Annotated in this window: 58 protein-coding genes and 4 tRNA genes (1 of these 62 running past the window's edge); 38 read left to right on the top strand and 24 right to left on the bottom strand. The window is 67.8% G+C overall.

Features of this window, described 5'->3' with window-relative positions:
• From rseP to KBY77_RS13585, 4 genes are all read left to right on the top strand, one after another.
• On the top strand, positions 1-680 hold the 3' portion of the coding sequence (rseP, locus tag KBY77_RS13600) for an RIP metalloprotease RseP (RefSeq protein WP_255105461.1). Its footprint begins 409 nt before the window's first position; only the last 680 of its 1,089 coding nucleotides appear in the window; its start codon lies beyond the left edge, outside the window; it ends in the stop codon at positions 678-680.
• 1 nt (position 681) lies between these two features.
• On the top strand, positions 682-1,329 hold the full coding sequence (nth, locus tag KBY77_RS13595; RefSeq protein ID WP_255105459.1) for an endonuclease III: 648 nt from the start codon (positions 682-684) through the stop codon (positions 1,327-1,329).
• 34 nt (positions 1,330-1,363) lie between these two features.
• Entirely contained in the window at positions 1,364-1,666 is a 303-nt protein-coding gene (rpsN, locus tag KBY77_RS13590) for a 30S ribosomal protein S14 (protein WP_255093988.1), read from the top strand.
• Between the two features lie 123 nt (positions 1,667-1,789).
• The gene (locus tag KBY77_RS13585) at positions 1,790-3,913 is read left to right on the top strand and encodes a polyribonucleotide nucleotidyltransferase (RefSeq protein ID WP_255105457.1); all 2,124 of its coding nucleotides are present in this window, start codon (positions 1,790-1,792) and stop codon (positions 3,911-3,913) included.
• A 125-nt stretch (positions 3,914-4,038) separates the two neighbouring features.
• On the opposite strand, the gene KBY77_RS13580 is transcribed toward KBY77_RS13585, so the two are convergent.
• From KBY77_RS13580 to KBY77_RS13570, 3 genes are all read right to left on the bottom strand, one after another.
• Positions 4,039-4,770, bottom strand: coding sequence for a calcium-binding protein (locus KBY77_RS13580; RefSeq protein ID WP_255105455.1), 732 nt, complete (start codon positions 4,768-4,770; stop codon positions 4,039-4,041).
• A 70-nt stretch (positions 4,771-4,840) separates the two neighbouring features.
• Positions 4,841-5,329 carry a hypothetical protein gene (locus tag KBY77_RS13575; RefSeq protein WP_255105453.1) on the bottom strand — a complete coding sequence of 163 codons (489 nt, stop codon included), beginning with the start codon at positions 5,327-5,329 and terminating at the stop codon, positions 4,841-4,843.
• A 101-nt stretch (positions 5,330-5,430) separates the two neighbouring features.
• On the bottom strand, positions 5,431-6,369 hold the full coding sequence (locus KBY77_RS13570) for a 3'(2'),5'-bisphosphate nucleotidase CysQ (RefSeq protein WP_255105451.1): 939 nt from the start codon (positions 6,367-6,369) through the stop codon (positions 5,431-5,433).
• On the opposite strand from KBY77_RS13570, the gene rsmI reads away from it, so the two are divergent.
• Positions 6,368-7,252 carry a 16S rRNA (cytidine(1402)-2'-O)-methyltransferase gene (rsmI, locus tag KBY77_RS13565; protein WP_255105449.1) on the top strand — a complete coding sequence of 295 codons (885 nt, stop codon included), beginning with the start codon at positions 6,368-6,370 and terminating at the stop codon, positions 7,250-7,252. The two genes, KBY77_RS13570 and rsmI, sit on opposite strands and share 2 nt — an antisense overlap.
• Before the next feature lie 84 nt (positions 7,253-7,336).
• On the top strand, positions 7,337-7,579 hold the full coding sequence (locus tag KBY77_RS13560; protein WP_255105592.1) for a hypothetical protein: 243 nt from the start codon (positions 7,337-7,339) through the stop codon (positions 7,577-7,579).
• On the opposite strand, the gene KBY77_RS13555 is transcribed toward KBY77_RS13560, so the two are convergent.
• Positions 7,558-8,448 carry a hypothetical protein gene (locus tag KBY77_RS13555; RefSeq protein ID WP_255105447.1) on the bottom strand — a complete coding sequence of 297 codons (891 nt, stop codon included), beginning with the start codon at positions 8,446-8,448 and terminating at the stop codon, positions 7,558-7,560. The two genes, KBY77_RS13560 and KBY77_RS13555, sit on opposite strands and share 22 nt — an antisense overlap.
• Positions 8,449-8,488: 40 nt before the next feature.
• Between KBY77_RS13555 and KBY77_RS13550 the strand changes: the two genes are divergently transcribed.
• Positions 8,489-8,562: transfer RNA gene (locus tag KBY77_RS13550), tRNA-Arg, on the top strand.
• A gap of 143 nt (positions 8,563-8,705) precedes the next feature.
• Positions 8,706-9,194 carry a cupin domain-containing protein gene (locus KBY77_RS13545; RefSeq protein ID WP_255105445.1) on the top strand — a complete coding sequence of 163 codons (489 nt, stop codon included), beginning with the start codon at positions 8,706-8,708 and terminating at the stop codon, positions 9,192-9,194.
• On the opposite strand, the gene KBY77_RS13540 is transcribed toward KBY77_RS13545, so the two are convergent.
• Both KBY77_RS13540 and KBY77_RS13535 read right to left on the bottom strand, forming a co-directional pair.
• Complete coding sequence (locus tag KBY77_RS13540) at positions 9,109-9,987, bottom strand: acyl-CoA desaturase (protein ID WP_255105444.1); 879 nt, start codon at positions 9,985-9,987, stop codon at positions 9,109-9,111. The genes KBY77_RS13545 and KBY77_RS13540 overlap by 86 nt on opposite strands.
• 28 nt (positions 9,988-10,015) lie before the next feature.
• The gene (locus KBY77_RS13535; protein ID WP_255105442.1) at positions 10,016-10,789 is read right to left on the bottom strand and encodes a Coq4 family protein; all 774 of its coding nucleotides are present in this window, start codon (positions 10,787-10,789) and stop codon (positions 10,016-10,018) included.
• A 259-nt stretch (positions 10,790-11,048) separates the two neighbouring features.
• Here KBY77_RS13535 and KBY77_RS13530 point away from each other — a divergent pair, with 259 nt between their 5' ends.
• The 14 genes from KBY77_RS13530 (at position 11,049) to hypE (ending at position 27,080) form a co-directional block, all read left to right on the top strand.
• Positions 11,049-11,597, top strand: a complete 549-nt coding sequence (locus KBY77_RS13530; RefSeq protein ID WP_255105440.1) for an NAD(P)H-dependent oxidoreductase subunit E — start codon at positions 11,049-11,051, stop codon at positions 11,595-11,597.
• Complete coding sequence (locus KBY77_RS13525; RefSeq protein ID WP_255105438.1) at positions 11,594-13,216, top strand: NuoF family protein; 1,623 nt, start codon at positions 11,594-11,596, stop codon at positions 13,214-13,216. Before KBY77_RS13530 ends, KBY77_RS13525 begins: the two co-directional genes overlap by 4 nt.
• A complete protein-coding gene (hoxU, locus tag KBY77_RS13520) occupies positions 13,213-13,932 on the top strand; it encodes a bidirectional hydrogenase complex protein HoxU (protein ID WP_255105435.1) in 720 nt (239 codons plus the stop codon). The genes KBY77_RS13525 and hoxU overlap by 4 nt, the downstream gene beginning before the upstream one ends.
• Positions 13,929-14,546, top strand: coding sequence for an oxidoreductase (locus KBY77_RS13515; RefSeq protein ID WP_255105433.1), 618 nt, complete (start codon positions 13,929-13,931; stop codon positions 14,544-14,546). The genes hoxU and KBY77_RS13515 overlap by 4 nt, the downstream gene beginning before the upstream one ends.
• 29 nt (positions 14,547-14,575) lie before the next feature.
• Positions 14,576-16,015 (top strand): Ni/Fe hydrogenase subunit alpha, encoded by a 1,440-nt coding sequence (locus KBY77_RS13510; RefSeq protein ID WP_255105581.1) that lies wholly within the window; start codon positions 14,576-14,578, stop codon positions 16,013-16,015.
• Between the two features lie 11 nt (positions 16,016-16,026).
• Complete coding sequence (locus KBY77_RS13505; protein ID WP_255105431.1) at positions 16,027-16,500, top strand: hydrogenase maturation protease; 474 nt, start codon at positions 16,027-16,029, stop codon at positions 16,498-16,500.
• Positions 16,501-16,510: 10 nt separating this feature from the next.
• The gene (gene hypA, locus KBY77_RS13500) at positions 16,511-16,858 is read left to right on the top strand and encodes a hydrogenase maturation nickel metallochaperone HypA (protein WP_255105429.1); all 348 of its coding nucleotides are present in this window, start codon (positions 16,511-16,513) and stop codon (positions 16,856-16,858) included.
• Positions 16,859-16,975: 117 nt separating this feature from the next.
• Positions 16,976-17,722 (top strand): hydrogenase nickel incorporation protein HypB, encoded by a 747-nt coding sequence (gene hypB, locus KBY77_RS13495; RefSeq protein WP_399212909.1) that lies wholly within the window; start codon positions 16,976-16,978, stop codon positions 17,720-17,722.
• A complete protein-coding gene (gene hypF / locus KBY77_RS13490) occupies positions 17,719-20,199 on the top strand; it encodes a carbamoyltransferase HypF (protein ID WP_255105425.1) in 2,481 nt (826 codons plus the stop codon). The genes hypB and hypF overlap by 4 nt, the downstream gene beginning before the upstream one ends.
• Positions 20,135-20,371 (top strand): HypC/HybG/HupF family hydrogenase formation chaperone, encoded by a 237-nt coding sequence (locus tag KBY77_RS13485; protein WP_255105422.1) that lies wholly within the window; start codon positions 20,135-20,137, stop codon positions 20,369-20,371. Before hypF ends, KBY77_RS13485 begins: the two co-directional genes overlap by 65 nt.
• Positions 20,368-23,970, top strand: a complete 3,603-nt coding sequence (gene nifJ, locus KBY77_RS13480) for a pyruvate:ferredoxin (flavodoxin) oxidoreductase (protein ID WP_255105419.1) — start codon at positions 20,368-20,370, stop codon at positions 23,968-23,970. The genes KBY77_RS13485 and nifJ overlap by 4 nt, the downstream gene beginning before the upstream one ends.
• The gene (locus tag KBY77_RS13475; protein ID WP_255105418.1) at positions 23,967-24,977 is read left to right on the top strand and encodes a dihydroorotate dehydrogenase-like protein; all 1,011 of its coding nucleotides are present in this window, start codon (positions 23,967-23,969) and stop codon (positions 24,975-24,977) included. Before nifJ ends, KBY77_RS13475 begins: the two co-directional genes overlap by 4 nt.
• Positions 24,974-26,083, top strand: a complete 1,110-nt coding sequence (gene hypD, locus KBY77_RS13470) for a hydrogenase formation protein HypD (protein ID WP_255105415.1) — start codon at positions 24,974-24,976, stop codon at positions 26,081-26,083. Before KBY77_RS13475 ends, hypD begins: the two co-directional genes overlap by 4 nt.
• A complete protein-coding gene (gene hypE, locus KBY77_RS13465; protein WP_255105413.1) occupies positions 26,076-27,080 on the top strand; it encodes a hydrogenase expression/formation protein HypE in 1,005 nt (334 codons plus the stop codon). Before hypD ends, hypE begins: the two co-directional genes overlap by 8 nt.
• A 156-nt stretch (positions 27,081-27,236) precedes the next feature.
• Here the strand turns inward: hypE and KBY77_RS13460 are convergent, their stop codons facing one another.
• The 4 genes from KBY77_RS13460 to KBY77_RS13445 all read right to left on the bottom strand — a co-directional run bounded on the left by KBY77_RS13460 (position 27,237) and on the right by KBY77_RS13445 (position 29,734).
• Positions 27,237-27,380 carry a hypothetical protein gene (locus tag KBY77_RS13460; protein WP_255105412.1) on the bottom strand — a complete coding sequence of 48 codons (144 nt, stop codon included), beginning with the start codon at positions 27,378-27,380 and terminating at the stop codon, positions 27,237-27,239.
• 274 nt (positions 27,381-27,654) lie between these two features.
• Entirely contained in the window at positions 27,655-28,614 is a 960-nt protein-coding gene (gene gluQRS / locus KBY77_RS13455) for a tRNA glutamyl-Q(34) synthetase GluQRS (RefSeq protein WP_255105579.1), read from the bottom strand.
• Positions 28,615-28,617: 3 nt separating this feature from the next.
• Positions 28,618-28,893, bottom strand: a complete 276-nt coding sequence (locus tag KBY77_RS13450; RefSeq protein ID WP_094555763.1) for an HU family DNA-binding protein — start codon at positions 28,891-28,893, stop codon at positions 28,618-28,620.
• A gap of 202 nt (positions 28,894-29,095) precedes the next feature.
• A complete protein-coding gene (locus tag KBY77_RS13445; protein ID WP_399212887.1) occupies positions 29,096-29,734 on the bottom strand; it encodes an MBL fold metallo-hydrolase in 639 nt (212 codons plus the stop codon).
• A 120-nt stretch (positions 29,735-29,854) separates the two neighbouring features.
• Here KBY77_RS13445 and KBY77_RS13440 point away from each other — a divergent pair, with 120 nt between their 5' ends.
• The gene (locus KBY77_RS13440; RefSeq protein WP_255105409.1) at positions 29,855-31,930 is read left to right on the top strand and encodes a glycogen-debranching protein; all 2,076 of its coding nucleotides are present in this window, start codon (positions 29,855-29,857) and stop codon (positions 31,928-31,930) included.
• 7 nt (positions 31,931-31,937) lie between these two features.
• On the opposite strand, the gene KBY77_RS13435 is transcribed toward KBY77_RS13440, so the two are convergent.
• Positions 31,938-32,008, bottom strand: a tRNA-Gly gene (locus KBY77_RS13435).
• Positions 32,009-32,107: 99 nt separating this feature from the next.
• Here KBY77_RS13435 and KBY77_RS13430 point away from each other — a divergent pair.
• The 5 genes from KBY77_RS13430 to plsY all read left to right on the top strand — a co-directional run bounded on the left by KBY77_RS13430 (position 32,108) and on the right by plsY (position 36,391).
• Entirely contained in the window at positions 32,108-33,520 is a 1,413-nt protein-coding gene (locus tag KBY77_RS13430) for an MFS transporter (protein ID WP_255105408.1), read from the top strand.
• Positions 33,517-34,266, top strand: coding sequence for an ABC transporter permease (locus KBY77_RS13425; protein WP_255105405.1), 750 nt, complete (start codon positions 33,517-33,519; stop codon positions 34,264-34,266). Before KBY77_RS13430 ends, KBY77_RS13425 begins: the two co-directional genes overlap by 4 nt.
• 78 nt (positions 34,267-34,344) lie before the next feature.
• Positions 34,345-34,767: a DUF3119 family protein gene (locus tag KBY77_RS13420; protein WP_255105403.1), complete on the top strand. Its 423-nt coding sequence runs from the start codon at positions 34,345-34,347 to the stop codon at positions 34,765-34,767.
• Positions 34,764-35,753 carry a DUF3086 domain-containing protein gene (locus tag KBY77_RS13415; RefSeq protein WP_255105401.1) on the top strand — a complete coding sequence of 330 codons (990 nt, stop codon included), beginning with the start codon at positions 34,764-34,766 and terminating at the stop codon, positions 35,751-35,753. The genes KBY77_RS13420 and KBY77_RS13415 overlap by 4 nt, the downstream gene beginning before the upstream one ends.
• Positions 35,750-36,391: a glycerol-3-phosphate 1-O-acyltransferase PlsY gene (plsY, locus tag KBY77_RS13410; RefSeq protein ID WP_255105399.1), complete on the top strand. Its 642-nt coding sequence runs from the start codon at positions 35,750-35,752 to the stop codon at positions 36,389-36,391. The genes KBY77_RS13415 and plsY overlap by 4 nt, the downstream gene beginning before the upstream one ends.
• Before the next feature lie 20 nt (positions 36,392-36,411).
• On the opposite strand, the gene proC is transcribed toward plsY, so the two are convergent.
• The 7 genes from proC to KBY77_RS13375 form a co-directional block, all read right to left on the bottom strand.
• Positions 36,412-37,224 carry a pyrroline-5-carboxylate reductase gene (proC, locus tag KBY77_RS13405; protein ID WP_255105574.1) on the bottom strand — a complete coding sequence of 271 codons (813 nt, stop codon included), beginning with the start codon at positions 37,222-37,224 and terminating at the stop codon, positions 36,412-36,414.
• Positions 37,221-37,820, bottom strand: a complete 600-nt coding sequence (locus KBY77_RS13400; protein WP_255105397.1) for a cell division protein SepF — start codon at positions 37,818-37,820, stop codon at positions 37,221-37,223. The genes proC and KBY77_RS13400 overlap by 4 nt, the downstream gene beginning before the upstream one ends.
• A gap of 94 nt (positions 37,821-37,914) precedes the next feature.
• On the bottom strand, positions 37,915-38,562 hold the full coding sequence (locus tag KBY77_RS13395) for a YggS family pyridoxal phosphate-dependent enzyme (protein WP_255105395.1): 648 nt from the start codon (positions 38,560-38,562) through the stop codon (positions 37,915-37,917).
• Between the two features lie 6 nt (positions 38,563-38,568).
• Positions 38,569-38,847, bottom strand: a complete 279-nt coding sequence (locus KBY77_RS13390) for a PipX family protein (protein WP_255105393.1) — start codon at positions 38,845-38,847, stop codon at positions 38,569-38,571.
• A gap of 22 nt (positions 38,848-38,869) precedes the next feature.
• Positions 38,870-39,802: a CbiQ family ECF transporter T component gene (locus KBY77_RS13385; RefSeq protein WP_255105390.1), complete on the bottom strand. Its 933-nt coding sequence runs from the start codon at positions 39,800-39,802 to the stop codon at positions 38,870-38,872.
• Between the two features lie 13 nt (positions 39,803-39,815).
• Positions 39,816-41,183: a ribosome biogenesis GTPase Der gene (gene der / locus KBY77_RS13380; RefSeq protein ID WP_255105387.1), complete on the bottom strand. Its 1,368-nt coding sequence runs from the start codon at positions 41,181-41,183 to the stop codon at positions 39,816-39,818.
• 145 nt (positions 41,184-41,328) lie between these two features.
• On the bottom strand, positions 41,329-41,844 hold the full coding sequence (locus KBY77_RS13375; protein WP_399212880.1) for a DUF1823 family protein: 516 nt from the start codon (positions 41,842-41,844) through the stop codon (positions 41,329-41,331).
• Between the two features lie 4 nt (positions 41,845-41,848).
• Between KBY77_RS13375 and dusB the strand changes: the two genes are divergently transcribed.
• Positions 41,849-42,868 (top strand): tRNA dihydrouridine synthase DusB, encoded by a 1,020-nt coding sequence (gene dusB / locus KBY77_RS13370; RefSeq protein ID WP_255105558.1) that lies wholly within the window; start codon positions 41,849-41,851, stop codon positions 42,866-42,868.
• Here the strand turns inward: dusB and KBY77_RS13365 are convergent.
• Together KBY77_RS13365 and KBY77_RS13360 are read right to left on the bottom strand one after the other, a co-directional pair.
• Entirely contained in the window at positions 42,781-43,524 is a 744-nt protein-coding gene (locus tag KBY77_RS13365) for a DUF4079 domain-containing protein (protein WP_255105382.1), read from the bottom strand. The genes dusB and KBY77_RS13365 overlap by 88 nt on opposite strands.
• Positions 43,521-44,318 carry an SAM-dependent methyltransferase gene (locus KBY77_RS13360; protein ID WP_255105556.1) on the bottom strand — a complete coding sequence of 266 codons (798 nt, stop codon included), beginning with the start codon at positions 44,316-44,318 and terminating at the stop codon, positions 43,521-43,523. The genes KBY77_RS13365 and KBY77_RS13360 overlap by 4 nt, the downstream gene beginning before the upstream one ends.
• Before the next feature lie 147 nt (positions 44,319-44,465).
• Between KBY77_RS13360 and KBY77_RS13355 the strand changes: the two genes are divergently transcribed.
• Positions 44,466-45,032, top strand: coding sequence for a cupin domain-containing protein (locus KBY77_RS13355; protein ID WP_255105380.1), 567 nt, complete (start codon positions 44,466-44,468; stop codon positions 45,030-45,032).
• Here the strand turns inward: KBY77_RS13355 and KBY77_RS13350 are convergent.
• A complete protein-coding gene (locus KBY77_RS13350) occupies positions 45,029-45,634 on the bottom strand; it encodes a tRNA-(ms[2]io[6]A)-hydroxylase (protein ID WP_255105376.1) in 606 nt (201 codons plus the stop codon). The two genes, KBY77_RS13355 and KBY77_RS13350, sit on opposite strands and share 4 nt — an antisense overlap.
• Entirely contained in the window at positions 45,631-46,071 is a 441-nt protein-coding gene (aroQ, locus tag KBY77_RS13345; protein ID WP_255105374.1) for a type II 3-dehydroquinate dehydratase, read from the bottom strand. Before aroQ ends, KBY77_RS13350 begins: the two co-directional genes overlap by 4 nt.
• A gap of 37 nt (positions 46,072-46,108) precedes the next feature.
• On the opposite strand from aroQ, the gene KBY77_RS13340 reads away from it, so the two are divergent.
• The 4 genes from KBY77_RS13340 to KBY77_RS13325 all read left to right on the top strand — a co-directional run bounded on the left by KBY77_RS13340 (position 46,109) and on the right by KBY77_RS13325 (position 49,205).
• Positions 46,109-46,190: transfer RNA gene (locus KBY77_RS13340), tRNA-Tyr, on the top strand.
• Between the two features lie 11 nt (positions 46,191-46,201).
• Positions 46,202-46,273: transfer RNA gene (locus KBY77_RS13335), tRNA-Thr, on the top strand.
• A 239-nt stretch (positions 46,274-46,512) separates the two neighbouring features.
• The gene (locus KBY77_RS13330) at positions 46,513-47,970 is read left to right on the top strand and encodes an aldehyde dehydrogenase family protein (protein ID WP_255105372.1); all 1,458 of its coding nucleotides are present in this window, start codon (positions 46,513-46,515) and stop codon (positions 47,968-47,970) included.
• 92 nt (positions 47,971-48,062) lie between these two features.
• Complete coding sequence (locus KBY77_RS13325; RefSeq protein ID WP_255105370.1) at positions 48,063-49,205, top strand: LysM peptidoglycan-binding domain-containing protein; 1,143 nt, start codon at positions 48,063-48,065, stop codon at positions 49,203-49,205.
• Between the two features lie 20 nt (positions 49,206-49,225).
• Here the strand turns inward: KBY77_RS13325 and KBY77_RS13320 are convergent, their stop codons facing one another.
• Together KBY77_RS13320 and KBY77_RS13315 are read right to left on the bottom strand one after the other, a co-directional pair.
• Positions 49,226-50,722 (bottom strand): ATP-dependent DNA helicase RecQ, encoded by a 1,497-nt coding sequence (locus tag KBY77_RS13320; RefSeq protein WP_255105367.1) that lies wholly within the window; start codon positions 50,720-50,722, stop codon positions 49,226-49,228.
• A gap of 45 nt (positions 50,723-50,767) precedes the next feature.
• Positions 50,768-51,790, bottom strand: coding sequence for a hypothetical protein (locus KBY77_RS13315; RefSeq protein WP_255105363.1), 1,023 nt, complete (start codon positions 51,788-51,790; stop codon positions 50,768-50,770).
• Between the two features lie 171 nt (positions 51,791-51,961).
• Between KBY77_RS13315 and KBY77_RS13310 the strand changes: the two genes are divergently transcribed.
• From KBY77_RS13310 to mtnC, 4 genes are all read left to right on the top strand, one after another.
• On the top strand, positions 51,962-52,171 hold the full coding sequence (locus KBY77_RS13310) for a photosystem I reaction center subunit IV (protein WP_094555785.1): 210 nt from the start codon (positions 51,962-51,964) through the stop codon (positions 52,169-52,171).
• Positions 52,172-52,307: 136 nt separating this feature from the next.
• A complete protein-coding gene (locus KBY77_RS13305; RefSeq protein ID WP_255105360.1) occupies positions 52,308-53,153 on the top strand; it encodes a DNA-formamidopyrimidine glycosylase in 846 nt (281 codons plus the stop codon).
• A gap of 50 nt (positions 53,154-53,203) precedes the next feature.
• A complete protein-coding gene (gene mtnB / locus KBY77_RS13300; protein ID WP_255105357.1) occupies positions 53,204-53,893 on the top strand; it encodes a methylthioribulose 1-phosphate dehydratase in 690 nt (229 codons plus the stop codon).
• A gap of 35 nt (positions 53,894-53,928) precedes the next feature.
• Positions 53,929-54,684, top strand: coding sequence for an acireductone synthase (gene mtnC / locus KBY77_RS13295; protein WP_255105355.1), 756 nt, complete (start codon positions 53,929-53,931; stop codon positions 54,682-54,684).
• Positions 54,685-54,938 lie beyond the last annotated feature (254 nt).

Genomic DNA, 54,938 nt, shown 5'->3' with positions numbered 1-54,938 from the left:
GCCAGGCCGCCGCCGCCTCCGGCCTGATTGCCGGTGATCGCATCCTCAGCCTCGGGGGTGTGCCGGTGGGTGGTGGCTCTCAGGCCGTGGTCGATCTGGTGGCCGACATCCAGCAGGCACCCGAGCGCACCCTGCTGATCGAAGCCGAGCGCGGCGGTGAAGCCCTCAGCCTGCGGCTCACCCCATCCGACCGCGACGGCATCGGCCGCATCGGCGCCCAGCTCCAGCCCAATGGCAGCGAAGTGTTCCGCCCCGCCAAAGGCCCCCTGGAACTGCTCGGTCAGACCAATCGCGTCTTCGTGCAGCTGATCCGCCGCACCGTCGATGGCTTCGTGGCCCTGGTCACCCACTTCGGTGAAACCGCTCCCCAGGTGTCGGGGCCTGTGAAGATCGTCGAGATGGGCGCCAGCCTGGCCCGCCAGGGCGGCAGCAGCCTGTTCGTCTTCGCCGCACTGATCTCGATCAACCTGGCGGTGCTCAATGCCCTGCCCCTGCCCCTGCTCGATGGCGGTCAGTTCGCCCTGCTCCTGCTCGAAGGCCTGCGTGGCCGCCCCCTGCCCGACCGCCTGCAGCTGGCCTTCATGCAATCGGGCTTCCTGTTGCTGATGGGGCTGAGCGTGGTGCTGATCGTCAAGGACACCAGCCAGCTCTCGGTGGTGCAGCAACTGCTCGGCCGCTGAGGTGCCCCGGTTTGCCACAGCCCGCCAGCGGACTCCCCTGATCCTGGAGCGCCTGGCGCTCCACTACCCCCACGCCACCTGCTCCCTCAACTGGCGCACCCCCTGGGAGCTGCTGGTGGCCACCATGCTCTCGGCCCAGTGCACCGACGAGCGGGTCAACCTGGTCACCCCGGCCCTGTTCGAGCGCTTCCCCGATGCCGCCGCCGCCGCCGCGGTCAGCTCCAGCGAGGTGGAGCCCTACGTGAAGTCCACCGGCTTCTTCCGCAACAAGGCGAAGAACATTGTTTCTGCCTCACAGCTGTTGATCGAGCGCCATGGCGGCGCGGTGCCGGCCTCGATGGAGGAGCTGCTGGAGCTGCCGGGGGTGGCGCGCAAGACGGCCAACGTGGTGCTGGCCCATGCCTTCGGCATCAACGCCGGCGTCACGGTCGACACCCATGTGCGGCGGCTGAGCAACCGGCTCGGGCTCACCCGCCAGAGCGATCCGCGCCGGATCGAGCCCGACCTGATGAAGCTCGTGCCCCAGCCGGAATGGGAGAACTTCTCGATCCGGCTGATCTTCCATGGCCGCGCCGTCTGCAACGCCCGCAAGCCCCTGTGCGCGGGCTGCCCCCTCGCCGATCTCTGCCCCAGCCATCCCACGCGCTAAGCTTCCTCCTCACCGAAAGAAGTGCAGCAGCCGCATGGCGAAGAAGTCGATGATCGCGCGGGATGTGAAGCGCAAAAAAATCGTGGCTCGCTTCGCCGACAAGCGCGCGGCCCTCAAGGCTGCCTTCGAAGCGGCTGCCGATCCGATGCAGCGCCTGGAAATCCACCGCAAGATCCAGAATCTGCCCCGCAACAGCGCCCCCACCCGCGTGCGCAACCGCTGCTGGGCCACCGGTAAGCCCCGCGGCGTCTACCGCGATTTCGGTCTTTGCCGCAACCAGCTGCGCGAGCGCGCCCACAAGGGTCTGCTGCCCGGTGTCACCAAATCGAGCTGGTAAGCCCGCCTGGCTTCTGCCTGCATGAGGGCGAGGGTGGCCAGGCGCCACCCTTTTTTGTGCATTCAGGCCCCCGCAGGCCCGAATGCGAGAATGGAGAGTGATAAAAAACGGACATAAGACGAAGTGCCAGGACAGATTCAGACGATCTCCTTCGACGGTCGGGAGATCAAGCTGACCACAGGCTTGTATGCCCCCCAGGCCGGGGGTTCGGTATTGATCGAATGCGGGGACACCGCCGTGCTGGTCACGGCAACCCGCGCCAAGGGCCGCGAAGGGATCGACTTCCTCCCCCTCACCTGTGACTACGAAGAGCGCCTCTACGCCGCCGGCCGCATCCCCGGCAGCTTCTTCCGCCGTGAAGGCCGCCCCCCCGAGCGGGCCATCCTCACCACCCGCCTGATCGATCGCCCCCTGCGGCCCCTGTTCCCCTCCTGGTTGCGCGACGACCTGCAGGTGGTGGCCACCTGTCTGTCGCTGGATGAACGGGTGCCGCCCGATGTGCTGGCGGTCACCGGCGCCTCGATCGCCACCCTGCTGGCGAAGATCCCCTTCAGCGGCCCGATGGCCGCCGTGCGCGTCGGCCTGCTCGGCGACGACTTCGTGCTCAACCCCAGCTACCGCGAGATCGAGCGCAGCGAGCTGGATCTGGTGGTGGCCGGCACCCCGTCCGGTGTGGTGATGGTGGAAGCGGGCGCCAACCAGCTGCCCGAACAGGACGTGATCGAGGCGATCGACTTCGGCTACGAAGCCGTGGGTGAACTGATCAAGGCCCAGCAGACTCTGCTTGCTGAGCTGGGCATCGAGCAGGTGTTCCCCGAAGCCCCTGAGCAGGACCCCGCCCTGCCGACATTCCTGGAGCAGGAATGCGGCGCCGGCATCGGTGAAGTGCTCAAGCAGTTCTCCCTCACCAAGGCCGAGCGCGACAGCCAGCTCGATGCCATCAAGGCAGAGGTGGCCGGCAAGATCGCCAGCCTCTCCGAAGACGACCCCATTCGTGTGGCCGCCGCCGGCAAGGCCCTGGGCAACACCTACAAGGGCATCACCAAGAAGCTGATGCGCGCCCAGATCCTCACCGAGGGCAAGCGGGTCGATGGCCGCAACCTCGATGAGGTGCGCCCGATCAGCGCCGCCGTGGGTGTGCTGCCCAAGCGGGTGCATGGCTCGGGCCTGTTCCAGCGCGGGCTCACCCAGGTGCTCTCCACCGCCACCCTCGGCACCCCCAGCGATGCCCAGGAGATGGACGATCTCAACCCCATGGGTGAGAAGACCTACCTGCACCACTACAACTTCCCCCCCTACTCCGTCGGTGAAACCCGGCCGATGCGCTCCCCCGGCCGCCGCGAGGTGGGCCACGGCGCCCTCGCTGAGCGGGCGATCGTGCCCGTGCTTCCCCCCAAGGAATCCTTCCCCTACGTGCTGCGGGTCGTCTCTGAGTGCCTCAGCTCCAACGGCTCCACCTCGATGGGCTCGGTCTGCGGCAGCACCCTGGCCCTGATGGATGCCGGCGTTCCCCTCAAGGCCCCCGTGAGCGGCGCCGCCATGGGCCTGATCAAGGAGGGCGATGAGGTGCGCATCCTCACCGACATCCAGGGCATCGAGGATTTCCTCGGTGACATGGACTTCAAGGTGGCCGGCACCGAGAAGGGCATCACCGCCCTGCAGATGGACATGAAGATCAGCGGTCTGGCGGTGAGCACCATCGCTGAGGCCGTCAACCAGGCCCGCCCGGCCCGGCTGCACATCCTCGAGAAGATGCTCGAGGCGATCGGCAAACCCCGTGATGTGCTCTCCCCCCATGCCCCCCGCCTGCTCAGCTTCCGCATCGACCCGGAACTGATCGGCACCGTGATCGGCCCCGGCGGCCGCACGATCAAGGGCATCACCGAGCGCACCAACACCAAGATCGACATCGAGGACGGCGGCATCGTCACGATCGCCAGCCACGACGGCGCCGCCGCCGAGGAAGCCCAGCGGATCATCGAGGGTCTCACCCGTCGCGTCAGCGAAGGGGAGATGTTCAACGGCTCCGTCACCCGGATCATCCCGATCGGTGCCTTCGTCGAGATCCTCCCCGGCAAGGAGGGCATGATCCACATCTCCCAGCTATCCGAAGCCCGGGTGGAGAAGGTGGAAGATGTGATCAAGGTGGGCGATGCCGTGACCGTGCGGGTGCGCGAAATCGACAACCGCGGCCGCATCAACCTCACCCTGCGGGGCGTGGCCCAGGAAACGGTGCCGGTGGCCTGATCGCCCCCTGCTGATCGGCAAATCCCCTCAGCTGGGGGGATTCAGGAAAGGCTCTGACTGGCCGGTCCTGAATCCCCCCAGGGAATCCACTTCAGCCAGCCATGGCAGGGAAGAGAATTGCCTGCTCAGAACTGCAGGTTGTTCCCAACCGTCAGGATCTGAAGAGTGGGGTCAAAGGCGGGATCTCCCAGCTCCCTCTCAATATTGGGATCCCATACATATACGTCAGCTCCGATGATTGTGGTCACACCGATCTCAGGACCAAGCTGACGAAACCCTTCAGCATCCAGCAGTGGGCGACCTTCTGAATCCGTGAGAATTTCAAAGCGGCGGAGCTCCACACCGTTGGAAACCTGCGTGTAAGTGATCACGTTGTCGTAGGGACCAACGTTAAAAATCAGCACCTTATCGCCTTCAGCGGCATTGAAATCCTCGATGCGATCATTGCCGCGAGAGAGGGCAAAGCGATCAGCGCCGGGGCCACCGAAAAGGCGATCATCGCCGAGGTTGCCATTGAGGAAATCATCGCCATTGTCGCCGTAGAGCCAGTCGTCGCCCTGACCTCCGGCAAGCGAATCGAAGCCGGCCCCACCACGCAGGGTGTCGTTGCCGGCGTTGCCCCGCAGCACATCATCCAGCTGACGGCCCAGCAACAGGTCGTCGCCCGCCAGGCCTCGGATCGTGTCCATGCCCTCGCTCCCGGTGAGGGTGTCGTTGCCCTCGGTGCCGGTGATCTCCTGCCCCACCAGAAAATTCTCACTCAGCGCTGGATCAACAAACGCCGGCTGGCCCAGCTCGGCCAGAAACTGGTTGAGGATCTGCTGGGCCTGCAGAACCTCGAGGGCAGGATCCAGCATGGGCGCGCTCAGTGTTCCAGAAGGCTAGCGAGCGGCCAACGGGGGTTCAATCCCAGCCTCCCGGCCCAGGTCATCGGGCAGAAGCCAGCAGGCCAGCACAGGCTGTCGGCTCCGCCTGATCAAAACCCTCTTGCAGGCTCATCTGGCCGGATGAACGCTGCAGACAGCCAACCATGGTTTTGCCCGCAAAGTCCCTGGAAGGCAGGCCCACCGCCTTAAGCCGGTAGCTATGCGGACTGGTTTCGAGGGTATAGGCAAACGGTCCCGCAGAGGGGTTGTCAATGGAGACTCCACCCTGAACCTGGGCCATCTGCAACTGCTGGCGAATCGCGGTGCGCAGCGTCAGTTCAGTGAGGCGATCCCGGAACAGGCTGGAGATATGCAAGCAAGCAACAAGAACAAGCGTCAATCCAAGGCCATAAAGCATGACGCCTTGAACGAAACCGACATCGGCAGATTCATCGACGTGAGAACGTCCCCTGGCGCAGTGGGCAACGCTGGAGTGGTAACTGGGTGGTGGCGAATGGGCGAGGTGAAACAGAAACGCGTGACAGGCCATGGAAAGCCCTCAGTCATTGATCAAACCGTAATCACCTGCTTGTCAACAGGTGGTCTTCCCTGCTACCAGCAAGCTTGCTGATAGTCATTCTCAGGCTAGCTTCACACCACAAAGCCCGGATCGATCCGCGCCATGGCGGCAGCAGCCCGCTCGCACAGCTCCGCATGGGACAGGCCATGGCTGGCGATCAGGCAGCCCGCCTGCAGTCCGTCGCCGTTGTTGTACCGGAGGGGGCGGCCATCGGCATGGCTGAACGCACCACCTGCCGCCCGCAGCACCGCCTCCGGCGCCGCCATGTCCCAGTCCTTGGGAGCGCTGCGGCCCGAGAGCGAGAGGTAGAGGTCGGTTTCACCGCGCAGGATCGTGGCCACCTTGCAGCCCACGCTGCCCACCGCCAGCGAGGAGCCCAGGTCCAGGGCCTGCACCAGCTGCTCCAGCCGCTGGTCGCGGTGGTTGCGGCTGGCCACCAGCACCAGCTCAGCCGGTTCGCGGCGTTCGCTCAGCTGGGGCGCAAAGCGCTCACCGGCCGGATTCTCCCGCCAGGCTCCCCCGATCAGATCCTCAGCCGCCGCCCCCACCAGACCGAACCAGAGCTCCTCCTTCTCGGGCAGCAGCACCACGCCGAGCACCGGCTGGCGTTGGTGCACCAGCGCCAGATGCACCGCATACTCACCGGTGCCCTGCAGGAAATCCCTGGTGCCGTCCAGCGGGTCAAGGATCCAGAGCCAGTCGGCCTCCAGGGGCACCCCAGCGCTGAGCTGCTCCTTGGCGGTCTCCTCACTCAGCAGGGTCCAGGGGGCGTCTGGGAAGGCCTGGGCGAGACCCTCGAGCAGGTGCCGGTTCACCGCCAGATCGGCCGCCGTCACCGGCCCCTCGCCACCCTCATCCACGCTCAGCGCCGCTCCGTAGCCGAAGGGGGGCTGTTCGCCGCGCGCGTAGGCCCTAAGAATCGCCGCCGACTCCCAGCAGAGGCGCCGCAACAGCGCCAGCAGCTCCTCCAGATCGAGGCCGGCGGGCAGGCAGCAGGGGGCAGCCATCATGGATACGGCCAGGGTCGGACAGAGCCGCATTGTGGAGCAAGCCAGCGAGCCCGCAGCCGGGGTGCTGTACCTGGTGGGAACACCGATCGGCAACCTCGGCGATCTCTCCCCCCGGGCCCGGCGGGTGCTGGAGGGGGTCGACCGGATCGCCTGCGAAGACACGCGCCACAGCGGCCAGCTGCTGGCCGGCCTGGGTATCCGCAGCCGCCTGCTCAGCTTTCACCAGCACAACCAGACCGCCCGTATCCCCGAGCTGCTCGCAGACCTGGCTGCAGGGGAAAGCCTGGCGGTGATCAGCGATGCGGGTCTGCCGGGCATCTCCGATCCAGGCGAAGCCCTGGTGGCGGCCGCCCGCGCCGCCGGCCATCCGGTGATCTGCGTGCCTGGCCCCTGCGCCGTGACCACGGCCCTGGTGAGCAGCGGCCTTCCCAGCGGCCGCTTCTGCTTCGAGGGATTCCTGCCGGCCAAGGCCGGCCTGCGCCGCCAGCGGCTGCAGGAGCTGGCGGCTGAGCAGCGCACCCTGGTGTTCTTCGAGGCACCCCACCGGCTGATCGAGCTGCTCGACGACCTGCTCACCACCCTGGGTGACAGGCCATTGCAGGTGGCGCGGGAGCTGACCAAACGCCATGAGCAGCAGATCGGACCCAGCGTCAGCGCCGCCCTGGAGCACTTCCGGCGGGTGCCGCCCCGGGGCGAATGCACCCTGGTGCTGGGCGGCGCGGCACCGGAGCAACCACCCCTGCTCAGCGACGCCGAGCTGACCCAGGAGTTGCGCGAGAAGGTGGCCGCAGGCCTGAGCGCCAGTGATGCGGCTCGCCAGCTCGCGGCTGAAACCGGCCTCTCCCGCCGCAGCCTCTACGCCCTGTTGCACCAGCCGGAGTGAAAACGGGCGTTCAGGCCTGCTCTGGCCCTGAGCTGGATGGGTCATGCTGAAGGCCGAGCTGCCCCACTCCCCTCCGCCCTGGCCATGCTGCTGCGCCTGCGCCTGTTGCTCACCAGCCTCGGTGGCGGATTGCTGCTGCTGGTGATCCTCTGCCTCGGCGCCCAGAACCTGGAGGAGCGCCCCAGCCTGCGGCTGGGCATCGGGCGCAGCGCCCCCCTGCCCAGCGGCTTCCTGGTGGGGCTGGCCCTGGCGGCTGGGGTGATCAGCGGCGGCAGCGCCACCGCCCTGCTGCTGCCGCGCAGGGATCAGCCGCCGGGGAGGGCGTAGAGCGCCCCTTCCAGCACCACCCGGGTGATGCCCTGCCCCACCAGGTAGGTGGCCGTGCGCTGAATCACCTGGCTGTCGGGCATCTTGATCACCCGCTGGGTACGGCCGCACTGACGCTTGGCCTGGCGCGGATTGGCGAACACCACCAGGGCCTGGCGCGCCTGTTCGTCGTCGGGGAGGGCGCCGAGCTCGGGGAAATCACTGAGCGGGCGAGCCTGCAGCTCCACCGTCTTGTCCACCAGCATGTACAGGCTGGTGGGCAGGGGAGCGTTCTCCAGCGGCTGGCAGACCACCGCCGAACCCTGCTGCAGCCCCGAACCGAGGTTGGCGCCCGCCATCACCGGCACCATCGTGAACACATTGCCTTCCGCGTCGGTGTCATCACCGTCGTCGTCGCCGTCGCTCTCGCCGTCGTCGCCCTCGGCATCGTCGCCGAAATCATCAGCGTCATCGATCGCCAGCACACTGGGGCCGGAGCCGTCCTCGTCGGTGTCGGGCTCGATCTCCACCAGATCGAAGTCGGCGTCGGCCTCGAACAGTTCGGCCGCTGGCAATTCTGCCTCGGGCGGTTTGGCCTCGGACAGCTCGACCTCTGAAAGTTCTGGTTCAGAAAGATCGGCCTCTTGCAGATCGGCGGCTGCAGGCGCCAGGGGCAGTGGCATCTCCTGCTGATCCAGCAGCTCCGCGGGGCGGCCGCGCTCTTTTTTGAGCTGCTCGTAGAGCTCGGGGGTGAAGGCACCCTTCACCACCCGGGTCACGGTGTTGGGGCTGCAGCCGAAGCTGTCGGCCAGGGCCGCACCGGACTCACCAGCCCGCCACCGCTGCACCAGCTCCTGTTTCTGGGCGTCACTGAGCCGGGAGGCCGCCATTGAGCTAATTGCGCAGCAGCCCAATCTAGGCTGATGCAGTGGGCCGTTAGCTCAGCTGGATAGAGCATGCGACTTCTAATCGCACGGTCGCTGGTTCGAATCCAGCACGGCCCGTTCACCCACCCACCGGCGCCTGGCGCTCCAGAGGCCACACCAGCATTCCCTGACTGGATTCCATTTCGGTAGCAGCAACGCCGAACTTGCCGGCGATCTGTCAACAATCTTGATAAATCCATTGAATTCGAGAGGCCCGCCCCATGGCCCTCACACGACGCGTCGAACTGGTGCCGCTGGAGCGCACTTCCTCAGGCAATGCCCTCTTCAGCCAGGCCCAGCCCAGCGACGAGACCCTGATCGCCGATCTGGCACCGCATCAGCCCGTCTCGCTCTTCTGCCACCGCCGCCAGACCGATCAGCTGATCCTCCTGCGCGGTTCGCTTGAGCTGGTGGTGCTGGAGGACGGCCGGCTCGTGCGCATTCCCCTGCGGGAAGACGAACCCCTGCTGGTACGCATCCCCCCGGGCGTTCCCCACGGGGCAGTCAACAGCAGCCGCCACTACGCCACGGTGGTGAATGCCGTGCTGCGTCACGGCCCGCCCGACCCGCGCGACTACCGGCCGCGGCCCCTGCCCCACAGCCTGCGGGGCCAGTGGCAGCAGCTCATGGGCGTGCCCGCGCCAGCAGATCCTCCGCAGCCGGCAGGCGCAGCCGATCCGCCCAGCCCAGGCGCTCGAGGCCGCGGATGAAAACGTAGGTGGGATCAGGCAGCTGCCTGATGCGGCCGCCTCGCACCCCGTAGCCCTGCCGCACCGACCACTGGCAGGCGTGATGCAGGTTGTGCCAGCCCTCACCGAGGGTGATCAGTGCCACCCAGCCGTTGTTGCGGCTCATGTCGTTGGTGATGAACGGCCGCTCCCCGGCCAGGTGGGCCAGAGAATTCACCGTGGCCACCCCGTGGAAGAGCACGGTGGTGCTCAGGAAGAAGGCCGCCAGCCACTCCAGTCCGCCCAGGGCGTAGGACAACCCGCCCAGGGCCAGCAGCGGCACGAAATGCAGGCGATCGATCAGCCTGAGCACCGGATCGGCCTCAACGTCGGCGGGCAACCGCTCCGGGAAGAACGTGGGCGCCAGCAGCCAGCCCACCTGCGAGCGCCAGAATCCACCGAGGCCCGCCTGGGGCTTCAGGGGCGAATGGGGATCGAGGTCGGTGTCCACATGGCGATGGTGGGCCAGGTGATGGGCCTTCCACCAGCTCGGTCCCATCTGCCCCGCCGAGGCCCCCACAAGGGAACCGATCCAGTGCACCGGCCTGGGCGCCCGGTAGCTGCCATGGGTGATCAGGCGGTGATAGATCGCGGTGGTGGCCAGCATCCGGATCAGGTAAAGCGCCAGCGCCCAGGCCGCGGCCGCCAGGCTCAGCCCGGTGACCAGCAGCAGCAGGCAACCGAGGTGCGACACCACGATGAAGACCGGGCCCAGTGCATAGAGAAAGCGAGTACGACCGCTGTTCAGGGGGAACTTCTGTAAAGAGAAGTTCACGTTAGGCGCTGGCCCCGGTTACGGAGACTCAGGCTGCCAGAGCCGCGGCCACCGCCGGGTTGCTGTACCAGCTGCGCACACCCTCACGCACCGGGATCAGGCCCAGCTCGGCGCGCAGCTCCTCGAGGTCCTGCCCCATGCGCTCCTCCCAGATCACCGGGAAGAGCCGCTGGGCAGCGGCACCGGTATCGAGGCCATCCACGATCAGCCGCAGAATGGCCCTGGCCGTGCGTGCCTGGTCCTCAACGGTGCTCAGTTCGGCGGCGGGGGTGCTGCCCATCAGCCAGCTGAGCATCAGCGACACCAGATCGGTGAAGCCCAGACCGGGATGGTTGAACTGGCCCACGCTGATGCTGATCACACCGATCTCCCCGTAGTTGTCGAGGCTGTAGCCGCTGAGGATGTGGTGGAGATCGTGCGTGGCGAACACCCGGTAATTGATGTAGTCGGCTTCGGTCTCCAGGTTGTTGTAGAAGGCTGGTTCAGGGAAGAAGTTGATGTCGTAGCCGTGGGCGTTGAGCACCGTGGCGTAGGTGTGTCCGAGCGTGCCCTTGGGCAAGGCGGCCAGGGCCTCCACGTCGTAGGGGCCGCAGAGCCGGCGTTCCTTGATCAGGGCGGCGGAGGCCGGGTCCTTCTGCAGGATCCGGGTGCACAGCTTCATAGGGTTCGACTCCCGCAACCGATGGGACAGCAGAAACACATTCCCCGCGTCCTTGCCGCCCCCCACCGCCAGGTCGACGAGTTCGAGAAAGTCCTGCAGGTTGTGCTGGGCGGCGATCGAGTTGAGGTAGCGGAAACCCATGGCGTGTGGCGCAATGTGGAGCGTTGAAGCTTTGGAGCAGGCTGGCGGTCGTGGCGAGCCCTTCTGACCTGGAGATGACGGCCTGATCTGGCCTGTCAGCCGCGATCCTGATCGATCCGGTCGCCCATACCGGTGCTGTGGTTCCAGCCGGTAGCGCGAACGGCATCAGGCCGATGTCAGCAATCCCCCGCACGCCCCCCCAGCTGAATGCCTGCGGCCGAAACCGTGGCTAACAAATGGTTGGAGTGCGGAAAAGCGCATGACCGCAACCAGCCCCGCCCGACCCGCCGCATCCAAGCCATCTCTTTCGGCCGAGGAGATCGCCAGCCGCAAGATTGCCCAGGTCATCCGCCGGCATGGGGCCCAGCCCGATGCCCTGATCGAGGTGCTCCACCAGGTCCAGGAGATCCATGGCTATCTCCCGAAACAGGCTCTTGATCAGGTGGCCCGCCAGCTGCGGATGCCCCTGAGCCGGGTCTACGGAGTGGCCAGCTTCTATCACCTCTTCACGCTGGAGCCCCCCACCCCCCACCGTTGCGCCGTCTGCCTGGGCACAGCCTGTTTCGTCAAAGGGGGGGCCGACGTCGCTGCCCGCCTCGAGCAACGGCTCGGGGTGAAGCTCGATGACCCGGCCGGCAACGGCATCTGGGCCGTCCAGCACGTGAGCTGCCTTGGTGCCTGCGGCCAGGCGCCGGTGCTGGTTGTCGACGGTGTGCTGGTCACGAAGCTGCCGATCGATCAGCCCGAGGCCCTCGATGCCGTTCTCGAGAGCACGGGCATGCCGGCAGCAGGAGCGGTGCCCGCATGAGCAGCTCTGGCTCAACCACCCCTGCCCGTCAGCTGCGCTGCTGCGGGGCCAGCGGCTGCCGCAGCGCCGGCAGCGAGGAGCTGCAGGCCGCTCTGGAAGCGGCCCGGGATGCCGCAGGCCACACGGCCCAGGAGCTTGCGATCAAACCGGTGGGCTGCCTGCGGCTGTGCGGCAGGGGGCCCCTGGTGGCCTGCGACGGCCCCGGCGGCACCACCCTCTATGGCGCCGTTCCACCCACCGAGGCGGGCGCCCTGATCGAGGCCGCCCGCAACGACGACCACGGCAGCGGCGACAACGGCAACGACATCCTTCAGGCCAGCCGGCTTGACGCCCAGCTGCCCTTCTTCGCCCTGCAATCGTCCGTGGTGCTGGAAGGCTGCGGCCAGGTGGATCCCGAGTCGATCGACGATGCGATCGCCTTCGGGACCTACAGCCAGCTGCGCCGCTGCCTGCATGAACTCACCCCGGAGGAGGTTCGTGAGCAGGTGAAGCTCAGCGGTCTGCGCGGACGGGGAGGCGGGGGCTACCCCACGGGCCTGAAGTGGGACACGGTGGCCCTGCAGCCGCCCGGTCCCCGCTACGTGGTCTGCAACGCAGACGAAGGCGATCCCGGTGCCTTCATGGACCGCAGTGTGCTCGAGAGCGACCCTCACCGGCTGCTGGAGGGTCTCGCCATCGCGGCCTATGCCGTCGGTGCCGACCGGGGCTACGTCTATGTCCGCGCCGAATACCCCCTGGCGGTCGAGCGGCTGCGCAAGGCCCTGCAGCAGGCCCGGCGCGCCGGGCTGCTCGGCAACGGCATCGACGGCACCTCCTTCGCTCTCACGATCGAGGTGCGTGTCGGGGCGGGCGCCTACGTCTGCGGCGAAGAAACCGCCCTGCTGCAGTCGATCCAGGGGCAGCGAGGCATGCCCAGGCCCCGCCCCCCCTACCCAGCCCAGTCCGGGCTGTGGGGCGCGCCCACCCTGATCAACAACGTCGAGACGATCGCGGCCGTGCCGGTGATCCTGCGCGAAGGCGGCGACTGGTATGCCGCGATGGGGACGGCCGGCAGCAAGGGCACCAAGGTGTTCGCGCTCTCCGGCGCCGTGACCAACACCGGTCTGGTGGAGGTGCCGATGGGGACCACCCTGCGCAGCGTCGTGGAGGTGATCGGCGGCGGCGTCCCCGACGGCACACCGATCAAGGCCGTCCAGACCGGCGGCCCCTCCGGAGGCTGCATCCCCGCCGAGCTGCTCGATACACCCGTCGACTACGAAAGCCTGATGGAACTGGGTTCGATGATGGGCTCGGGCGGCATGGTGGTGATGGGAGAAACCACCTCGATGCCGGAAGTGGCGCGCCACTTCATGCGCTTCAGCGTCAACGAAAGCTGCGGCAAGTGCGTGCCGTGCCGTGCCGGCACCGTGCAGCTCGCCCAGTTGCTCGACAGATTCGTCGAGCGGCGCGCCAGCCCCGCCGACATGGCGAAGCTCGATGCGCTGTGCCGCATGGTGAAGGCCACCAGCCTCTGCGGCCTCGGCCAGTCAGCTCCCAACCCGGTGCTCAGCACCCTCCGCTACTTCCGCCACGAATACGAAGCGGCCTGCCGTCAGCCCGCCCTGTGTGAGCAGCCATGAGCGTCATCACTCTCAGCGTGAACGGCAAGGAGGTCGCCATCCCGGAGGGTGCCAGCCTGCTGGAAGCCACCCGAGCCGCCGGGGTGGAGATTCCCCTGCTCTGCCACCTCGACGGGCTCGAACCGGTGGGGGCCTGCCGGCTGTGTCTGGTGGAGGTGGAGGGAAGCAACCGGCTCATGCCCGCCTGCACCACCGCCGCCAGCGAGGGGATGGCGATCCATACCCACACCCACCAGCTGCTCGACTACCGCCGCATGGCCGTGGAGCTGTTCTTCGCGGAAGGCAACCACGTCTGCGCCTTCTGCGTGGCCAACGGCAACTGTGAACTGCAGAACGTGGCCGTGCAGGTGGGCATGGACCACTCCCGCTTCCCTTATCAATACCCCCAACGCGTCGTGGACGCCTCCCATCCCCTCTTCGCCATCGACCACAACCGCTGCATCCTCTGTACCCGCTGCGTGCGGGTCTGCGATGAGATCGAAGGGGCGCACGTCTGGGACGTGGGCAGCCGCGGCAGCCATTGCCACATCGTGGCCGGGCTGGATCAGCCCTGGGGAGAGGTGGAGGCCTGCACCAACTGCGGCAAGTGTGTCGACGTCTGTCCCACCGGGGCCATCTTCCACAAGGAAGACACCACCGCCGAGAAGCTGCGCCACAGCGACCGCCCCGCCCTGCTCAAGGCCGCCCGCGACGAGCACGTCTGGAGAAACCAATGACCAGCCCCGACCAATCGGCGCCTGAGCCATCCGCCGCAGGGCTCCCGGATCGACCCAAGCTGCGGCTGGCCACGGTCTGGCTGGCGGGCTGCTCGGGCTGCCACATGTCTTTTCTGGATCTCGACGAATTTCTCTTCGATCTGGCCGCTGTGGCCGATGTGGTGTTTTCACCCGTGGGGATCGACACCAAGACCTACCCCGAGAACGTCGATGTGTGCCTGGTGGAGGGCGCGGTAGCCAACGTGGACAATCTCGAGCTGGCCCGCATCGTGCGCCAGCGCACGCGGCTGGTGATCTCGTTCGGTGACTGCGCCGTCACCGCGAACGTGCCGGGTCTGCGCAACCTCTGGGCCAGCGCCGATGGCAGCAGTCAGCAGGCAGTGCTGGAGCGGGGCTACCTCGAACTGGCTGACACCGGAGCCCAGCTCCCCTTCGCCCCCGGCATCGTGCCCGAGCTGCTGCCACGGGTGCTGCCCCTGCATGAGGTGATCGCCGTCGACCTGTTCCTGCCCGGTTGCCCACCCTCGGCCCAGCGGATCAAGGAGGCGATCGCCCCGCTGCTGGCCGGAGAACGGCCGGTGATGGAAGGGGCCGAGATGATCCGATTCGGCTGATGGAGTCCCGTCCCCCCGCTGCTGCCGCCATGACCCGCACCGTCGTCATCGATCCGGTCACCCGCATCGAAGGGCACGCCAAGATCACCCTCCACCTCGATGCCGCCGGCCACCTGATCGACACCCGCTTCCACGTGGTGGAATATCGCGGCTTCGAGAAGTTCTGCGAGGGCCGCCCGTTCACCGAGATGGCGGGCATCACCGCCCGCATCTGCGGCATCTGCCCGGTGAGCCACCTGCTCTGCGCCGCCAAGACCGGCGACAAGCTCCTGGCGGTGCAGATCCCCCCGGCCGCCGACAAGCTGCGGCGCCTGCTCAACCTGGCCCAGCTCACCCAGAGCCACGCCCTTTCCTTCTTCCACCTCAGCAGCCCCGACTTCCTGCTGGGCTGGGAGAGCGATCCGGCGAAGCGCAATGTCTTCGGGCTGATGGCGGCCGATCCCGATCTGGCCCGGGCCGGCATCCGCCTGCGGCAGTTCGGCCAGCAGATCCTGGAACTGCTCGGCGGTCGCAAGATCCACTCCGCCTGGGCGGTCCCCGGCGGCGTGCGCACGCCCCTCAGTGTCGAAGCGAAGGACTGGATCCTGGATCGCCTCCCCGAAGCGAAGGCCACCATCACCCTGGCGCTCGATCTCTACAAGACCCTCCTGGATGGCCCGCTGCGGAAGGAGCAGCGGGTGTTCGGTGATTTCCCCAGCCTGTTCATGGGTCTGGTGACCCCGGATGGCAGGTGGGAACACATCGATGGGATGCTGCGCTTCCGCGCCCCCGACGGCACGATCGTGGCGGATGGCCTCAGCGAGGACGACTACGCCTCCTTCCTCGGGGAAGCGGTGGAACCCTGGAGCTACCTCAAGTTCCCCTACTACAAACCCCTGGGATACCCGGATGGGATCTACCGGGTGGGCCCCCTGGCCCGGCTCAATGTCTGCGATTCAATCGGCACCCCCTGGGCCGACCGGGAACTCGAGGAGTTGCGCGACCGCAGCGGCCGGGTGGCCACCAGCTCCTTCGCGTATCACCATGCCCGGTTGGTGGAGATCGTGGCCTGCCTCGAAGCGATCGAGCAGCTGGTGAATGATCCGGAGTGCAGAAACGGCCGGGTCCGCTCCCGCGCCAGCCTCAACCGCAACGAGGCGGTGGGGGTGAGTGAGGCGCCGCGCGGCACCCTCTTTCACCACTACCAGGTGAATGACGACGGCCTGCTGACCCGGGTCAACCTGATCATTGCCACCGGCCAGAACAATCTGGCGATGAACAAGACCGTCCACCAGATCGCCAGGGAGTACATCCCTGATCCGGTGCCGGCCGGCACCGAGATTCCCGAGGCGATGCTCAATCGGGTCGAGGCGGGCATCCGCTGCTTCGACCCCTGCCTCTCCTGCTCAACCCATGCGGCGGGGCAGATGCCCCTGCACCTGCAGCTCCTGGCAGCCGACGGGCAGATCCTGGCCGAACGCCGGCGTTGAGCAGGCCGGCGTTGGGCAGGCTGGTGATCGGCATCGGCAACCCCCTCCGCGGCGACGATGGGGTGGGCTGGCATCTGGCCGGAACACTGGCTGATCGTTCCGATCGGACTGATCCTTCCGATCTGACCGCCCTGATGGTGCATCAGCTCACACCGGAGCTGGCCGCCGATCTGGTCGACCGCAGCGGGGTGCTGTTCATCGATGCCTGGCTGGCTGCCGCGGCGGATCCAGCGGGAGCGGCCCGACCGCAGCTGCGCCCGGTGCCCTCCGCAGCGACGGGGCCTGGCAGCGGCAGCCATCACCTGGAGCCGGGGGCCCTGGTGGCGCTGGCCGACCTCCTGTTCGACAGCCGCCCCGCAGCCACGATCCTGCTGGTGCCGGCCTTCGCGTTCCCCCATGGACCGGCGATGAGCCCGTCCCAGCGTGCCCTGCTGCCCGAGGCCCGGCGCCTGCTCCACACCTGGCTCGACCACTCCCTTGCATGAACTGAGCCTGATGGAAGCGGTCCGTGATCTCGCTCTCGAGCGGGCAGGGGAGCATCACGCCCGCCGCATCAGCACGATCACCCTGCGGATCGGCAGCCTGGCGGGCGTGGAGCCGGACGCGCTGCGCTTCGCCTTCGACGTGGTGATGGCGGGAACCCTGGGCGAGGGGGCCGCCCTGGTGATCGAATCGATTCAGGCCCAAGCCTTCTGCGCCGTCTGCCACCAGACGTTCCCGGCCCATGACGGGGTCTGCGAATGTCCGGACTGTGGCGCGATCAGTCGGGAGCTGGTTCAGGGGCGGGAGCTGCAGCTCGCCTCGCTGGATCTCGACTGCGGCGACGATCCGCAGCTGCCTTGAGGTGTCGATGACATTCCCTCCGCGCATGGCAGCTCCTGCATGCGCTGCCTAGCGTCTGATCGGGCCCTGTATCGCTGCGAGCCCTTCACCGTCCGCCGCCTGGGGAGTCCGCCGCCGATGTGCCTCGACTGCAACTGTGGCGCCCCCACCCATACACACGCCCACCCCACCGCAAAGGAGCAGCCATCCGCCCACACCCATCTGGAACTGGGACAGGATCTGCTTAGCCGCAATGACACCCAGGCCGCGGCCAACCGATCGCGATTCGGGGCCGCGGGCGTGCCGGTGATCAATCTGCTGTCGTCGCCGGGTTCGGGCAAGACCGCTCTGCTGGAGCGCATGGCCCGCGACTGGGGCGCCAGCCATCGGATCGCGGCGGTGGTCGGTGATCTGGCGACCGACAACGATGCCAGACGCCTGCGGAACGCGGGACTGCGGGCGATCCAGATCACCACCGGCCAGGCCTGTCACCTGGAAGCGGGGATGGTGCAAAAAGCCCTGGCGACGCTCGAATCGGACGGCATCGATCTGGCTGCGCTGGATCTGCTGGTGATCGAGAACGTGGGCAATCTGGTCTGCCCCTCGGCCTACGACCTGGGCGAGAGCATGCGGGTGGTGATGCTGTCGGTGACGGAAGGGGAGGACAAACCCCTGAAATATCCGGCCACCTTTCATGCCGCCGACGTGGTGGTGATCAGCAAGATCGACCTCAGTGCCGCCGTGGGCTTCGAGCGCAGCCAGGCTCTGCGCCACATCGCCCAGGTGGCGCCCCGGGCCCGGGTGGTGGAGGTGTCGGCACAATCGGGGGCCGGCATGGACGAGCTTCTGGCCGCACTGGGGCTCCAGATCCCGTCGCCCCTGTGAGGCCCAGGGCACGGCTTCAGCTGCGCTGCAGCGGGATCGTGCAAGGGGTCGGCTTTCGTCCCTTCGTCCACCGGCTGGCCATGGCTCTGGAGCTGGCCGGTGAGGTGGAGAACGTGCGCGGCTCGGTGCGGATCGATCTGGAGGGCGAGCGGGATCGGCTGGAGTCTTTCCTGGAGCGGCTGCCCCGCGAGATCCCCCCTCCGGCCCAGCTGGAACCGCTGGAGCCGTGCTGGTTGCCGCCCACAGCCATCACTCCTGCCGCGACGGTACGGATCGCCGCAGGCGCCGCCACGCCGTTAGGCATCGGCCTGGTGGCGCCATCGCTGGCGGCCGATCGGGCACCCTGCGCAGCCTGCCTGGCGGAGCTCAGCGACCCTGCCGACCGCCGCTTCGGCTACGCCTTCATCAGCTGCTGCAGCTGCGGACCTCGTTTCAGCATCGCCACCGCTGAGCCGTTCGCCCGCGCCCACACCAGCCTGGCCAGCTTCGTGCTGTGCCCGAGCTGTCAACACGAGTTCAACGATCCCCATAACCGCCGCTTCCACGCCGAGACGATCGGCTGTCCCGCCTGCGGCCCCCGCCTGAGCCTGCGGATCGGGACGCAGGCGGCCCAGCCCCCAACCTCTGGGAGTCCGCGAAGAGAGGACAGCGCGACCCTGATCCAACGCGCCTGCGAACTGCTCGGCGACGGCCGGATCGTGGCCCTGCAGGGGATCGGCGGCTTCCAGCTACTGGTCGACGCCGGCAATGCCGCTGCCGTGGCCCGGTTGCGGCGACGCAAGCAGCGACCCGCCAAACCCTTCGCACTGCTGGTCGGAGATCCCGCCTGGATCTCAGCCCACTGCCTGCTCGACGCCGACGAACTGGAGGCCCTGCAGCATCCCGCCGCGCCGATCGTGCTCCTGCGGCGGCGAGCGCCAGTGGCGGAGTACTTCCCCGCTGTCGCCCCGGGCAGTCCGGCCCTGGGGGTGATGCTGCCGGCCTCGCCCCTGCACCACCTGCTGATCCACGCCTTCGGCCGGCCGCTGGTGGCCACCAGCGGCAACCGCAGCGGCGAAACGCTCTGCACCGATCCGGACGAAGCGATCGAACGCCTGGCGGGAATCGCCGATGCCTGGCTCTGCCACGACCGCCCGATCGCCCGCCCCCTCGATGACTCGCTGCTGCAGGTGATCGACGGCAGACCGGCCCTGATCCGCCGGGCGCGGGGCATGGCACCCGAGGCCCTGCCCCTGCCGACCGTGCCTGGCGCAGAAGCCACCACCTCGGAGTTGGCGCAGCAAGTGGTGGTGGCGCTCGGCGGCGATCTGAAAAGTGCTCCCGCCCTCGCGATCGGCAGCCGGGTCTGGCTGGCTCCCCACCTGGGCGACCTGGCCGAGGGGTCCTGCCAGCAACGGCTGGCGGAGGGGGTCGCGGAGCTGCTGGAACACCATGGTGGTGACGGCGCCCTGCTCGTCAGCGACGCCCATCCGGGCTATCTCAGCCATCAACTGAGCCATCAACTGGCCGCCACCCAGCCGTTTGAACACCGTGAGGTGCCCCACCACCTCGCCCACGCCCTGGCGGTGATGGCGGAGCATCGGCTCGCCGCTCCGGTGCTGGCCTTCTGCTTCGACGGACTGGGCTACGGCAGCGACCCCGTGGCGCCCCTCTGGGGTGGGGAACTGCTGCAGATCGATAGCGACGGCTGGCGCCGCCTGGCCAGCCTGCGCCCATTTCCCCTGCCGGGGGCCGGGCGCGCCATGGCCGAACCACGTCGCGCCGCCCTGGGCCTGCTGGCCGCGGCCGGATCCGCCGTGCTCCAGCACCCGGGCGCCCGCCACACGCTGGCTGCTTTCTCCCAGGACGAACGACACCTCTTGCTGCAGGCGATCGCAAGTCGCTGCAACAGCCCGCTGAGCTCCAGCGTTGGGCGACTGTTCGATGCGGTGGCCTCGCTGCTGGGTCTGGCTCAGGTGCTCAGCCACGAAGGCCAGGGAGGCCTGCTGCTGGAGGGGGCCGCAGCGCAGGCCCCTGCTGATTCCGGGGCCTATCCGCTGCCCCTCCCGGCGATGGGCCGGCTCGACTGGCAGCCACTGATCGAGGCGTTGCTGGCCGACCAGAACGCAGGAGTCCCCACCGCGGTGTGCGCCGCCAGATTCCACAACGGCTTGAGCCAGGCCATCCAGGCGCTGGCCGTGTCGGCAGCCCGGCACACAGGAGCGGCCAGGGTGGTCCTGGCAGGCGGGTGCTTTCAGAACCGGATCCTGCTCGAACGCTCCATCCGTGCGCTTCGGGCCGGCGGTCTCACCCCCTTCTGGGGCGAACGGGTCCCTGGCAACGACGGGGGCCTGGCCCTCGGCCAGGTCTGGGCGGTTCGCCGCAGCCTGCCTATAAACCAGAGGGAAGATCTTCCATCCCAGAGTCAGCTCCATGTGCCTGGCCGTTCCCGGTCTCATCCTCTCGATCACGAGCCGGCCACCGCAATCGGCGCCTGAGCAAGGCGGCCAAGGCGACTGCAACGACGACCTCTGGCGCATGGCCGATGTCGACTTCGGCGGCGTTCGCCAGCAGGTGAGCCTGGCCTGCCTCCCGGACGCCCAGGTGGGCGATCAGGTGCTGGTGCACGTGGGGATGGCGCTGAGCCTGGTCGAGGAGGAAGAGGCATGAGCACCCTGACGATCGACGGCAACGAGGCCACCGCCCGGGTCTCCTATCGCCTCAACGAGGTGATCGCCCTCTACCCGATCACGCCGGCGTCGCCGATGGGGGAATGGGCCGATGCCTGGAGATCAGAAGGCCGCCCCAACCTCTGGGGGACTGTGCCCGAGATCGTGGAACTGCAGAGCGAAGCGGGAGCGGCCGGCACGGTGCACGGGGCCCTGCAGGCCGGCAGTCTCACCACGACCTTCACGGCGTCGCAGGGATTGCTGCTGATGATCCCCAACCTCTACAAGCTGGCCGGGGAACTGACGCCAGCAGTGCTGCACGTGGCGGCCCGTTCCCTCGCCGCCCAGGGGCTCTCGATCTTCGGCGACCACTCCGACGTGATGGCGGTGCGGGGAACCGGCTGCGCCATCCTCTGCGCCAACAACGTTCAGGAAGCGGGGGATCTGGCAGCCATCGCCACCAGAGCCAGCCTCCATTCACGGCTGCCGTTCCTGCACATGTTCGACGGCTTCCGCACCTCCCACGAGATCCAGAAGGTGGAGGCGATCGAGGACGAGGTGCTGCGGCAGCTGATTCCCGAGCAGGCGATCGCCGCCCACCGCCAACGGGCTCTCAGTCCCGATCACCCGGTGCTGCGCGGCACGGCCCAGAACCCCGACGTCTACTTCCAGGCGCGGGAGACGGTGAACCGCTTCTACGACGCGGCACCGGCCGTGGTGGCCGAAGCGATGGACGCCTTCGCCGCCCTGACCGGCCGCGCCTACGCCCCCTACGACTACGTCGGGCCGGCCGACGCCGAGCGGGTGCTGGTGCTGATGGGCTCCGGTTGCGAGACGGCGGTTGAGACCGCCGAGGCCCTGCAGGCCAACGGGGAGAAGGTCGGAGTGCTGAAGGTGCGTCTTTACCGCCCCTTCAGCAATGCGCGCCTGATCCAGGCGCTGCCGGCCAGCACCCGGGCCATTGCGGTGCTCGACCGCTGCAAGGAGCCAGGAGCGGGGGGGGAGCCTCTCTACCTCGACGTGGTGGCGGCGGTGGCCGAGGAATGGGAGCGGCAGCACGGCGGCGGCGCCCCGCTGCCCCGGGTGGTGGGTGGCCGCTACGGCCTCTCCTCGAAGGAATTCACTCCGGCGATGGTGAAGGCGGTGTTCGACCACCTCTGCGGTGAGGATCCCCTCAACCACTTCACGGTTGGAATCCACGACGACCTCACCCACCGCTCCCTGCCCTGGGAGGACGGCTTCGTCACCGAAGCGCCCGGAGAGGTTCGTGCCGTGTTCTACGGCCTCGGCTCCGACGGCACCGTGGGCGCCAACAAGAGCACGATCAAGATCATCGGCGAGAGCACCGACCTCCATGCCCAGGGGTACTTCGTCTACGACTCCAAGAAGTCGGGGTCGGTGACGGTGTCGCACCTGCGCTTCGGCCCCCGGCCGATCCGCTCCACCTACCTGATCCAGCGCCCCACCCTGGTGGCCTGCCACCAATGGGATTTCCTGGGCCGCTTCGACCTCCTGGCCGGCCTCGAGACCGGCGGAATCCTGCTGCTCAACAGTCCCTATCCGGCCGCAGAGAGCTGGCGGCGGCTGCCGGAGGCGATGCGCACCACGATCCGGGCGAAGCAGCTGAAGGTCTGGATCATCAACGCCAGCCAGGTGGCCATGGAGGCGGGCATGGGCTTCCACATCAACACCGTGATGCAGGCCTGTTTCTTCGCGGTGAGTGGGGTGCTGCCGCGGGAGGAGGCGATCGAGCGCATCCGCACCGCGATCGTCAAGACCTATGGCCGCAAGGGGGAGGCGGTCGTGGCCATGAACCTCAGGGCCCTCGATGCGAGCCTCGACCACCTGGAGGAGCTGGCCTACGCCGACCTGCCGATCGTCCTCGGCGAGGGCGGGCTGGAACTCGCCGCCAGCGACGAACGCCTGGCCGCTGCGCCGGCCTTCGTGCGTGACGTCATCGCGCCGATGCTGGAGCGCCGTGGCGACGAGCTGCCGGTGAGTGCCCTGCCCTGCGATGGCACCTTCCCGGTGGGCACGTCCCGCTGGGAGAAACGCAACATCGCCGAGTCGATCCCGGTCTGGGAAGACGATCTCTGCGTGCAGTGCGGCAAGTGCGTGATGGTCTGCCCCCACGCCGTGATTCGCGCCAAGGTGGTGGAGCCCGGGGCACTCGCCACCGCCCCCGAGGGGTTCCGCCGTGCCCCCGCCCGCGACCACGACTTCGAGGGGCAGACCTTCACCATTCAGGTGGGGGCTGAAGACTGCACCGGCTGCGCCCTCTGCGTGGAGGTGTGCCCGGCGCGGGATCGCACCGAGCCGAAACGCAAGGCCATCAACATGGCTCCCCAGCGCCCCCTGCGGGAGCAGGCCCGGGGCCACTGGGACTTCTTCCTCAGCCTGCCGGAGGCCCCGTGCGCCGCTCTCAATCTGCGCAAGATCGGCCAGCAGCAACTGCAGCAACCGCTGTTCGAGTTCTCCGGAGCCTGCGGGGGCTGCGGCGAGACGCCCTATCTCAAGCTCGCCACCCAGCTGTTCGGCGATCGGATGATGATCGCCAACGCCACGGGCTGCTCCTCGATCTACGGGGGCAATCTGCCCACGACCCCCTGGACCACCAATGCGGAGGGCAGGGGGCCGTCCTGGAGCAACTCCCTCTTCGAGGACAACGCCGAATTCGGATTCGGCATGCGTGTGGCGGTGGATCAGCAGCGGCAGATGGCGGGCGAACTGCTGTCCCTGCTGGCACTGCCGGCCAAGCTGGTGGAGGCCATCCTCGGCGCCGACCAGAGCGATGAGGCCGGCATCTTTGCCCAGCGCCAGCGGGTCGCCCAGCTCAAGACCCTGCTGCAGGAGCAGGATGCGGCGTCAGGCTCGCCGGCGGCCCGTCTGTTGAGCGTGGCCGACGCGCTGGTGAAGCGAAGTGTGTGGCTGGTGGGCGGCGACGGCTGGGCCTACGACATCGGCTTTGGCGGGCTCGATCACGTGCTCGCCAGCGGCCGCGACGTGAACGCCCTCGTGCTCGATACCGAGGTTTACTCCAACACCGGCGGCCAGGCCTCCAAGGCCACGCCGCGGGCTGCGGTGGCGAAGTTCGCGGCGGCTGGCAAGGCCGCGCCGAAGAAGGATCTCGGACTGATGGCGATGACCTACGGCAGCGTGTACGTGGCCAGCGTGGCGATGGGCGCACGGGACGAACACACGGTGAGGGCGTTTCTGGAAGCCGAGAGCTATCCCGGGCCTTCTTTGATCATTGCCTATTCCCACTGCATTGCCCACGGCATCACGATGGCCAGGGGCATGGCCCATCAGCAGGCGGCGGTCGATTCAGGGCGCTGGCTTCTCTACCGCTACGACCCCCGGCGGGCGGAACGGGGCGAAAATCCTCTCCAGCTGGATTCACGCGCCCCGAGCCGCCCGCTGGCCGAGACGATGGCGGAGGAAAACCGCTTCCGCATGCTGCGGTTCAGCCAGCCCCAGCTGGCCCGGCAGCTGGAGCGACAGGCCCAGCAGGAGCTTGATCGTCGCTGGGGCCTCTACCGGGCCCTGGCCTCCCAGGACTGCGGCCCAACCGCGACCACGACAGGGGCGACCCAGCCATGAGCCCCGATCTGTCCACCACCTACCTCGGCCTGGAGCTGCGCTCTCCCCTGGTGGTGGGTGCCGCCGCACCCCTGAGTGAGGACATCGACCAGCTGATGGCACTGGAGCAGGCGGGGGCCGCCGCCGTGGTGCTCCATTCGCTCTTCGAGGAGCAGATCGAGCGCGACCAGCTCGATCTGCATCAGATGGGGATGCAGGGCGCCGAGAGCTACGGCGAAGCCCTCAGCTACGTGCCGGAGCAGGCCCTGTTCCATGTGGGGTACGACCTCTATCTCAACCACGTCTCTGAAGCCCGTGAGCGTCTGTCGATTCCGGTGATCGCCAGCCTCAACGGCACCAGTCCCGGCAGCTGGGTGCGTTGCGCCCGCCAGCTGGAGGACGCCGGTGCCCAGGCCATCGAACTGAACCTCTATGCGATCCCCACCGATCCGGACCTCTCCAGCGCCGCCATCGAGAACCAGGTGGAGGAGGTGGTGGCCGAAGTGCGGGCCGAGGTGAAGCTGCCCCTGGCTGTGAAGCTCGGTCCCTTCTTCACCAACTTCAGTGCCATGGCCCGTCGGCTGGCGGCTGCCGGGGCCGACGGCCTCGTGCTCTTCAACCGCTTCTATCAGCCGGACATCGACATCGAGACGCTCGAGGTGCGCCCCAACCTCCTGCTCTCCACCCCCCACGACCTGCGCCTGCCGCTGCGCTGGATCGCCCTGCTGCACGGCCGCCATCCCCTCGACCTGGCGGCCACCAGCGGCGTCCAGAGAGGAACCGACGTGGTGCGTCTGCTGATGGCCGGAGCCTGCGTGACCCAGATCGTGGCAGCCCTGCTGCGCCATGGCCCCCAGCGTCTCGCCGTGATCGAAGCCGAGCTGAGCCAGTGGCTGGAGGATCACGACCACGCCACGGCGCGCGAACTGATCGGCTGCATGAGCCAGCAACGCTGTCCTGATCCATCCGAATACGAGCGTGCTCAATACATGCGCGCCATCCAGACCTTCCATCCCATGGCGCCATGACCAGCGGGGTGAACGGGCTGGCGACCCAGCTGGCCGCCATCACCACCAGACCCTGGACCCTGATGGAGGTCTGCGGTGGCCAGACCCACGCCATCGTGCGCTGGGGTCTCGACCAGCTGCTGCCTCCCGGTCTGCGCCTCATCCACGGCCCCGGCTGTCCGGTGTGCGTGACACCGGCGGCCACGATCGATGCGGCCCTGCAACTGGCGCGGCGGCCGGAGGTGATCCTCTGCTCCTATGGCGACATGCTGCGTGTTCCCGGCAGCGGCAGTGACGACCTGCTGGGGGTGCGGGCGGCCGGCGGCGACGTGCGCCTGCTCACCTCCCCCCTGCAGGCCCTCGAGCTGGCGCGCCGCCATCCCCAGCGCACCGTGGTCTTTCTTGCGGTGGGCTTCGAGACCACCGCTCCGGCCACCGCCCTGCTCGCCCGCCAGGCCCTGCGCAGCGGGGTGCGGAACCTGTCCCTGCTCACGGCCCATGTGCGAGTACCCCCAGCGATGGAGGCGATCCTCAGCGCCGATGGCAACCAGGTGCAGGGCTTCCTCGCAGCAGGGCACGTCTGCACCGTGATGGGCACCGGCGAACTGAACGAGCTGGTGCAACGGCATCGTGTGCCGGTGGTGGTGACGGGCTTTGAGCCGATCGATCTGATGCGTGGCCTGCTGCGCTGCGTGGAGCTTCTCGAGGCCGGACAACCCCGGCTGGCGAATGCCTATCCAAGGGTGGTGAAGCCGGAGGGCAATCCGGCGGCACGGGAGCTGCTTGAAGAGGTGTTCGCCGTGGTGGATCAGCCCTGGCGTGGCTTCGGGATGATCCGTGGCGGCGGGCTTGCCCTGCGCGGGCCCTACGCCAGCCTCGATGTCCGGCACCACGTCTCCCCGGGCGGCGGCACAGCAGGCGATCCACTTCCCGAAAGAGGCAAAGGTGAAGGCCAAGGCGATCCCGGCAACCCCTGCATCAGCGGCCTGATCCTGCAGGGCCGACGCAGTCCGCGGGATTGCCCGGCGTTCGGCACTTCCTGCACACCCGAGCATCCTCTGGGGGCGCCGATGGTGTCGAGCGAGGGAGCCTGCGCCGCCTACCACCTCTACCGCCGCCATGACTGAAGCGACGGCCGGAGCGCAGATCCGGCTGGCCCATGGCGGCGGCGGCACGCTGATGCAGCAGCTGATCGACCAGGAGCTGCGCCCCCTCTACAGCGATCCCGCCCAGGTGCTCCACGACGCGGCTCGCCTGAAGCTGCCCCATGGCGATCTTGCCTTCACGACCGACAGTTACGTGGTGCAGCCCCTGGAATTCCCCGGAGGAGACATCGGCAGCCTGGCTGTCACCGGGACCGCCAACGATCTGGCCATGGCCGGCGCCCGTCCCCTTCACCTCAGCGTGGGACTGATCCTGGAGGAGGGGCTGGAGCTGGCCGTTCTCCGGCGCCTGGTCGTGTCACTGGCGAACACGGCGCGGCAGTGCGGCGTCACGATCGTGACGGGCGACACGAAGGTGGTGGAGAGGGGCAAGGGCGACGGGGTGTTCATCAACACCAGCGGCATCGGCCTGCTGGCGACCGACCTGCCCATCGATCCGCTGGCGATCGTGACGGGCGATCGGATCTTCGTGAGCGGCGATCTCGGACGCCACGGCGTGGCGATCCTGGCGGCCCGCCATGGCCTGGATCTGCACCCCCCCCTGGCCAGCGACTGTGCGCCGCTGTGGCCCGTGGTGGAGTCCCTGCTGACGGCAGGGGTACAGCTTCACTGTCTGAGGGATCTCACCCGAGGCGGGCTGGCCAGCGCCCTCGCAGAACTGTCGGCAGCGAGCGGACTGGAGTTCCTTGTTGAGGAGGAGACGATCCCCGTGGCGATGCCGGTGGCCCGCACCTGCGAGCTGCTTGGCTTCGAGCCCCTGCATCTGGCCAACGAGGGACGGTTGGTGGCGGTGGTGCCTGAAAGCTCAGCGGCGGCGACCCTGCAGATCCTGGAACCTCTCGGTGGAGCTTTGATCGGGGAGGTCCGGGCTGATGCCGCTCGGGTTCTGCTGCGCACTCGCTTCGGCAGTGAGCGGGTGCTGGTGCCACTGAGCGGCGAACTGCTGCCGCGCATCTGCTGAGGGCCAGGTCACCTGGGGGCAGGGATGATGGGATCTGTTCCCTTGATGCAGTCATGTACACCGACTGGACCTCCGTGATCCTGCTGCTGTTGACCGCCTTGCCGCTGGGGGTGGTGGTGGCCACGGCGGCCTTCTTCATCTGGCGCCAGAAAAAGCTCAAGCAGCGCTGATGTCGCGGCGGGCAGCCCCATGATCAACAAGGCTGCCCTGGCCGAGGCATTCAAGGCAGGTGCGGAAGCTGTGGGAGCCCAGGCGCAGAACACCGCTGCCTCCGCAGTGGCTGCAGCGCTTCAGACCCATCTGTGCTGAGCCCCTCACCGATGGGGATAAATGAGCTGGATGGGTGAGAACGTGGGGATACCTGGAAGAAGTTGAGAGTTCAGCATCCGTTTCAAGGGCGCTGGGGAACGACACCACGACCCGAGATGACCCTCCGTCACGGGTCGAGCGGTACTGACTAGTCAATTGTTCGGGGCTGGAGCTGGACACGTGGAGATGCTCCAGAGATTCGTCTTGAAGTCTGAACCGAAAGGCTGACCTTGATCCCGAAACCTTCCTTAAGAGTTCCCGGGGCTCAACTCCATCGTCGCAACTGAGTCTTAAGGCGCGACAGATCCAGATCCTGCAGCAGCTCCGTGGCGCTCAGGCGGCTGCCGCCGGGCACCAGATCCAGGCTGGCCGCCATCCGGCCGATCACAGCAGCCGCATCCAGGCCCGCTTGCCGCAACGGCTCAAGCCCAATGGCATCCTGCCGCTTGGCCAGCCGCTCCCCAGCCTCATCCAGCCAGAGGGGCACATGCCAGGTGTCAGCAAACGGACGCCCCAACCGCTCGCTCACAGCCAGCTGCGGCGCCGTTGAGCGCCAGAGGTCAGCTCCTCGCACCACGGTGGTCACCGCCAGCAAGAGGTCGTCCACGGCCGAGGTGAGGTGGTAGGCGAGCAAACCATCAGCGCGGCGCAACACCACATCGCCCACCTCGGTGGCCGCATCCAGGCAGCCCTCCGGACCGATCTCCTCCCGCCAACGCAAGTTCCCAGGCTCAAGCCTCAGGCGCCAGCTGGGCAGTCGCCCCTGGCTGGGCCCCCAGCCCATGGCCCGATCCCGGCAGGTGCCCGGGTAGAGCGGCCAGCCGCCGTGGGGGGCTGAGAGATCCGCCAGCATCCGGCGACTGCAGCGGCAGGGGTAGAGGGCTCCGCCGCGGCGCAAGGACGACAGCACCGAGCCGTACAGGCCCTTGCGCTCGCTCTGGCGCAGGGGCGCACCATCCCAGGTGAGGCCCAGCCAGGCCAGGTCGGCCTCGATGGCCTCGATGGCCCCCGGACGCTGGCGCGGGCTGTCGAGATCGTCGTGGCGCAATAGAAAACGCCCATTGCTGAGGCGAGCCTGCAGCCAGGCCAGCAGGGCTGTGCGGAGATTGCCCAGATGCAGCGGACCGCTCGGGGAGGGGGCGAATCGCCCCGTGGGCCCCTCGAGCCGGCGGCGATCAGCCGCCTCGATCAGCCGCTCGAGCTGGGCGGGGAGGGGAAGCCCCAGGGCTCAGCTCTGGACCTTGTCCTTGAACTGCTTACCGGCAGTGAAGGCCGGCACCCGCTTGGCAGGGATCTTGATTTTTTCGCCGGTCTTGGGATTGAGGCCCTGACGGGCGGAGCGCTCGCGGGGCTCGAAGGAGCCGAAGCCCAGGATCGAGACCTTCTTGCCCTCCACAACGGAATCCACGATTGTCTCGATCGCGGCGTCGACGACCTTGGACACTTCGGTCTTGGTCAATTCGGTGCGAACCGCAACGAGGTTGACGAGATCAGCTTTGTTCATCGGAGGCGAAAACCTTCAGGAGAATGCGGGAGCTGGACGGAGCGGAAAAACACCCTCTCGCCGGCGCCGGAACGGTACAGCGCGCCAATCGTATGGGGGAAGGGCGGTTCGGGCAACCAAAAACCCCTGCTGAACAATGGTTTGGAGCCGAATCGGTCCCGACCCCGCCCGATCCGGACTCCATGGACCGCCCACCGAAGCCTCAGGGAGGATCGAGCAGGCCATCCTGCAGGCCATCAATCAGGTCATCGAGCAGGCCGCGGCCGCCGTCGATCAGCTTCTCCCCCTGCAGTGCCCCAAGACCCGCTCCGCTGGCGATCCAGCGGGGAGAACCGGGCGGCAGCCAGCGGTGCAGAGCTTCGAGGCTGCGCCTCTGCCGGTCCCAGTGAAAAGTGCGGGCCGTGCGCAGCGGACGGGCCTCCCCCCGCGCGGTCGGCACCAGCAAGCGCCCGCAGAAGAGCACGTCGTGTTCCCCGGCGGCATGGACCACACAGGCCCCTGGAGTGGGCCCCGGTGTCCAGAGCGCCCGCAGGCCCCCACCCAGATCAAGCTCATCGCCGAAGGGGGCCAGCCCCTTCACGCCGGGCAGGAGGTAGGCCTCCTGCTCCTGCACCCGCACCGGCCAGCCCAGCGCCTCCTGCCAGCGGCGGCAACGCCCATGGCCCTCCCGGCTGGTCAGCAGGATCGTGCCGCCACCGGCCTCCTGCAGAAAAGCAAGATTCGCGGCGGTGTAGGCCGGCACATCGATCAGCAGCGGCGCCTGACCCCGGGGCGCCAGCAGCCAGGAGGTCCCCCCCCTGCTGTCGCGGTTGGGGGCGAACACCCACAGTCCGGGGAGCACGGGCGTGGGCGGTCGCCCAGCCTCCATGGTCGTCTCGCCACTATCCTCCAACGGCATCGAGCCTCCCGAGGGCCAACGGCCCGCACAGCACTAACTTGTAGCGACGGGTGACCCGAGTCCTTGTCTTCGATCCAGCTCGGACATCCCTGGCCCCTCGGGGCAGCGATCACCGCCCGGGGGGTGAATTTCTCCCTGGTGGCCCCAACGGCCACCAGGGTCGAGCTGCTGCTGTTCGCCCGCGGCAGCTCGCCTGAACCCTTTCGGATCATTCCGCTGGATCTGCGCCATCGCTCCGGCGACCACTGGCATGTGGAAGTGGAGGGCATCGGCGAGGGCACCTGCTACGGCTACCGGGTTTATGGGCCATTGATGCCCGGGGGGCACGGATTCAACCCCTCCAAAGTGCTGCTCGACCCCTGTGCCAGGGCGATCAGCGGCTGGGATGTCTACCGCCGCGGTGACGCCATCGGCGCCATCCCAAACACGGCCAGCTGCCTGAAGGGAGTGGTCACGGAGCGGGATCGCTTCGATTTCGTGGCCGCGCCGAGGCCCCGCCACAGCTGGCAGACAACGGTGATCTACGAGCTGCACGTGGGCGGGCTCAGCCGGGGCCAGGGCAGCCCCGTGGCCACCGAGCGCCAGGGCAGCCTGCTGGGCGTGATCGACTCACTGCCCTATCTGCGCAGCCTGGGGGTCACCGCACTGGAGCTGCTGCCGGTGATGGCCTTCGATCCCCAGGACGCACCCCACGGGCGACAGAACTACTGGGGCTACAGCCCCCTGAGCTGGATGGCACCCCACCAGGGCTATCTGGTGGGCGACGACCCGCTGGCGGGGCGCCAGCAGATGCGTCAGCTGGTCACCGCCTGCCACCAGGCCGGAATGGAGGTGCTGCTCGATGTGGTCTACAACCACACCAGCGAAGGCAACCAGGACGGGCCGACCCTGAGCTGGCGCGGCCTGGCCGACCACCTCTATTACCACCAGAACATCCGTGGTGACTACATGGATGTCACCGGCTGCGGCAACACCATCGCCGCCAACCGTCCCCTTGTGAGGAGGTTGCTGCTGGAGTCGATGCGCTGCTGGGCCCTGGAGCTGGGCATCGACGGCTTCCGCTTCGATCTCGGCATTGCCCTCAGCCGTGGCGAGGAGCTGGCCCCACTCGACCAGCCGCCGCTGTTCGAGGAGATCGAGGCCGACCCTGAGCTGAGCGACCTCAAGCTGGTGAGCGAACCCTGGGATTGCGGCGGTCTCTACCGGCTCCATGATTTTCCGGCGCGCCGCATGGGCACCTGGAACGGCCGCTTCCGCGACGACGTGCGCCGCTTCTGGAAAGGGGACGACAGCTGCTGCTGGTCGATGGCCCAGCGGCTGTCAGGGAGTTCCGATCTCTATGGCGGCAAGCCGGCAAAGGCAGGCCGCAGCATCACCTTCATCACCGCCCATGACGGCTTCACCCTCGCCGATCTGGTCAGCTACGACGTCAAGCACAACCTGGCCAACGGCGAGGACAACCGCGACGGCGACAACCACAACAACAGCTGGAACCACGGGGTGGAGGGGCCCTGCAGCGATCCGCAGATCAGCGAGCTGCGCAACCGCCAGATCCGCAACCTGCTGGGCACCCTGCTGCTGGCGCCCGGGGTGCCGATGCTGCTGATGGGCGATGAAGTGCGCCGCAGTCAGGGGGGCAACAACAACACCTGGTGCCAGAACAATCCCCTGGGCTGGATGCACTGGCGCCCCGACGAAGACGACCAGGCCCTTCATCAGTTCGTGAGCCGGCTGGTGCGCCTGCGCCGCCGCCTCGAAGGCCTGCTCAATCCTGAGAGCCCCCATGCAGACACCCCCCCCTCCCGGCCGGGCGAGCGGGATCTGATCTGGCGCGAGTGGCACGGGTTGGAGCTGCTCCAACCCGACTGGGGCAGCTGGTCCCACAGCCTGGCCTGGAGCCTGCACGACCTGCGCCACGGCCCCCTGCTCTGGTGCGGCATGAACGCCTACTACCAGCCGATGGCTTTCAAGCTTCCGGGACCCAGCGCCGGCTGGCTGCGGCTGGTCGACACCGGCCAGGTCGATGGCGATGATCTGCTGCTGTCGCCCCAGCCCTGGAGCGCCGAGACGGCAGCTTTGCAGGGCCGCAGCCTCATGCTGCTGGTGGCTCCCCACCTGATCGAGGGGCCGGTTCTTTGAAGAGACAAGCGGGCGGCGGGAATCGAACCCGCATCATCAGCTTGGAAGGCTGAGGTTTTACCACTAAACTACGCCCGCACCAGTACAAGCGTACCGTCGGTGGGCGCCCATCCCGGCCCAATGACCGCGGCGGACGCTTGCCTGCAGCATTATGACCTGCGCCTGGGACAGCCCTTCTTGACCTCTCCCGAGACCACGCTGAGCCCCCAGGAGTCCACACCGGTCAGCGATGCCTCCAGCCTCAGCGGCGGGGCCCGCCGTCGCATGCTCTGGTCCTACAGCCTCGGTGACGCCGGCACCGGCATGGCCGCCACCCTGCTCGGCTTCTACCTGTTCGTCTTCTACACCGGTGTGGCGGGCCTGCCGGCCTGGATGGCCGGCCTGGTGCTGATGGTGATCAAGGTCTGGGACGGCATCAACGACCCGATCGTCGGCTTCCTCAGCGACCACACCAAGAGCCGCTGGGGGCCGCGCATTCCCTGGATCGCCTTCAGTGCCGTGCCGCTCGGGCTGAGCATGGCGGCGATGTGGTGGGTGCCCCCCGGCAGCGACTGGCAGAAGTTCTCCATTTTCGTGCTGATCCAGCTGGTGGCGATGGGGCTCTACACCTGCGTCAACCTGCCTTACTCGGCCCTGGCCTGCGAGCTCACCACCGACACGCCCCTGCGCACCAAGCTCAATGCCCTGCGCTTCACCGGCTCGATCATCGCCGGCCTGAGCGGGCTGGTGCTGGGAGCCCTGCTGGTGGGCGGCGGCGCCGAGGGGTACGAGCGAATGGGCCTGATCTCCGGCGCGCTGATCGCCATCACCAGCCTGGTCTGCGCCTGGGGGCTGGCCCCCTTCGCCCGCCACTGCCAGCGCCCCAGCGGCCATCCCGAACCGCTCGGCAAGCAGCTGAGGCGGATCAGCCGCAACGGTCGCTTCCTGCGCGTGCTGGGGCTCTACCTGCTGCTCTGGTGCGCACTGCAACTGATGCAACCGGTGTCGCTGATCTTCCTCACGGTGGTGATGCGCATCCCCGAGAGCTGGAGTACCTGGATTCTGATTCCCTTCCAGCTCAGCGCCCTGGCGGGCCTGCAGCTCTGGAGCTGGGTGGCCTACTGGCACGGCAGGGTACATGCCCTGCGCTGGGGCGTGGGGCTCTGGGTGGTGGGCTGCATGGCGGCGATGGTGCTGGTGCCGCTCAACCCGGACGTCTCCCCCACCGGTTCAGCCGGAAACCTGCTGAATCTCTCGTTGCTGGTGGTCACGATCATGCTGGTGGGACTGGGCGCCGCCACCGCCTATCTGATCCCCTGGGCCCTGCTGCCAGATGCCATCGATGCCGATCCCGACAAACCCGCCGGCCTCTACACCGCCTGGATGGTGATCACCCAGAAACTGGGCATCGGCGTGGCGGTCTTCGCGCTCGGCAACGTCCTCAGCTTCAGCGGCTACAAGGCTGCCAAGGGCCTGCTCCAGCCCGACTCGGCCCTGCTGACGATCCGGCTGTGCATGGGCATCATCCCGGTGGTGCTGATCGTGGTGGGGCTGGTGGTGATGCGGCGCTGGCCGGAGCGGCGGCGACGGCGTCCGGCACTGCAACCATGAGGCTTCCCCGCTACATCCAGCGGCTCGGCAGCAGTTGCCTGATCGGCGGGCAGGCGATCTCCTCTCTGGCCAAGGGCCGCATCAACCTCAACGACCTGTTCGAGCAGATGCTGGAAGCCGGTCCCGGCAGCTTCCTGATCGTGATCATCACGGCGCTGGCCGCCGGCACGGTGTTCAACATCCAGGTAGCGGCGGAACTGACCCGCCAGGGTGCCGGTTTCTCCGTCGGCGGCATCCTCGCCCTGGGGCTGGCCCGGGAAATCGCCCCGCTGCTCACCGCCACCCTGCTCACCGGAAAGGTGGCCACGGCCTACGCCGCCCAGCTGGGCACGATGAAAGTGACCGAACAGATCGATGCGATCACCATGCTGCGCACCGATCCGGTGGAATACCTGGTGGTGCCCCGCGTGCTGGCGCTGGTGGTGATGGCGCCGGTGCAGTGCCTGCTGTTCTTCGTGGTGGGGATCTGGTCGGGCCAGGTGAGCAGCACCTTCCTCTATTCGATTCCACCCTCAGTGTTCTGGAATTCCGTACGCACCTGGATGGAGCCCTCCGACCTGCCCTCGATGCTGGTGAAGGCCGTGGTGTTCGGCCTGCAGATCGCGGTGATTGCCTGCGGCTGGGGCCTCACCACCCGCGGCGGCCCCAAGGAGGTGGGCACCAGCACCACCGGCGCCGTGGTGATGATCCTGGTGACGGTGAGCCTGGTGGATGTGGTCCTCACCCAGGTGCTCTTCGGTGGCTGAGTCAGCGGGCCGGCTGCCGGCGGGGTCCCGAGCAGCAAGCGCTGGTCAACTGGGGGGCAGGCGCTGCAGCATGGAGCGATGACGACTCCCACGAGCCCTGTTCCAAGCGGTCCCGATCCAGCCAACGGGATCATCCTGGCGCCCCGCCCCTGGGTGCCCCTGGGGTTGATCGCCCTGGGCCTGGCGCTGCTGCTCCTCCAGCGCGCCTGGAGCTGGACCCCGATCGCCGCCGGGGTGGTCGGACTGCTCGGGTTGGTTCTGCTGCTGCAGACCCTGCTGCTGCGGCTGCAGTTCAGCGGCGATGCCCTGCTGGTGTGGAGCCGCTCCACCCTGCTGCGCCGCTTCCCCTACAGCGAATGGATCGGCTGGACGCTGTTCTGGGGGCCCCTGCCGGTGCTGTTCTATTTCCGTGAACGGCGGAGTCCCCACCTGCTGCCCGTGCTCTTTGATGCCAATGCCCTGCGCCAGCAGCTGGAGCTCCACCTGAGCGGCCTGCCATGAGCGACATCACCCCCATTCCCGAAACCGGCTACGAAGCACTACCCGAGCCCGACCCGGCCGCTTCGGCTGCCGCTGCCGCTTCGGCTGCCGCCGAACCGATCGCCTCCGCTCAGCCGGCGGCCCACGGGGAGCTGCTGGAGCTGGCCCTGCTCGATCTGCGCGAGCGCCGGGCGGCCCTGCTGAGCGAGATCCAGGCCCTGGAGGAGCGGCGGCGGCAACTGGACGCCGATCTCGACGGGAGCCTCAGCGGCCGCACCGACGGCATCGCCCGCCGGCTCAAGGGTTTCCAGGACTACCTGGTGGTGGCCCTGCAGGATCTGGCCAGCCAGGCTGAGCTGATGGACCTGGTGGTGCAGCCTCTGCAGGTGCAGCCCTCCCCTCTGGATCCTCCCCCTGAGGCCATACCGGCAGCGGCGGTCCAGCAGATCGCTCCGGCGGCGGCGGGCCAGTTCAGCCAGGACGCCGAACTGATCCGCGATCGGCTCGCCCGCTTCCAGGGACAGCCCGATTTCTATGCCGATCCCTGGAAGCTGCGCCGCAGCCTGGAGCCCGCTGCCGCCGCCCTGCTCGACGACTGGTTCCTCAACCAGGGCGGGCGGGGTGCCCAGGCCAGCACCGGCAGCCGCAACCGCAACGCCCTGATCACCGCCGGTGCGGTGGCGATCCTGGGGGACCTCTACGGCGACCGCTTCCAGACCCTGGTGCTGGCCGGAGAGCCCGAGCGGCTGGGAGAGTGGCGCCGCGGCCTGCAGGACTGCCTGGGACTGGCCCGGGAAGACTTCGGCCCCAACAGCGGCATCGTCCTGTTCGAGCGGCCCGATGCCCTGATCGAGCGGGCCGACCGGCTCGAGGAGCGCGGCGAACTGCCCTTCATCGTGATCGATGCCGCCGAGCAGGTGGTCGACATCCCGGTGCTTCAGTTCCCCCTCTGGCTGGCCTTTGCCGCCACCGCCAACGAACTGGCCCTGGAGCAGGACCTGCCATGAGCCAGCCTCTCCTGCCCCTGCTGGTGCTGGCGGCGGGCTATCTGCTGGGCTCGCTGCCCACGGGCTGGCTGGCTGGCCGCTGGCTGGCCGGCATCGACCTGCGCCAGCTGGGCTCCGGCTCCACCGGGGCCACCAACGTACTGCGGCAGCTGGGCAAGGGACCCGCCCTGGTGGTGTTCCTGGTGGATGTGCTCAAGGGCACCGCCGCGGTGCTGCTGGCCAAGGCCCTGCTGCAGCCCAGCGGGTTCACCCCCGGCACCGACTGGTGGGTGGTCGCGGCCGGTCTGGCAGCCCTGGCGGGCCACATCTGGCCCGTGTGGCTGGGCTGGAAGGGGGGCAAGGCGGTCGCCACAGGGCTGGGCATGCTGCTGGGCCTGGTGCCGGCCGTGGGCCTGGCCTGCTTCGGGACCTTTCTGGCCTGCCTCACCATCAGCCGGATCGTCTCGCTCTCCAGCGTCGTGGCAGCCCTGAGCCTGCCCCTGCTGATGCTGGGAGCCTTTGCCGGAGCCGGTACCGGCCTCAGGCCGGCCTACCTGGCCCTGGCGGTGTTCACCACCGTGCTTGTGGTCTGGCGGCACCGCAGCAACCTGCAGCGGCTGCAGGCAGGCGAGGAACCGCGGCTGGGACAGAAGACTTAGCTGGGTAGCCAGCTGGATGCCTAGCCGGCGTTGAGGGCCCGACTGCGCTCCGCCGCTGCCAGCACCGCCTCGATCAGAGCGCTGCGCACCCCCGCCTGCTCCAGCTGACGCAAGGCCGCGATCGTGGTGCCAGCCGGACTGGCCACCATGTCCTTGAGCTGGGCCGGATGCAGGCCCTGCTCCTGTATCAGTTTCACCGAACCAGCCATCATTCCCAGGGCCAGCTCCTGGGCCAGGGGCCGGGGCAGGCCCGAGGCCACGCCACCATCAGCGAGCGCCTCCAGCAGAACCGCCGCCATGGCAGGTCCTGAGGAGGCCAGGGACAGCAGACCATCCAGCTGGCTCTCGGGCAGCTCCTTGACAACCCCGACGTGGGCAAAGAGATCGATCACCCACTGGCGCTGCTCGGCTGGCAGGTCGTCGCCCCAGGCAAGACCGGTGATGCCGGCGCCCACCAGGCAGGGAGTGTTGGGCACGGCACGCACGCAACGCCAGCCGGGGAAAGACCGCTCCAGCCGTCTCAGGGTCACCCCGGCCAGCACTGAAATCAGCAACGGAGCGTCGTCGCCAGCGGGGGGCGGCGGCGCGGCGGCCGCAACCGCTGCAAGCAGCTGGGGCTTGACCGCCAGCAGCACGGCTGGAGCAGCCCAGGCCAGAGAGGGATCACGACCCACGGCCACACCGAGCTCCACCTGGAGGCGCCGGGCCGAGTCTGCGCTGGCGACCACGGCCTGAACCTGATCACGGGGGATCACTCCCTGATCAAGCAGCGGCACCAGAAGAGCCCGGGCCATGCGGCCCAGACCGATCACACCAAGACCGGAGGGCTTCAGAGACTGAAACCGGAGGCGGAATCCTGACGGCCCCAGGCAGGGCTTGGAGCGGCCGGATCGCTCTCGGCGCCGGCGGGTTCGCGGCTGGACACGATCGTGGGCGAGGAGGGTTCTTCGCTGTTGGCGGTGGTGACCGTGACACAACTGGGGGCGAACAGGAAAATGCTCTCGCCCACCCGCTCCTGGTGGCCATCGATGGCGAAGGTGCCGCCCGCCACGAAGTCGACCGCACGCTGGGCCTGGTCGGGCTCCATCATTGTGAGATTCAGGATGACGGTCTTGCGGTCACGCAGGGCCTGGATCGCCCGGGGCATCTCATCGAAACTCCGCGGCTCCATCAGGGTGACCTCCGCCGCCGAGGAGGACAGCCCCGGCATGCCGATGACGTTGCTGGAGGAGCTGACGGAGCCGAAGGGATCATCGCTGCTGAAGTCGCTGGTCAGGGCGAGGGCACTGCCGCTGGAGAGGGCCGGACGGCCTGAGGGTGCCGAGGTGGCAGGCGAATCGCCGGGGTCGTAGTCCAATTCGTCGTCGTAGTCACCGTCGAGGTAGTCGTCTCCGGAAACGACGGCACGCAGGCGGGAGAACAACGACACCGTGGGCACCTTCGGATGGAGATGTACCTACTTAGCGTCCCATGCCTTCGGTTGCAACTGGACACAACCTGGATACCGATTTCCGACACAAGGTTCAGGTCCTGGCGCCGAACAGGGCCGAGCCGATCCGCACCCAGGTGCTGCCGGCCCGCACCGCCTCGGGCCAGTCGTTGCTCATGCCCATCGAGAGCTCACCAAGGCCCAGGGTCGCTGCCAGCGCAGCACAGTCCTGGAACAGCCTGAAGCGCTGATCGGCCTCCAGCCCCAGGGGAGCGATCGTCATCAGACCCACCGGCACCAGGGGCTCCAGCGCCCGTAACCGGGGCCACAGCCGCTCCAGCTCCCCGGGCTCGAATCCCGTCTTGCCGGGATCGCTCCTCAGCTTCACCTGAAAGAACAACCGAGGGCTGAGTTGCTCCTCGGCGGCGATCCGCTGCAGCCGCTCGGCCAGGGCAAGACCATCGACGGAATGGATCGTGCCGAAATGGCGCAGCACCCCCCGGGCCTTGTTGGCCTGCAGCCTGCCGATGAAATGCCAGTCGAGCGGCTCGAGATCGGCCAGTTCCACCTGCTTGGCCTGCGCCTCCTGCAGGCGGCTCTCGCCGAAGCTGCGCAGCCCCAGGGCCACCGCCTCACGCAGACGGACCGCCGGCTGTCCCTTGCTGACCGCCAGCAGACGAGCCTGGGGGGGCAACTGCCCCTGCAGGGCCTTCAGCCGCTGGGCAAGGGCGTCAGCGGGCATCTCCGATCAGATGAAAGTCTGATCGAACAGCTGGCGCCAGCGGGGCAGATGCACACTGCGATCACGCCGGGCCCGCGCCAGGTTCTGCTCCGCCACGTGGCGAGCATCCATCAGCGGAATCACCTCGAACTGGGCCCCGCGTGGCTGCAGGGTCACCAGGAAGAACATCCGCTGGGCGTAGAGGGTGGCGAAGAGATCGCGACCTTCACCCGCCGGAGCCACCCGATACAGGAGACCGAATGTCGGATGATTGAGATAACGCTCTGTGGTCGCGTCGACGCTCACTGACGGCTGCAATGGCTACAAATTACAGCGCACCGTACTGCCAGCGCAGTCCGAGGAACACCACCAGGGCTCCAGCCGCCACCAGGTTGAGCCAGCGAGCCGCCCGCCGGGCCAGCCGTATCTGGGCCGGCGGCACCCACTGCCCGCCCCTGGCCATCAGGGCTTCGGCCCCCTGCTCCGAGCGCAGCAACAGGTTGGCGAGCAAGCGCTCCGCCACGGAAAGCAGCAGCCCGAGCCCACTCTTCCAGCCCAGGCTCTTGAGGTTCACGGCCCGGGTCGCGATCGAGCGCAGCAGGTTCTGGAACTCCTCCTGCACCAGCGGCAGAAAACGCAGGGAGAGGAGCAGGGTGAAGCCGAGCCGCTCCACCGGCAGCCCCAGAGCGCCAAGCGGCGTGATCACCCAGCTCAGCGCCCACACCAGTTCCTCCGGCGGGGTGGAGAGCAACAGCAGGTTGGCGCTGTGCAACAGGGTGAACAGCAGCGTGGCGCTGTTCAGACCGAGCTCCGCGGAGCGACGGTTCACCACCAGCGGCCCGATCGGCAGCGGCCCGAGCTGGACCGGCCCCAAGCGCAGCACCTCCCAGCTCAGCCCTTGACGCTGGGGAGCTGGCCCGCCTGCGGGGGGTGGGGCCAGCAGGAGTTCCCGAGGGGAACGCATCGCACTGGCGGAGGCCACCACCCCCACAGGCACCAGGGAGGCCAGCAGGCCCACCAGCAGGCAGAGGGCCAGCAGCACCGGCAGGTTGCGCCGCCAGAGGCGCCAGGGGAGACCGCAGACGGCCGTGATCAGCAGCAGCAGCGCCACCAGGGTCAGACGCCACTGGGGTCCAGCCAGGACCGGCGTGGCCAGGAAGGCCAGGGTCCAGCCCAGCTTCAGTCGGGCATCGAGCCGCCGCAGCCATCCCCGCTGCCCATCGACGTACTGGCCGATGGGTAGCTGACGCAGCCAGTCCATCAGGAGCGCACCATCAGGAGGCGGAGCGGCTCTGCTGCTTGGCCAGGTCCTTCTCGGCGTCGCGCTGCTGCTTGCCGCGCCAGAACAGCCGGATCGGAGAGCCATCGAAACCCAGACCTTCGCGGATCTGGCGCTCCACGTAGCGGCGGTAGGTTTCGCCGAACAGCTTCGGGTCGTTCACGAACAAGGTGAAGCTGGGCGGCCTGGTGGCCACCTGGGTGCCGTAGTAGATGCGGCCCTGGCGCCCACCGCGACTGGTGGGGGGCGAACGCCAGCTCACAGCCTCCTGCAGCACCTCATTCACCACCGAGGTGGTGACCCGGCGGCGATGCTGCTCAACCGCCATAAGGGCCAGGGCAAAGATGCTCTCCACCCTCTGGCCGGTCAGGGCGGAGGTGAACAGCATCGGCGCCCAGTCGAGGAAATAGAGCTTGGCGCGCAGCTCCTTCTCCATCGCAGCCATGGTGTGGCTGTCCTTCTCGATCGCGTCCCACTTGTTGACCACGATCACGCAGGCGCGGCCGTCCTCTTCGATGCGCCCAGCCACCCGCTGATCCTGTTCGGTGACGCCATCGAGGGCATCGATCACCAGAACACACACGTCACTGCGCTCCACCGCCTTGAAGCTGCGGTTGATGCCGAAGTATTCAGGGCCGTAGCTGACGCTGCGGCGGCGGCGGATGCCGGCGGTGTCGAGCAGCTTCCAGGTCTTGCCTTCCCGCTCGATCGTGGTGTCGATCGTGTCGCGGGTGGTGCCGCGGATCGGGCTCACGATCGCCCGCGCTTCGCCGCAGATCGAGTTGAGCAGGCTGGATTTGCCCACATTTGGCCGCCCGATGATCGCCAGCTGGATCGGTTCTTCCGTCTCCTCTTCAGGAGTGGTGGGCAGGTAGCCGATCACCTTGTCAAGCAGGTCACCGGTGCCGGCCCCGTGAATGGCCGAGACGGCATGGGGCTCACCCAGGCCCAGGCCCCAGAAGTCGGCGGCCATGGCCAGGCCCTGATCCGGTGATTCGCACTTGTTCACCGCCAGCAGCACGGGAACCTTCTGCCCCCGTAACCAGTCGGCGATGGCCTGATCGGCGGCGGTGAGGCCCTGCTGGCCATCGACGATCACCACCGCCACGGCAGCTTCTGCCAGGGCCAGGTTGGCCTGCTCGCGGATCTCCGGCAGGAACTCACTGTCGTCATCGAAAACGAGACCGCCGGTGTCGACCACACGGAAACGACGATCCCCCCAGAACCCCTCCTGGTAGGTGCGATCACGGGTGACGCCGGGCTGATCGTGAACGATCGCCTCACGGCTGCGGCAGAGCCGATTCACCAGGGTGGATTTGCCCACATTGGGCCGCCCGATGATGGCGACGACTGGAAGCGCCAAGAACTGTTATCTCAACAACGATTACCTGCTTCAACCCTACAGACTGAAGCAGCTTCGATAAATCGCCTCGATCCGCAGTGGCAGCACCTGGCTTCCTGCGTCTTGCGTGAGGCCTCATCAGTGCTTGATCTTCAGTGAGCCGGCTTCAGTGCACCGGTGGATCCCCGGGGTGCCCCTGAAGCGGCGACTCTGGTGGCACCAGCGGCTCAGGCAGCGGCCCCTGCTCGGGCAGATCCTCCCCACGGGCCGCCAGATCGGCCAGCAGCCAGTTCACCGCCGTGGCCCGGCGCGTGCGGCGCGGCACCAGTTCGCCGATCCGGTAGCCGGCGAAGCCGAGCTGGCCTTTGAGCAACTGCTTGTGCTCCGCGGGGATGGAGCGGGTCAGGCGCACGCTTGCTGGGCGCGTGGCGATCAGCTCCGGTGCCTGAGGGAAGGCCTCGGCCCAGGCGGCCGGCGTGGCTGAGGTGGCCAGCCAGGGCTCGCTGGTGCCTGGCTTGCCCGCAGGATCGCTGACCGCGCCGGCTTGGGGCCGATAGCCCAGCCGCCGCCAGATCAGCTCACAGACGAAGCGGTCGCTGAGGCGGTCGTCCAGGATCATCATCAACAGAGCACGGCTGAGTGGCTGGGGATCCGGGCCGCCCTCCGGCTGCGACGCTGACATGGCCATGGCTATCAGCTTCTTAAACGATGCACCCCTGAGCCTGCCGGGTCGCGGAACGCCGCGGAGCCTGCGCTGCCGGGTGCTGCAGTCACCCCTGGCCGGCGTGAGCGACCGCATCTTCCGTGGCTTCGTGCGCCGCTGGGCTCCCGATGCCCTGCTCTTCACCGAGATGGTCAACGCCACCAGCCTGGAGCTGGGCCACGGCAGCGACAAGATGGCGGGACTGGGGGCTGAAACCGGGCCGATCGCCGTTCAGCTGTTCGACCACCGGCCCGGTGCGATGGCGGAGGCGGCCCGGCGGGCCGAGGGGGAAGGCGCCTTCCTGATCGACATCAACATGGGTTGCCCAGTGCGCAAGATCGCCCGCAAGGGAGGCGGCAGCGGCCTGCTGCGCGACCCCGCCCTGGCCTGCCGGATCGTCGAGGCCGTAAGCGCGGCCGTCACGGTTCCGGTCACCGTCAAGACCAGGCTGGGCTGGTGCGGCGACTCCTCCGATCCGGTGGGCTTCGCCCTGGCCCTGCAGGCGGCTGGAGCGCAGGCCCTCACCCTGCATGGCCGCACCCGCGAGCAGGGCTTCTCCGGATCAGCCGACTGGGACGCCATCGCCCGGGTGAAGCAGGTCCTCTCCATTCCCCTGATCGCCAACGGCGACATCAGCGGCCCCGAGCAGGCCCTCGACTGCCTGGAGCGCACCGGCGCCGACGGCGTGATGGTGGGCAGGGGCACACTCGGAGCCCCCTGGCTGGTGGGCCGCATCGACGCCGCCCTGAGCGGCAGGCCGCTGCCGCCGCTGCCGGGCACCCCTGAACGGCTTGCCCTGGCACGGGAGCACCTGGAGGCCCTGGTGGCGGCCAGGGGCGAGCAGGGGCTGCTGATCGCACGCAAGCACCTGGGCTGGACCTGCCAGGGCTTTGCCGGCGCCGCCCGGCTGCGCCATCAGCTGATGCGGGCCCCCAGTCCATCGGCGGCGCTGGAGCTGCTGGCCGGAGCTGGGCAGATGCGCTTCTCGAAGTCGCAGGAGTAGATCGCCGGCTTCTGCCAGCTCACCGGAATTTCAAGCAGGTCGCGGCTGCCGGTGATCGCCTGAACCGCCAGCAGCACCGCCACCAGGATGTTCACGCTCACGTGCAGGCGGCGCATCTTCAGGGAGCGGAAGATCTCCGGCTTGGCCGACATCGAGAACAGCATCAAGCCGGTGAGCAGCACACCGCTCCAGTAATGGGAGGCCCAGAACGCCCCCTCGAAGGGGTTATCACTCAGGCGCCAGATCTCCGGCTGACTGCCCAGCCCCAGCAGACCCGCCCAGGTGAGCAGCGCGAAGCAGGCCCGCAGATTGGTGGACTTCACCCTCCAGAGGGCCAGCAGGCTGGCGAAGGTGCCCGCACTCACCACCAGCAGCAGAGCCAAGCGCTGGACGCCACCGGCGAAAGGGGGCTCGGGCGTGATGAATTTGTTGGTGAAGGAATAGATCAGGGCCACCAGCACCGCCACCACCATCCCCACGGTCAGCCAGCGACCGTGATCGGCATGCTCCACCCCCACCGTGGGCGGCTGGGGGTGGATCTTCAGCCGACGCTCCCTGGCCAGGATTCCCAGGCGAATGGTCGCCCCCACCACCGGATACACGAACAGAATCACCAGCACCGGGTGGAGCAGGGCGAACCAGTCGATTGGATTCATGGGCCTCCAGGCGGTTCACTCAGGCAAGCATCCTGGCCGTGATCAGCCCAGTCCGCACCGGTGTCGGGGAGCACCTCGGGCCAGCCGCAGCGGATCAGCAGCAGGGAGAAGTAGGAGGAGGCTCCATCCCCATCGGGCGGCACCGTTGAGGCCGGCGCCACCGTCTGCTCGGGCCAGCCCACGCGCCGGGCAAAGAGGGCGCCCTCCAGCAGCCCCAGGCGATCCAGCAGGGGACGCACCCAGCTCCAGCGGGCACCCAGCTTGAGCAGGGCCAGCACCGGCCTCTGGCCTTCAGGGCCGGCCAGAGCAGTCTCCAGGAGCGTCTGCAGTTCGGCGGGATCATCCGGGGTGGGCAGCACCTGCAGGGTCTGTCGTTGCAGGGCCAGGGGCCAGGCGCCTGCCGCCGCCGCCGCCGAAGCAGCTGTGATCCCGGGGATCAGGCGGAGTGGACAGCCCGGGTGGCGCTCCAGCAGCTCGAGCAGCACGTAGGAGGCACTGGCGAACAGGGAGACATCGCCCTCGCACAGCAGCACCACCCGCCGTCCGGCCGCCACCTCCATGGCCAGGGCCTCGGCGGCCAGGTGCCAGGCGCGGCGGCGCGGAGCCGGCTCCGCCACCATCGGAAACAGCAACGGCAGGCGCCGCTGCTGCGGCCTCAGCCAGGGAGAGACGATCCGGGCGGCCATCCCCTCGGCCTCCAGCCGCGCCACCGGGTAGGCCACCACCTCAGCAGCCTGGATCGCCCGCACCGCCGCCACGGTGCAGAGCTCGGGGTCACCGGGGCCGACCCCCACCAGCACCAGACCCGGCCCGGGGTCCGAACCGGAGGCGGCACCCAGCACCGAGGCTGCATCAAAGCGATCGATCACAGGGTTGCTCCTGGCGGCGCCTGCCAGCACGCTTTCTAGGCTGAAGACCGATCCCCTCGCCGCTGCGCCGCCGTGAGCCGCCTGCAGATCCACCCCGTCAACCCGCCAAAGCCAGGCCAGAGCAGCCCGGCCAATGCCCCGTTCAGCAGCGACGACGGCACGGTGATCGCAGCCGAGCTGGCCACCCGCGGCCTGCGCTTCGAGCGCTGGCCGACCCGGGGTGAGCTGGCGGAAGGCGCCGATCAGGAGGCCATCCTCAGCGCCTATGCCAGCGAGGTCGCCCGCATCCAGTCCCAGGGGCCCTACCCCAGCGTCGATGCGATCCGGCTCGGCCCGGACCACCCGGAGCGACAGGCCCTGCGGCAGAAGTTCCTGGCCGAGCACACCCACGCCGAAGACGAGGTGCGCTTCTTCGTGGAGGGGCAGGGACTGTTCTGCCTCCACATCGGTGAGGAGGTGCTGCAGGTCCTCTGCACCAGGGGCGACCTGATCGGCGTGCCCGCCGGCACTCGCCACTGGTTCGACATGGGCGCGGCCCCCAGCTTCACCGCCCTGCGCTTCTTCAACAACCCCGACGGCTGGGTGGCCCGGTTCACCGGGGACGACATCGCCTCCCGCTACCCCCTGCTCGACCCCTAACTGTGCATCCGGGGCTGGGGGTGGAGCCGGGCCAGCAGCTCGGCTTCCCGGGCGGCCAGCTGCTCCAGCCGCTCCATCACCACAGAGCGGGGCCAGCGGCGCTCACACAGCACCCAGTAGAGGCCGAAGTGACGCGCCTCACTGGCCAGCAACTCCCCATAGAGCTGCCGCAGCTCGGGGTCAGGGCTGTGGGCCGCCAGCAGGGCCATGCGTTCGTGACTGCGGGCTTCGATCAGCCCCGCCACCAGAAAGCTGTCGAGCATGCGCTCGGGTTCCGGGCGCCGCACCAGCTTGGCGAGGGCCGCGCCGTAGGGGGGCGCGGCCAAGGGACGCAGGGCCTGGCCCCGGCTCCCCAGCAGGGCCAGCACGCGCTCGAAATGCTCCAGCTCCTCCCGCGCCAGGGGGCTGAGGGCCTCCGCCAGGGCCTCGTCGGAGGGGTAGCGGAACATCAGCTGCAGGGCCGCTCCGGCCGCCTTGCGCTCGCAGTGGGCGTGATCGATCAACAGATCCAGCGGATGGGCCAGGGCCTGCTCCAGCCAGTCGGGGCTGGTGGGCGCCGCCAGCCAGCGCACCCGTGCCACCGCTGCCGCCGGGGCAGTCACGGGCGGCTGCGCAGGTGGTCGACCAGGCCTTCGAGAGCCAGCCGATAGCTGGTCGGCCCGAAGCCGCAGATCACGCCCACGGCGCGGTCTGCGAGGAAGGAGTGATGGCGAAAGGGTTCGCGGGCATGGGTGTTGCTCAGGTGCAGTTCCACGTAGGGGATGGCCACCGCCAGCAGGGCATCGCGCAGGGCGATCGAAGTGTGTGTGTAGGCGGCAGCATTGATCAGGATGCCGGAGCTCTGGCCGCGAGCCGCCTGGATGCGGTCCACCAGGGCGCCTTCGTGGTTGCTCTGGAACCAGGCCAGCTCCACACCCAGCGCCATGGCGCGCCCGGAGAGATCGTCGCGGATGGCCTCAAGGCTCGAGGTGCCGTAGAGACCAGGCTCGCGGCTGCCCAGCAGGTTCAGGTTCGGACCATTGAGGGCGAGCAGCTGCATGAGGAAGGTCGGCTGGTAAGTTGTCGAGGTGTGGTTCGGGTCGGTGCCCGAGTGGTTAATGGGGGCGGACTGTAAATCCGCTGGCTCTGCCTACGTTGGTTCAAATCCAACCCGGCCCACCTTTCCACATGCCCTTGTAGCTCAGCGGTAGAGCACTCCCTTGGTAAGGGAGAGGTCACGAGTTCAAGTCTCGTCAAGGGCTTTTCAACTCACCGTTGTACTGCTCGACTCAGCATTGTGCAGCCTTTTCCTGCAGCTGATTCTGGCTTGTTGATGAGCCCCGAGATGACCAGACTTTCTGCTCAATCTCAGCGCTGATTCATCCGAATCTGTCGTAGCGCTCATCCATGGCGCGCTCATCCATTCGGATGTCCAGGCCGGATCGATTGTCGCGGCCGGACTCCATCTCTGGCCAGACTTGGCTCGGTTGCCACCCCGTCGATGAGCCTGACCTCCCTCTCACCCTCCGCCACCGCCGCTGGCGCAGGCGGGCCCGTTGACCCCGGTGGGCAGTTCTCGACAACCCCCCTGAGGGAGCTGGTGAGTTCGGGGACCACCAGGCCGCTCGCCTGGCGGCGTGCCCAGCTCCAGGCCCTCGACTCGCTGCTGGCGGAGAACGAGCCAGCCATCCTCGAGGCGCTGAGCGCCGATCTCGGCAAACCGCCGGTGGAGGCGTACTTCGAAGTGGTGGCAGTGCGGCAGGAGCTCCGCCTGGCCCAGCAGAAGCTGAAGCGGTGGATGGCACCAAGGCCCGTTGCCGTTCCCCTCTCCCAGCGGCCCGGACGGGCGGAGCTGGTGGCTGAACCGCTCGGCTGCGTGCTGATCATCGGGCCATGGAACTATCCCTTCTCGCTCACGCTCCAGCCCCTGGTGAGCGCCCTTGCGGCTGGCAACACCGCCGTGCTGAAGCCTTCCGAGCAGGCGCCCCACACCTCCGCCCTGATCGCGCGGCTGGCGGGCCGCCACCTCGATCCCCAGGTGGTGGTTGTGCGGGAGGGCGGCGCCGAGGTGGCCGGCGAGTTGCTCGATCTCCCCTTCGATCACATCTTCTTCACCGGCGGCGGCCGGGTGGGACGGCTGGTGATGGCCGCCGCGGCCCGTAATTTGACGCCTGTGACCCTCGAGCTGGGCGGCCGCAGCCCGGCGATCGTGCTGGCCGATGCTGATCTGGAGGTGTCCGCCCGGCGGCTGGCCTGGGGCAAGGGTCTCAATGCCGGGCAGACCTGCATCGCCCCCGACCACCTGCTGGTGGAGGAAACGGTGCGGCCGACCCTGATCGAGCTGCTGCGGGGTGAGTTCCAGCGGGCCTACGGCGACGATCCCCTCGCCTCCCCCGAGCTGGCCCACATCATCAACCAGGCCCAGTTCGAGCGGCTGCTGGCCCTGCTGGAGGGCGCCAGGCGGGATGGCCGGGTGCTCAGCGGCGGCCAGGTGGATCCCCAGACCCGCCGGATCGCACCCACCTTGATCGCCTGCGAGCCTGCCTCCGAACTCCTCTCCGGCATCAACGATCCGCTCCTGGCCGGCGAGCTGTTCGGCCCCCTGTTGCCGGTGGTCGGCATCACGGGGCTGAACGAGGCCATCGACCTGATCCGCCAGGGGCCCAAACCGCTGGCTCTCTACCTGTTCAGCCGCAGCCGCACGGCCCAGGACCAGGTTCTGGCCGGCACCAGTTCCGGCGGCGTCTGCCTCAACGACGTTGTGATGCAGGCGGGGGTGCCGGAGCTGCCCTTCGGCGGTGTCGGCGAGAGTGGCATGGGCCGCTACCACGGTCAGGCGGGCTTCGACACCTTCTCACACCTGCGCAGCGTGCTGCGCCGGCCCTTCCGCTTCGATCTGCCCTTCCGCTACCCGCCCTACGGAGATCGGCTCAGTCTGATCAAACGGCTGCTGGGTTGAGTGCCGAAACGAAGTCGGCCGGGACTCGAGGTGAAGCGGGGGCTGGCGTTCCGGGGAGGTCTCCTTAAGGTTCACCCAGCCGAACGCCATCCATGAGCAGCCCGCAACCCTTGCGCCGTGTCCTGGCCGCCCTGGTCCTGGCCCTGGTCCTGCCCTTGCCTGCCCTGGCGGCGCCCCAACACGTGGTCAAGTCGGGGGAAACCCTCTCGGAGATCGCCGAGCGCTACGGAGTGTCGGTGCAGAGATTGCTTCAGCTCAACGGCATCAAGGACCCCAACCTGGTGGAGGCCGGCACCCGCCTGAAGCTGCCCGATGGGGCCAAGACGGCGCCGCGGGCCGGTTCGGGTACTTCAGGTACCGGCAGCCACACCGTCAGCGCCGGCGAAACCCTCTCAGAGATCGCTGAACGCTATGGCCTTTCGGTGCAGAAGCTGAAGGAGCTCAATGGCCTCAAGGACGCGGATCTGCTGCAGGTGGGGCAACGCCTGAAGGTGCCCCCGGCGAAGAATGCGGCCAAGCCCACGAAGCCCGCCAAGCCCGCCGCCAAGCCAGCGCCCCCCGCGGCGGCAGGAGCGAAGGCCGCTCGGGTGCACGTGGTCAAATCCGGTGAAACCCTCTCGGAGATCTCCGAGCGCTACGACGTGCCAGTGGCCCGGCTGGTGAGCCTGAACAAGCTGGAAGCTCCCGACAACCTGCAGGTCGGCACCAAGCTCAGCCTGGGGCCCGCCAGCGGAACCCCAGCTGCCAAACCAGCAGCTGCAAAACCAGTAACCACAAATCCAGCGGCCACCAAACCAGCGCCGGCCAAATCGACCCCGACCCCCCAGGTGACGGCCCAGCCAGAGCCGAAACCAGACCCAAAACCAGCGCCTAATCCGCCCGAGCAAACCAAGCAACCTGAGCCCCAGGCCAAACCGGCCACCACACCTGCGGCCGCCGCCAAACCCCCTGCCGCCAAGCCCCAACCCAAGCCCGATCCCAGCAACACCGCCCCCCCGGACTGGCGCACCTACGGTCCGCTGCAGGTGGATTTCTCCAACTGGCGGCCGATGGGCGGCAGCCAGGTGGCTCCAGCTCTCAACAGCGGCGGACAGCCGGTGTTCGTGGCAATCAACTGCGCCGCCCGAAAGATCAATGCCACCGGCGCAGCGGGCGCCTGGAAAAGCTGGGAAGATCCCACCACCGATTACGAGGAGCAGCTGATCAAGGACGTCTGCAAGCAGACCGCAGGCTGAAGCTCACCCCAGCTGCGCACTCAGGCCGCCCAGCGCAGCGGCCAGGGCTGGCTTAGGTAGTGGCGTCCAGCGGTGCGCAGCCAGAGACGCTGGCTGCCATCGTCGCTTTCGCTGATCAGCTCCTCCTGCACCAGACGGCGAGTCAGCCATCCCCAGCGCTGCTCATCGCCGGCATGGGCCTGCTCCAGGGCCCCGGCCAGCCGGCGCAGGTCCACCCCGTCCTTCTGAGCCAGGGCCTCCAGTACCCGCGCCGCATCCAGCGACCAGTCGCTGATCGAGCGGGGCCGCCGGCAGACATCGCAGCGGCCACAGGGCGGCACCAATTCCCCCACCGTCAGCAGCAGGGCCTGTTCACGGCAGCCGCTGCCCTCCGCCACGGCCTCCATCCGCCGCAGCTGCTGCTGGGCGATGTCACGGCGCGGGCGCTCCTGGTTCTGGAGTTCCGGACTCATCTGCCGCGCCGAGGCCCGCATCGCCCAGCCCAGGGAGAGCCGATCAGCCGGATCGAACAGCACCAGGCAGCGGGCGGGAAGCCCGTCTCGGCCGGCCCGACCCGACTCCTGCAGGTACCCCTCGGCGCTGGCGGGCAGGTCAAGGTGAAGCACCAGGCCCACATCCGGCCGATCCACTCCCATCCCGAAGGCCACGGTGGCCACCAGCACCGGCGTGGGACTCTCCTGGAAATGCTCCAGGGCCAGCTGGCGACTCTCCGGGTCCATGCCCGCGTGGTAGGCGATCGCCTCACGGCCAGCGGCAGAAAGGCGGGCGGCCCAGTGCTCCACCGAGCGGCGGGTGCGCGCGTAGATCAGCACGGCCCCCCGCGCCCGCTCCAGCGCCTCCAGCACCAGGGCCATCGGGTCCTCTGGACGCCGCTCCATGGCATAGGTCAGGTTGGAGCGCCTGGCCGAACGCACCTGCACAAGGGGGCGCCGCAACTGCAGCAGGCGGATGATGTCGGCGCGCACCCGGGGGGCCGCCGTGGCACTGAGGGCCACCAGCGGCACTCCGGGGCAGAGGCTGCGCAACTGACCCAGCCGCCGGTAATCGGGTCGGAAGTCGTGACCCCAGGCACTGATGCAATGGGCCTCATCCACCGCCAGGGCCACCAGGCGCCCCTGCTCCAGCACCTCCTCCAGCAACTGGCGGGTGGCCTCGGCCTGCAGACGCTCCGGGGCCAGGTAGAGCACCCGCAGCCGATTCTGCTCCAGGCGGCGCAGCAAGGCCCGGCGGCTGGGCAGATCCAGGCCCTGGTGCAGGCTGGCCGCCGGAATGCCCCGCCGTTGCAGCTGGCTCACCTGGTCCTGCATCAGGGCCACCAGGGGGGAGACCACAAGCACCAGGCCCTGCCGCACCAGAGCCGGCAGTTGAAAACACAACGACTTGCCAGCGCCGGTGGGCATGACCGCCAGACAATCCTGACCTGAGAGCAACGCCTCCACCACCGGCCGCTGCCCCGGGCGGAAGGCGGTCCACCCGAAATGACGCTGGAGCTCCGATTCGAGCGGATCCGCCGCCACCGCCACGTCAGCCCCGCACCGCTGCGACCTTAACCCTCGCTCCGCTCAGGGCAAGGGCGGAGGCGTCAGCTGGTCGGGGGTCTCCTCCACCAGCTGCAGGCGCACCCGCTTCCCCCCCGAGAGCTCGCCGAGGGACACCCGCAGGGTGGTGCCGCTCAGACTCTGCAGCGCGGTGAGCAGCTCGCGCAGATGGGGTGTGCTGCTGCCGCTCTCCACCCAGAGGCGTTCCTGCAGCCCCCCCAGCCGCCGCCAGCTGGTGTGCAGCTTGAGCACAGCGCTCTCCAGCTGCTGGGCCTGACCGACCGCATCGGCGAACAGGCCGAGGGCATCAAGCCGCTGGGCCTCCTGCAAGGCCTTCTCGAGATTGAGGTTTCCGTGCTGAAAGGCGCGCACGGCGAGGCCGGCCTCGGCCGCCTTGCTCAGCCAGCGAGCGGTGCTGGTCACATCCTTGACCCGCTCCAGCTCCGGTTCCTCCCGCAGCGCCCGGCGCAGGTCGTCCTGCTGGGGTTCGGGCAGCCTGGCCAGCTCTCGCACCAGGGGGGCCACCACCCGCGGGGGCAGCAAGTTCTCCTGGGTGCGCTGGCGGATCTCCTCGGGCAGCAGCGGGCTGGTGGCGGCGGTGAATTCATCGCTGAGGCGCCGCACCTGCTTGCGGGTGATCTGCTGGCCATCATTGGCAGCTTCACTGATCATCTGCTGAACCTCCGGATCGGCCAGGGCCGTGTCGAGGAAGGCACGCTTGGAGAAGTTGTTCACACTGCCCTCCTCGAGCAGTCCGTCTCCGACGAGGTTGTCGGCGGAATCGGCGAGCTGGATCAGGCCGTAGGCCCGGGTCTTGCTGATCTCCCGCTCCCTGAGCCATTGCAGGAAACCGGTGCCGCGGCCCTCACCGCCCCGCTTCTCCCGGTCCCGCACTGCCCGCAGGATCCTGCCCCGCCAGATCTCCGTCTGCAGATCGAAGCGGTCACAGACGGCCCAGGCCTCCTCCAGACGGGAGAGGAACTCCATGGTGCTGATGTCGTCCCGCTCCGGATCGGGCAGCTCCAGGCTGAGGACGGGTGCCTCCATCGACGACCAGCGGCGCAATCGCTGATGCTGCCACGCAGACCCGAAGCAGTGAGCGACGGGGCGAGCGACGGGCCGAACCAAGAGCCGAACGACGAAACGTGACGCCCTCGGTTCAGAGCCCCTCTGGGGCAGGTATCTTCCGACTGGCAGTCACCCAACAACAGCGCAGCGATGGCGATCTCCCGCGGCGACAAGGTGCGCATCAAGCGGCCTGAGTCTTACTGGTTCAACGAAGTCGGCACCGTGGCGTCCGTCGACACCTCTGGCATCCGCTACCCCGTGGTGGTGCGCTTCGAAAAGGTCAATTACAGCGGCTACAGCGGCTCGGAAGGCGGCATCAACACCAACAACTTCGCCGAAAGGGAACTCGAGTCGGCCTGAGCCCCCCTTCCGAGCCAGCCCGTTCGGAATCCACCGCATCTGATGCGCCATCCGCCGGGAGTCCTGCTTCCGGCGGATTTTCTTTGGTCATGCTGGGGCCTCTGCCTGGCAGGCTGCCTGGATCGATGCTGAACGGATGCCCGAGCTGCCTGAAGTGGAAACGGTTCGGCGCGGGCTGGAACGTCAGCTCACCTCATTCGAGATCGGGCGGGTTGAGGTGCTCAGGCAGCGGGCCATCGCCGCTCCTGAGCAGATCGATCAGTTCCGGGCCGGGCTGATCGGCACTCGCGTCGGAGCCTGGAGCCGTCGGGGCAAGTACCTGATGGCTGAGCTCAGCCGCGACGGACTGCCGGCAGGCCACTGGGGCGTTCATCTGCGCATGACCGGGCAATTTCTCTGGCTGGAGGAGCCCCGCGAGCCCTGCCGCCATACCCGGGTGCGGTGCTGGAGCCGGCAGGGACAGGAACTGCGCTTCATCGATGTGCGCAGCTTCGGGCAGATGTGGTTCATTCCATCCGGCCTCGATTGCTCCAGCGTGATGAAAGGCCTGCAGAAGCTGGGGCCTGAACCCTTCAGTGCGGCCTTCAGCGGCGCCTACCTGAGTCAGAAACTGAAGGGCTCCGTGCGGCCCATCAAGAACGCCCTGCTCGATCAGGCGCTGGTGGCTGGAGTCGGCAACATCTACGCCGATGAATCCCTGTTCGCGGCTGGCCTGGCCCCCCAGCGCCGAAGCGGCAGCCTGAGCCTCGTGGAGCTTGAGCGCCTGCGCCAATCGCTGATCGAGGTGCTCGAAATCAGCATCGGATCCGGCGGCACCACCTTCAGCGACTTCCGGGATCTCAGCGGCACCAATGGCAACTACGGAGGCGTCGCCTGGGTGTATCGCCGCGGCGGTCAACCATGCCGACGCTGCGGCCAACCGATCCAACGGGAGCGACTGGGCGGTCGCAGCAGCCACTGGTGCCCCAACTGCCAGCGTTGAAGTGGATCGGGGACGGTGCGAGAAGATAGGGCCATGCTGTTGAAGGGTCCGTGCCCACATCCGCCCCCGGGGAGCAGGCCAGGGCACTGTGCAACGTCATCGCAGCGATCCATGCCAGGGGCTGGTGCGACGGCACAGGCGGAAATTTCAGCTGCGTGAACCGGCTGGAGCCCCTGGAGCTGCTGATGGCCCCCAGTGGGGTCGACAAAGGCTCGATTCGCCCCCAGGACCTGATCCTGGTGAATGGGGAGGCCCAGGTGATCGACGGCAGCGGTGCTGCCAGCGCCGAAACCCTGCTGCATCTGGAGATCGTCAAATGCACAGGGGCCGCTGCTGTGCTCCACACCCACTCTCAGGCCGCCACCCTGCTCTCCCGCCGCGCCCTGCAGGCCGCGGTAGTCCTTGAAACTGAAGCAACGAATCCAGCTGAAACGGCAAATGCCGTCGAAGCAGCCGTACGGATCGAAGGCCTGGAGATGCTCAAGGGCCTCACCGGCATCAGCAGCCACGACACCTACATCGCCATTCCGGTGCTGGCCAACGATCAGGATCTGCGCCTCCTCAGCAATACCGCCTCATCACGCCTTGGCGAAGCACCCCACGGATTGCTGATCGCCGGACACGGTCTCTATGCCTGGGGCCACGACCTGTTCAGCGCCCGCAGGCATCTGGAAATTCTGGAATTTCTTCTGGAGCAGAGCTGGCGTGAGTTGTTGCTGCCACCCCTCACCAATCCATGACGCGTCCAAGACTATTTCTGGCTGACATCAGCCATGTGCTTCTCGATATCGAAGGCACCACATGCCCGGTGAGCTTTGTGGCCGACACCCTGTTTCCGTATGCAAGGGCTCGGCTGGAGTCCTTTCTGATGGAACACGGGCATGATCCGGATCTGAAACCGTTGCTCTGCGATCTGCAGGAGGCCTGGCACAAAAACAACAGCGACGCCAACGACAACACTTTCCAAAGCGAGAGCGTTCATTTACATGAGCAGGAGTCTCAACACCCACCAGCCATGCAACCCAGCCTTCAACAACTCTGCAGCTTTCTCAAGTTCCTGATCGATGACGACCGGAAACTCACCGCCCTCAAAGAATTGCAGGGATTGATCTGGAATGAAGGCTATGCCAATGGATCCCTGCGCGCTCCCCTGTTTGCCGATGTAGCGCCGGTCCTGGAGCGATGGCACGTCGCAGGACTTCAACTGGCGGTCTACTCATCAGGATCTGTAGCGGCTCAGCAACTCCTCTACGGTCACTCCGATGCTGGAGACCTGCGCCAACTGTTCTGCGGCTGGTTTGACACCCGTGTCGGAGCCAAGCAAGATCCAGCAAGCTATCTCAGGATTGCCGACTCTCTCGGTGCACCGGCCGGCAAGATCCTGTTTATCAGTGACTCCCTGTCCGAACTCAATGCCGCCCAACTCAGCGGCCTGCACGTGATCTTCAGCAGCAGGCCAGGCAATCCAGAAGATAGCCCAGGCCCCTATTCCCAGATCACAACCCTCGAGCAAATCCCCTTCCCATCCTAAACAGTACCAATTTCACTGCAAACGCCAACAACAACTCCGCCGCCATCAACGACATCACAAACAGCCCAACCTGACGTCAAGCACAAAAAAAGCCACCCTGAGGTGGCTTTTAAACAAAACTGATCTAAGCAGCGCTGAAATCAGATATAGAGCATTCAGATTGTTTTATCCTGGCATTGAGCTATTTTTGCAGGAAGCTACCCTCCAACTATCGTCGCCGCTACTGCGTTTCACAACCGAGTTCGAGATGGATC

The organism is Synechococcus sp. Cruz-7E5, from assembly GCF_024345995.1.
In the GTDB taxonomy this organism is placed as follows: Bacteria; Cyanobacteriota; Cyanobacteriia; order PCC-6307; family Cyanobiaceae; genus Regnicoccus_A.
Note: the sequence above shows the minus strand (reverse complement) of the source record. Positions and strands in the feature narration are given on the sequence as shown.

What these genes read in the sequence shown, in the direction of transcription:
- hypA (WP_255105429.1), top strand. Translation starts at nt 16,511, where the DNA reads ATGGAAGCGGTCCGTGATCTCGCTCTCGAGCGGGCAGGGGAGCATCAC.
- KBY77_RS13525 (WP_255105438.1), top strand. Translation starts at nt 11,594, where the DNA reads ATGAGCAGCTCTGGCTCAACCACCCCTGCCCGTCAGCTGCGCTGCTGC.
- KBY77_RS13530 (WP_255105440.1), top strand. Translation starts at nt 11,049, where the DNA reads ATGACCGCAACCAGCCCCGCCCGACCCGCCGCATCCAAGCCATCTCTT.
- plsY (WP_255105399.1), top strand. Translation starts at nt 35,750, where the DNA reads ATGAGCCAGCCTCTCCTGCCCCTGCTGGTGCTGGCGGCGGGCTATCTG.
- rpsN (WP_255093988.1), top strand. Translation starts at nt 1,364, where the DNA reads ATGGCGAAGAAGTCGATGATCGCGCGGGATGTGAAGCGCAAAAAAATC.
- KBY77_RS13305 (WP_255105360.1), top strand. Translation starts at nt 52,308, where the DNA reads ATGCCCGAGCTGCCTGAAGTGGAAACGGTTCGGCGCGGGCTGGAACGT.
- KBY77_RS13560 (WP_255105592.1), top strand. Translation starts at nt 7,337, where the DNA reads ATGCTGCTGCGCCTGCGCCTGTTGCTCACCAGCCTCGGTGGCGGATTG.
- KBY77_RS13485 (WP_255105422.1), top strand. Translation starts at nt 20,135, where the DNA reads ATGTGCCTGGCCGTTCCCGGTCTCATCCTCTCGATCACGAGCCGGCCA.
- hypE (WP_255105413.1), top strand. Translation starts at nt 26,076, where the DNA reads ATGACTGAAGCGACGGCCGGAGCGCAGATCCGGCTGGCCCATGGCGGC.
- KBY77_RS13475 (WP_255105418.1), top strand. Translation starts at nt 23,967, where the DNA reads ATGAGCCCCGATCTGTCCACCACCTACCTCGGCCTGGAGCTGCGCTCT.
- KBY77_RS13425 (WP_255105405.1), top strand. Translation starts at nt 33,517, where the DNA reads ATGAGGCTTCCCCGCTACATCCAGCGGCTCGGCAGCAGTTGCCTGATC.
- KBY77_RS13385 (WP_255105390.1), bottom strand. Translation starts at nt 39,802, where the DNA reads ATGGACTGGCTGCGTCAGCTACCCATCGGCCAGTACGTCGATGGGCAG.
- nifJ (WP_255105419.1), top strand. Translation starts at nt 20,368, where the DNA reads ATGAGCACCCTGACGATCGACGGCAACGAGGCCACCGCCCGGGTCTCC.
- KBY77_RS13570 (WP_255105451.1), bottom strand. Translation starts at nt 6,369, where the DNA reads ATGATGGCTGCCCCCTGCTGCCTGCCCGCCGGCCTCGATCTGGAGGAG.
- KBY77_RS13315 (WP_255105363.1), bottom strand. Translation starts at nt 51,790, where the DNA reads ATGGAGGCACCCGTCCTCAGCCTGGAGCTGCCCGATCCGGAGCGGGAC.
- KBY77_RS13330 (WP_255105372.1), top strand. Translation starts at nt 46,513, where the DNA reads ATGAGCCTGACCTCCCTCTCACCCTCCGCCACCGCCGCTGGCGCAGGC.
- KBY77_RS13415 (WP_255105401.1), top strand. Translation starts at nt 34,764, where the DNA reads ATGAGCGACATCACCCCCATTCCCGAAACCGGCTACGAAGCACTACCC.
- hoxU (WP_255105435.1), top strand. Translation starts at nt 13,213, where the DNA reads ATGAGCGTCATCACTCTCAGCGTGAACGGCAAGGAGGTCGCCATCCCG.
- KBY77_RS13365 (WP_255105382.1), bottom strand. Translation starts at nt 43,524, where the DNA reads ATGAATCCAATCGACTGGTTCGCCCTGCTCCACCCGGTGCTGGTGATT.
- KBY77_RS13450 (WP_094555763.1), bottom strand. Translation starts at nt 28,893, where the DNA reads ATGAACAAAGCTGATCTCGTCAACCTCGTTGCGGTTCGCACCGAATTG.
- KBY77_RS13580 (WP_255105455.1), bottom strand. Translation starts at nt 4,770, where the DNA reads ATGCTGGATCCTGCCCTCGAGGTTCTGCAGGCCCAGCAGATCCTCAAC.
- hypD (WP_255105415.1), top strand. Translation starts at nt 24,974, where the DNA reads ATGACCAGCGGGGTGAACGGGCTGGCGACCCAGCTGGCCGCCATCACC.
- KBY77_RS13510 (WP_255105581.1), top strand. Translation starts at nt 14,576, where the DNA reads ATGACCCGCACCGTCGTCATCGATCCGGTCACCCGCATCGAAGGGCAC.
- KBY77_RS13545 (WP_255105445.1), top strand. Translation starts at nt 8,706, where the DNA reads ATGGCCCTCACACGACGCGTCGAACTGGTGCCGCTGGAGCGCACTTCC.
- hypB (WP_399212909.1), top strand. Translation starts at nt 16,976, where the DNA reads ATGTGCCTCGACTGCAACTGTGGCGCCCCCACCCATACACACGCCCAC.
- KBY77_RS13460 (WP_255105412.1), bottom strand. Translation starts at nt 27,380, where the DNA reads ATGGGTCTGAAGCGCTGCAGCCACTGCGGAGGCAGCGGTGTTCTGCGC.
- KBY77_RS13535 (WP_255105442.1), bottom strand. Translation starts at nt 10,789, where the DNA reads ATGGGTTTCCGCTACCTCAACTCGATCGCCGCCCAGCACAACCTGCAG.
- dusB (WP_255105558.1), top strand. Translation starts at nt 41,849, where the DNA reads ATGGCTATCAGCTTCTTAAACGATGCACCCCTGAGCCTGCCGGGTCGC.
- KBY77_RS13375 (WP_399212880.1), bottom strand. Translation starts at nt 41,844, where the DNA reads ATGTCAGCGTCGCAGCCGGAGGGCGGCCCGGATCCCCAGCCACTCAGC.
- KBY77_RS13420 (WP_255105403.1), top strand. Translation starts at nt 34,345, where the DNA reads ATGACGACTCCCACGAGCCCTGTTCCAAGCGGTCCCGATCCAGCCAAC.
- aroQ (WP_255105374.1), bottom strand. Translation starts at nt 46,071, where the DNA reads ATGCAGCTGCTCGCCCTCAATGGTCCGAACCTGAACCTGCTGGGCAGC.
- KBY77_RS13555 (WP_255105447.1), bottom strand. Translation starts at nt 8,448, where the DNA reads ATGGCGGCCTCCCGGCTCAGTGACGCCCAGAAACAGGAGCTGGTGCAG.
- KBY77_RS13575 (WP_255105453.1), bottom strand. Translation starts at nt 5,329, where the DNA reads ATGGCCTGTCACGCGTTTCTGTTTCACCTCGCCCATTCGCCACCACCC.
- rsmI (WP_255105449.1), top strand. Translation starts at nt 6,368, where the DNA reads ATGGATACGGCCAGGGTCGGACAGAGCCGCATTGTGGAGCAAGCCAGC.
- KBY77_RS13395 (WP_255105395.1), bottom strand. Translation starts at nt 38,562, where the DNA reads ATGCCCGCTGACGCCCTTGCCCAGCGGCTGAAGGCCCTGCAGGGGCAG.
- KBY77_RS13310 (WP_094555785.1), top strand. Translation starts at nt 51,962, where the DNA reads ATGGCGATCTCCCGCGGCGACAAGGTGCGCATCAAGCGGCCTGAGTCT.
- KBY77_RS13325 (WP_255105370.1), top strand. Translation starts at nt 48,063, where the DNA reads ATGAGCAGCCCGCAACCCTTGCGCCGTGTCCTGGCCGCCCTGGTCCTG.
- KBY77_RS13515 (WP_255105433.1), top strand. Translation starts at nt 13,929, where the DNA reads ATGACCAGCCCCGACCAATCGGCGCCTGAGCCATCCGCCGCAGGGCTC.